This is a genomic window from Opitutus sp. GAS368 (assembly GCF_900104925.1).
In the GTDB taxonomy this organism is placed as follows: domain Bacteria; phylum Verrucomicrobiota; class Verrucomicrobiia; order Opitutales; family Opitutaceae; genus Lacunisphaera.
Genome location: NZ_LT629735.1, coordinates 283585 through 338568, shown reverse-complemented (window position 1 = coordinate 338568; position 54984 = coordinate 283585). Strand labels below are relative to the sequence as shown.

Annotated in this window: 58 protein-coding genes (2 of these 58 cut by a window edge); 44 read left to right on the top strand and 14 right to left on the bottom strand. The window is 66.9% G+C overall.

Translation table 11 applies throughout. The features are described 5' to 3' along the window. Positions 1–246: the 3' portion of a BrnT family toxin gene (locus BLU29_RS01485; protein WP_197677744.1), read on the top strand. 60 nt of this gene lie to the left of the window's left edge; only the last 246 of its 306 coding nucleotides appear in the window; its start codon lies beyond the left edge, outside the window; the stop codon is at positions 244–246. Further along, on the top strand, positions 230–472 hold the full coding sequence (locus tag BLU29_RS01480; RefSeq protein ID WP_157693549.1) for a CopG family transcriptional regulator: 243 nt from the start codon (positions 230–232) through the stop codon (positions 470–472). The genes BLU29_RS01485 and BLU29_RS01480 overlap by 17 nt, the downstream gene beginning before the upstream one ends. A 384-nt stretch (positions 473–856) precedes the next feature. Here the strand turns inward: BLU29_RS01480 and BLU29_RS01475 are convergent, their stop codons facing one another. The 3 genes from BLU29_RS01475 to BLU29_RS01465 all read right to left on the bottom strand — a co-directional run bounded on the left by BLU29_RS01475 (position 857) and on the right by BLU29_RS01465 (position 3987). Then, entirely contained in the window at positions 857–1702 is an 846-nt protein-coding gene (locus tag BLU29_RS01475; protein ID WP_091054813.1) for a methyltransferase domain-containing protein, read from the bottom strand. 16 nt (positions 1703–1718) lie between these two features. Further along, the gene (locus BLU29_RS01470) at positions 1719–2732 is read right to left on the bottom strand and encodes a c-type cytochrome (protein WP_091054812.1); all 1014 of its coding nucleotides are present in this window, start codon (positions 2730–2732) and stop codon (positions 1719–1721) included. Between the two features lie 100 nt (positions 2733–2832). Continuing rightward, the gene (locus BLU29_RS01465) at positions 2833–3987 is read right to left on the bottom strand and encodes a glycoside hydrolase family 88 protein (RefSeq protein WP_091054811.1); all 1155 of its coding nucleotides are present in this window, start codon (positions 3985–3987) and stop codon (positions 2833–2835) included. A gap of 113 nt (positions 3988–4100) precedes the next feature. Here BLU29_RS01465 and can point away from each other — a divergent pair, with 113 nt between their 5' ends. Beyond that, positions 4101–4772: a carbonate dehydratase gene (can, locus tag BLU29_RS01460; protein ID WP_091054810.1), complete on the top strand. Its 672-nt coding sequence runs from the start codon at positions 4101–4103 to the stop codon at positions 4770–4772. 133 nt (positions 4773–4905) lie between these two features. Beyond that, positions 4906–6678, top strand: coding sequence for a tetratricopeptide repeat protein (locus BLU29_RS01455; protein WP_091054809.1), 1773 nt, complete (start codon positions 4906–4908; stop codon positions 6676–6678). A gap of 18 nt (positions 6679–6696) precedes the next feature. Here BLU29_RS01455 and BLU29_RS01450 read toward each other — a convergent pair whose 3' ends face one another. Together BLU29_RS01450 and efp are read right to left on the bottom strand one after the other, a co-directional pair. Further along, positions 6697–7167, bottom strand: coding sequence for a hypothetical protein (locus tag BLU29_RS01450; RefSeq protein ID WP_091054808.1), 471 nt, complete (start codon positions 7165–7167; stop codon positions 6697–6699). 203 nt (positions 7168–7370) lie between these two features. Further along, complete coding sequence (gene efp / locus BLU29_RS01445; RefSeq protein ID WP_091054807.1) at positions 7371–7928, bottom strand: elongation factor P; 558 nt, start codon at positions 7926–7928, stop codon at positions 7371–7373. Positions 7929–8132: 204 nt separating this feature from the next. On the opposite strand from efp, the gene BLU29_RS01440 reads away from it, so the two are divergent. After that, positions 8133–9464, top strand: a complete 1332-nt coding sequence (locus BLU29_RS01440; protein WP_091054806.1) for a bifunctional UDP-3-O-[3-hydroxymyristoyl] N-acetylglucosamine deacetylase/3-hydroxyacyl-ACP dehydratase — start codon at positions 8133–8135, stop codon at positions 9462–9464. A 5-nt stretch (positions 9465–9469) separates the two neighbouring features. Next, on the top strand, positions 9470–10255 hold the full coding sequence (lpxA, locus tag BLU29_RS01435; protein ID WP_091054805.1) for an acyl-ACP--UDP-N-acetylglucosamine O-acyltransferase: 786 nt from the start codon (positions 9470–9472) through the stop codon (positions 10253–10255). 83 nt (positions 10256–10338) lie between these two features. Here the strand turns inward: lpxA and BLU29_RS01430 are convergent, their stop codons facing one another. Both BLU29_RS01430 and BLU29_RS01425 read right to left on the bottom strand, forming a co-directional pair. Continuing rightward, positions 10339–10647: a DUF971 domain-containing protein gene (locus BLU29_RS01430; protein ID WP_091054804.1), complete on the bottom strand. Its 309-nt coding sequence runs from the start codon at positions 10645–10647 to the stop codon at positions 10339–10341. A 52-nt stretch (positions 10648–10699) separates the two neighbouring features. Beyond that, positions 10700–11998, bottom strand: coding sequence for a DNA polymerase (locus BLU29_RS01425; protein WP_172830181.1), 1299 nt, complete (start codon positions 11996–11998; stop codon positions 10700–10702). Between the two features lie 256 nt (positions 11999–12254). On the opposite strand from BLU29_RS01425, the gene panB reads away from it, so the two are divergent. From panB to BLU29_RS01260, 36 genes are all read left to right on the top strand, one after another. After that, positions 12255–13046 (top strand): 3-methyl-2-oxobutanoate hydroxymethyltransferase, encoded by a 792-nt coding sequence (gene panB, locus BLU29_RS01420; protein ID WP_091054802.1) that lies wholly within the window; start codon positions 12255–12257, stop codon positions 13044–13046. Next, positions 13043–13801, top strand: a complete 759-nt coding sequence (panC, locus tag BLU29_RS01415; RefSeq protein ID WP_091054801.1) for a pantoate--beta-alanine ligase — start codon at positions 13043–13045, stop codon at positions 13799–13801. Before panB ends, panC begins: the two co-directional genes overlap by 4 nt. After that, positions 13788–15050: a bifunctional phosphopantothenoylcysteine decarboxylase/phosphopantothenate--cysteine ligase CoaBC gene (gene coaBC / locus BLU29_RS01410; protein ID WP_091054800.1), complete on the top strand. Its 1263-nt coding sequence runs from the start codon at positions 13788–13790 to the stop codon at positions 15048–15050. The genes panC and coaBC overlap by 14 nt, the downstream gene beginning before the upstream one ends. Beyond that, positions 15034–15816 carry a type III pantothenate kinase gene (locus BLU29_RS01405; RefSeq protein ID WP_091054799.1) on the top strand — a complete coding sequence of 261 codons (783 nt, stop codon included), beginning with the start codon at positions 15034–15036 and terminating at the stop codon, positions 15814–15816. The genes coaBC and BLU29_RS01405 overlap by 17 nt, the downstream gene beginning before the upstream one ends. Next, entirely contained in the window at positions 15782–16852 is a 1071-nt protein-coding gene (gene nadA / locus BLU29_RS01400; protein ID WP_091054798.1) for a quinolinate synthase NadA, read from the top strand. Before BLU29_RS01405 ends, nadA begins: the two co-directional genes overlap by 35 nt. A gap of 5 nt (positions 16853–16857) precedes the next feature. After that, a complete protein-coding gene (gene nadC / locus BLU29_RS01395; protein ID WP_091054797.1) occupies positions 16858–17691 on the top strand; it encodes a carboxylating nicotinate-nucleotide diphosphorylase in 834 nt (277 codons plus the stop codon). 159 nt (positions 17692–17850) lie between these two features. Next, positions 17851–19413 (top strand): FAD-dependent oxidoreductase, encoded by a 1563-nt coding sequence (locus BLU29_RS01390; RefSeq protein WP_091054796.1) that lies wholly within the window; start codon positions 17851–17853, stop codon positions 19411–19413. Between the two features lie 274 nt (positions 19414–19687). Beyond that, the gene (locus tag BLU29_RS01385) at positions 19688–20170 is read left to right on the top strand and encodes a hypothetical protein (protein WP_091054795.1); all 483 of its coding nucleotides are present in this window, start codon (positions 19688–19690) and stop codon (positions 20168–20170) included. Positions 20171–20177: 7 nt separating this feature from the next. After that, positions 20178–21326, top strand: coding sequence for a DUF2252 family protein (locus BLU29_RS01380; protein ID WP_091054794.1), 1149 nt, complete (start codon positions 20178–20180; stop codon positions 21324–21326). A gap of 370 nt (positions 21327–21696) precedes the next feature. Further along, complete coding sequence (locus tag BLU29_RS01375) at positions 21697–22149, top strand: mraZ (protein WP_231962286.1); 453 nt, start codon at positions 21697–21699, stop codon at positions 22147–22149. A gap of 2 nt (positions 22150–22151) precedes the next feature. Further along, entirely contained in the window at positions 22152–22295 is a 144-nt protein-coding gene (locus BLU29_RS17775) for a hypothetical protein (RefSeq protein WP_157693548.1), read from the top strand. Continuing rightward, positions 22276–23226, top strand: coding sequence for a 16S rRNA (cytosine(1402)-N(4))-methyltransferase RsmH (gene rsmH / locus BLU29_RS01370; protein WP_231962285.1), 951 nt, complete (start codon positions 22276–22278; stop codon positions 23224–23226). Before BLU29_RS17775 ends, rsmH begins: the two co-directional genes overlap by 20 nt. A 13-nt stretch (positions 23227–23239) precedes the next feature. Then, entirely contained in the window at positions 23240–23650 is a 411-nt protein-coding gene (locus BLU29_RS01365; protein WP_091054792.1) for a hypothetical protein, read from the top strand. Positions 23651–23659: 9 nt separating this feature from the next. After that, on the top strand, positions 23660–25510 hold the full coding sequence (locus BLU29_RS01360; RefSeq protein ID WP_091054791.1) for a penicillin-binding protein 2: 1851 nt from the start codon (positions 23660–23662) through the stop codon (positions 25508–25510). After that, positions 25507–27099, top strand: coding sequence for a UDP-N-acetylmuramoyl-L-alanyl-D-glutamate--2,6-diaminopimelate ligase (locus tag BLU29_RS01355; RefSeq protein ID WP_091054790.1), 1593 nt, complete (start codon positions 25507–25509; stop codon positions 27097–27099). The genes BLU29_RS01360 and BLU29_RS01355 overlap by 4 nt, the downstream gene beginning before the upstream one ends. Positions 27100–27109: 10 nt before the next feature. Further along, entirely contained in the window at positions 27110–28483 is a 1374-nt protein-coding gene (gene murF, locus BLU29_RS01350; protein WP_091054789.1) for a UDP-N-acetylmuramoyl-tripeptide--D-alanyl-D-alanine ligase, read from the top strand. Continuing rightward, the gene (locus BLU29_RS01345) at positions 28473–28676 is read left to right on the top strand and encodes a hypothetical protein (protein WP_091054788.1); all 204 of its coding nucleotides are present in this window, start codon (positions 28473–28475) and stop codon (positions 28674–28676) included. The genes murF and BLU29_RS01345 overlap by 11 nt, the downstream gene beginning before the upstream one ends. Then, positions 28666–28860, top strand: a complete 195-nt coding sequence (locus BLU29_RS01340; RefSeq protein ID WP_091054787.1) for a hypothetical protein — start codon at positions 28666–28668, stop codon at positions 28858–28860. Before BLU29_RS01345 ends, BLU29_RS01340 begins: the two co-directional genes overlap by 11 nt. Beyond that, positions 28853–29968, top strand: a complete 1116-nt coding sequence (gene mraY / locus BLU29_RS01335; protein WP_091054786.1) for a phospho-N-acetylmuramoyl-pentapeptide-transferase — start codon at positions 28853–28855, stop codon at positions 29966–29968. The genes BLU29_RS01340 and mraY overlap by 8 nt, the downstream gene beginning before the upstream one ends. A 36-nt stretch (positions 29969–30004) precedes the next feature. Then, on the top strand, positions 30005–30142 hold the full coding sequence (locus BLU29_RS17770) for a hypothetical protein (RefSeq protein ID WP_157693547.1): 138 nt from the start codon (positions 30005–30007) through the stop codon (positions 30140–30142). A 9-nt stretch (positions 30143–30151) separates the two neighbouring features. Then, positions 30152–30334 (top strand): hypothetical protein, encoded by a 183-nt coding sequence (locus tag BLU29_RS01330; RefSeq protein ID WP_091054785.1) that lies wholly within the window; start codon positions 30152–30154, stop codon positions 30332–30334. A 69-nt stretch (positions 30335–30403) separates the two neighbouring features. Beyond that, positions 30404–30628, top strand: coding sequence for a hypothetical protein (locus tag BLU29_RS18270; RefSeq protein WP_172830180.1), 225 nt, complete (start codon positions 30404–30406; stop codon positions 30626–30628). A gap of 53 nt (positions 30629–30681) precedes the next feature. Next, a complete protein-coding gene (locus tag BLU29_RS01325; protein ID WP_091054784.1) occupies positions 30682–31605 on the top strand; it encodes a LysM peptidoglycan-binding domain-containing protein in 924 nt (307 codons plus the stop codon). Between the two features lie 12 nt (positions 31606–31617). Continuing rightward, entirely contained in the window at positions 31618–32772 is a 1155-nt protein-coding gene (locus tag BLU29_RS01320) for a putative peptidoglycan glycosyltransferase FtsW (RefSeq protein WP_091054783.1), read from the top strand. A gap of 100 nt (positions 32773–32872) precedes the next feature. After that, positions 32873–34009: a UDP-N-acetylglucosamine--N-acetylmuramyl-(pentapeptide) pyrophosphoryl-undecaprenol N-acetylglucosamine transferase gene (locus tag BLU29_RS01315; protein WP_091054782.1), complete on the top strand. Its 1137-nt coding sequence runs from the start codon at positions 32873–32875 to the stop codon at positions 34007–34009. Positions 34010–34091: 82 nt separating this feature from the next. Then, positions 34092–35069 carry a UDP-N-acetylmuramate dehydrogenase gene (murB, locus tag BLU29_RS01310; protein ID WP_091054781.1) on the top strand — a complete coding sequence of 326 codons (978 nt, stop codon included), beginning with the start codon at positions 34092–34094 and terminating at the stop codon, positions 35067–35069. A 151-nt stretch (positions 35070–35220) separates the two neighbouring features. Further along, entirely contained in the window at positions 35221–36153 is a 933-nt protein-coding gene (locus tag BLU29_RS01305; protein ID WP_091054780.1) for a D-alanine--D-alanine ligase, read from the top strand. After that, positions 36150–37133, top strand: coding sequence for an FtsQ-type POTRA domain-containing protein (locus BLU29_RS01300; RefSeq protein WP_091054779.1), 984 nt, complete (start codon positions 36150–36152; stop codon positions 37131–37133). Before BLU29_RS01305 ends, BLU29_RS01300 begins: the two co-directional genes overlap by 4 nt. Then, positions 37123–38334, top strand: a complete 1212-nt coding sequence (gene ftsA / locus BLU29_RS01295; protein ID WP_091054778.1) for a cell division protein FtsA — start codon at positions 37123–37125, stop codon at positions 38332–38334. The genes BLU29_RS01300 and ftsA overlap by 11 nt, the downstream gene beginning before the upstream one ends. A 2-nt stretch (positions 38335–38336) precedes the next feature. Continuing rightward, positions 38337–39629, top strand: a complete 1293-nt coding sequence (gene ftsZ, locus BLU29_RS01290; RefSeq protein ID WP_091054777.1) for a cell division protein FtsZ — start codon at positions 38337–38339, stop codon at positions 39627–39629. A gap of 209 nt (positions 39630–39838) precedes the next feature. After that, on the top strand, positions 39839–40057 hold the full coding sequence (locus tag BLU29_RS01285) for a hypothetical protein (RefSeq protein WP_091054776.1): 219 nt from the start codon (positions 39839–39841) through the stop codon (positions 40055–40057). Beyond that, positions 40054–40359: a type II toxin-antitoxin system RelE/ParE family toxin gene (locus BLU29_RS01280; RefSeq protein WP_091054775.1), complete on the top strand. Its 306-nt coding sequence runs from the start codon at positions 40054–40056 to the stop codon at positions 40357–40359. The genes BLU29_RS01285 and BLU29_RS01280 overlap by 4 nt, the downstream gene beginning before the upstream one ends. A 277-nt stretch (positions 40360–40636) precedes the next feature. Further along, positions 40637–41677: a GTPase ObgE gene (gene obgE, locus BLU29_RS01275; protein WP_091054774.1), complete on the top strand. Its 1041-nt coding sequence runs from the start codon at positions 40637–40639 to the stop codon at positions 41675–41677. A gap of 8 nt (positions 41678–41685) precedes the next feature. Next, on the top strand, positions 41686–42327 hold the full coding sequence (locus BLU29_RS01270; RefSeq protein ID WP_091054773.1) for a hypothetical protein: 642 nt from the start codon (positions 41686–41688) through the stop codon (positions 42325–42327). 149 nt (positions 42328–42476) lie between these two features. Then, positions 42477–44216, top strand: a complete 1740-nt coding sequence (locus BLU29_RS01265) for a GspE/PulE family protein (RefSeq protein ID WP_091054772.1) — start codon at positions 42477–42479, stop codon at positions 44214–44216. A gap of 122 nt (positions 44217–44338) precedes the next feature. Beyond that, positions 44339–44968 carry a LysE family translocator gene (locus BLU29_RS01260; RefSeq protein ID WP_091054771.1) on the top strand — a complete coding sequence of 210 codons (630 nt, stop codon included), beginning with the start codon at positions 44339–44341 and terminating at the stop codon, positions 44966–44968. A 316-nt stretch (positions 44969–45284) separates the two neighbouring features. Here the strand turns inward: BLU29_RS01260 and BLU29_RS01255 are convergent, their stop codons facing one another. Genes BLU29_RS01255 through BLU29_RS01245 form a run of 3 tightly spaced genes read right to left on the bottom strand, consistent with a single transcriptional unit; the run spans position 45285 to position 48031 of the window. Continuing rightward, complete coding sequence (locus BLU29_RS01255) at positions 45285–47480, bottom strand: FUSC family protein (protein WP_091054770.1); 2196 nt, start codon at positions 47478–47480, stop codon at positions 45285–45287. Between the two features lie 33 nt (positions 47481–47513). Continuing rightward, positions 47514–47831 (bottom strand): hypothetical protein, encoded by a 318-nt coding sequence (locus tag BLU29_RS01250; protein ID WP_091054769.1) that lies wholly within the window; start codon positions 47829–47831, stop codon positions 47514–47516. Beyond that, on the bottom strand, positions 47828–48031 hold the full coding sequence (locus BLU29_RS01245; protein WP_091054768.1) for a hypothetical protein: 204 nt from the start codon (positions 48029–48031) through the stop codon (positions 47828–47830). Before BLU29_RS01245 ends, BLU29_RS01250 begins: the two co-directional genes overlap by 4 nt. Positions 48032–48216: 185 nt before the next feature. Here BLU29_RS01245 and BLU29_RS17765 point away from each other — a divergent pair, with 185 nt between their 5' ends. Beyond that, positions 48217–48414, top strand: coding sequence for a hypothetical protein (locus tag BLU29_RS17765; RefSeq protein ID WP_157693546.1), 198 nt, complete (start codon positions 48217–48219; stop codon positions 48412–48414). 24 nt (positions 48415–48438) lie between these two features. Here BLU29_RS17765 and BLU29_RS17760 read toward each other — a convergent pair whose 3' ends face one another. From BLU29_RS17760 to mnmA, 4 genes are all read right to left on the bottom strand, one after another. After that, positions 48439–48597: a hypothetical protein gene (locus BLU29_RS17760; RefSeq protein ID WP_157693545.1), complete on the bottom strand. Its 159-nt coding sequence runs from the start codon at positions 48595–48597 to the stop codon at positions 48439–48441. Positions 48598–48692: 95 nt separating this feature from the next. Next, the gene (locus tag BLU29_RS01240; RefSeq protein ID WP_091054767.1) at positions 48693–49421 is read right to left on the bottom strand and encodes a VWA domain-containing protein; all 729 of its coding nucleotides are present in this window, start codon (positions 49419–49421) and stop codon (positions 48693–48695) included. Positions 49422–49533: 112 nt separating this feature from the next. After that, positions 49534–51636: a hypothetical protein gene (locus BLU29_RS01235; protein ID WP_091054766.1), complete on the bottom strand. Its 2103-nt coding sequence runs from the start codon at positions 51634–51636 to the stop codon at positions 49534–49536. Positions 51637–51733: 97 nt separating this feature from the next. Further along, positions 51734–52921, bottom strand: coding sequence for a tRNA 2-thiouridine(34) synthase MnmA (gene mnmA / locus BLU29_RS01230; protein ID WP_091054765.1), 1188 nt, complete (start codon positions 52919–52921; stop codon positions 51734–51736). 180 nt (positions 52922–53101) lie between these two features. Here mnmA and BLU29_RS01225 point away from each other — a divergent pair, with 180 nt between their 5' ends. Further along, a protein-coding gene (locus BLU29_RS01225) for an alpha-amylase family glycosyl hydrolase (RefSeq protein ID WP_091054764.1) crosses the window boundary here: on the top strand, positions 53102–54984 show its 5' portion. Its footprint extends 595 nt past the window's final position; 1883 of the gene's 2478 nt are visible here — the first part of the coding sequence; it begins with the start codon at positions 53102–53104; the stop codon falls past the right edge of the window.

Here is a 54984-nt window from a genome sequence, read left to right as displayed (position 1 = left end):
AAGGAGCAGGCTAACCGGCGCAAGCACGGGGTCGGCTTTGAGACGGTGCCCCAAGTGTTCGCCGATCCTGGTCGCGTCCTTTTGGCTGACCGCAAGCACAGCCAGACAGAAGGACGGTTCTGGTGTGTCGGGCACGACGGTTACGGTATCCTGACTGTGCGCTTTGTGCTCAGGGCGGGTGTTATCCGGGTGATGGGTGCCGGCTACTGGCGAAAAGGAGAACGAATTTATGAAGAAAAAAGTTAACTACGCCGATGATCGCGGCGAGATGCCCGACAAACTCTTCGTCGTGTTCGAGGACATCCTGCCTTCGCCGGCCGAGTTTGCCCGCGCCCTTGAGCGAGAGAAGGTGACGATCAACCTCAGTGCCGGCAGCCTGTCCAAGTTCCGCCGCATGGCGAAGAAACACCGGATGCCCTACCAGGCACTCATCCGCGAAGTGCTCGACCGGGTGGCCACTCGTATGGAATGAACCGCCGTCTGCAGATTTTCGACCGCACCGGCACGGGCAACGATCTCCAGTATCTTCAAACAGTCCCGAAAGCCGCGACCTTAGGGTGCTTTGACCGCACGTGGTGCAAAGATACCAAAATGAATGCTCGTTCATCCTCTTTGCATAGCTAAGTTCACGTTATCTTCCCTATGGATAAGCATCATATTCTGGATGAGATAAAACGTACGGCGAAGGCTAGGGAGTGTTTTCAAACCCAACAAATATCCGTTTCCTGTCATTCTGAACGAAGTGAAGTTCCGAGCGCAGCGACATCCTCATCCATGCGTTCGCTCGCGATATGGCCTTCGTTGCCGTGGATCCTTCGCTCCGCTCAGGATGACAAACCGGGTTTGAAAACACTCCCTAAGCGTTGATCCTAGATAATACGGGTGGCTGTAAATCAGAGTTTCTGTCCTTCCGAAAAAGCGCCAGACGCAAGGAGAGGGTCGCCGCCAAACTGGCGGGCAGGAGGGTTTGCCAAGGTGTTCCCTCCCGGGTCAGGCGATGGATGGAAGGGGACATTTCCACCAGGTCGACCAGCACGGCGTGGGGAAGAGCGAGTTTCTCGGTCACGTGCAAGGAGGCTGTAGCCGCAAAGCCCTCCAGATTGGCCGGGAGTTTGTCTTCGCCGATCCCGGCCAAGGGAAGGAAGGCGCGGAGTTCCTGCCAGTGGTCTCCTTGGGGATAAACGAAGAGGGCATACCCGCCCGGGCGCAGCACCCGTTTGATTTCGGCCAGTGGCCGCGGGGCGAAGATCGATTGCACCAGGTCCAGGCTTCCGTCCGCAAACGGCAGGGCTTGCAACAGGTCCGCGCGCAGGATCAGCGATTGCTTCAGTGTCCTGGCGGACAGCTTCACCGCATCGACCGACAGGTCCAGGCCGTAGCTGGTGGCGATGCCATGTGATTTCGCCATGTGGCCGAGAAAGAATCCCTCACCGCAGCCCAGCTCCAGCAAAGTGCGCGGCGGCGTCTCGAACGGCAACGCGGCCAGTGCGGACACCAGCGGATCGAAAACTCCCGCGCGATGCACGCGATCCCGGGCCAGCATCATGGCCTTGCTGTCGCCCCGGCCTTCGCCTTTTTGCCGGCCGTGCAGGAGCGAGAGATAGCCTTCCCTGGCCAGGTCGAAGCTGTGCCCCTTGGAGCAGCGGTAGGATTTTTCGACGGGGATCAGCGCACCGTGGCAAAGAGGGCAGGTGAGGGACACGATGGGCGGGTTCGGTTCAGGGAGTGCGGGACGCGAGGTAGGCGGCGATCGCAAGCATGTCGTTGGTGTTGAGGTTGGCGACGACGGGCTTCATCAAGTCGGCGCGTTTGCCGTGGCGCAGGCCCTCCTTGAGGTCGAACAATTGGCGCACGATGTAGCTGGGCGAGCGTCCGGCCAGGCTCGGGATGGGGCCGACCTCGGGCAACGTCAGGCCCTTGAACTCCGGTCCGTGGCAGGCCGAGCACAGCACCGTCCGTCCGCCGCCCGTGGTGACAAGTTCCTCGCCACGTTTGAGGCTGCCAAAGGGGACATAGGCGATGAAACCGACGCGGGGACTGCGTTGGATTTCGACCACGTCGGCATCCTCCGGCACCTCGATGATCCGGTCACCGAGCGCTTCGTCCGCGCCGCCAGCCACCGGCAGAAACATCCCGGCCGAGACGGTCGTCTGGGGCACGCGGGCGGTCTCGACCACGCGGATCCAAGGCGTCCACTTCATCGCGCCGAAGTATTCGGCCGCCGCCCGGATTTCCTGGTCGTTCATGGCCTGGGCGTAGCTGACCATCAGCGGCGTGTTGGGCTTGCGGACATCGGAGGACTTGCGCTCGCCGTTGCGGAACGCCTGCATTTGTTCTATGAAATAGTCGACGGGCAGACCCGCGATCCCGGCGTTTTCCGGGCGACCCTTGCCATTCGGGTTGTGACACCGGGCGCAGGCCCAAACGATTGGCGGCTTCCCGTGTGCCACGATTTCCGGCATGGGCGGGTGGTCGCCGGGATACCAGTCAGCCGGATTGAAGTTGTCCCTGATTTCGGCCGGCGTGAATCGCCGATCGGTGCCGGGCAGGCTGAGCAACGGGTGGTCCGGCAACGGCGGAGTCGCTGTGCCCGGTGCCGCGACGACCGCCGGAGGGGCGTCTGGCGGCATGGGGTTCTTGAAACCGTAGGCCCAAGGCGGGGGCGTCTCGGCGGCGGTGGCGCCCGTCAGGGCGAGCAGAAGCAGAGCAAGGCTGTGGGCGCGTCGTTTCATGCTGGTGGCTGGGAGGCGGAAAGCGGCCACCCAGAGAAACCCACTCGCGGTAAAAAGCGACCCAGCTTTCCTGCGGAAAGGGACGGGGAGACGGGGAGCCTCAGCGCAGCAGCGCGGCGGCGCACCAGAGCACCGGGGCCTGGCCGTGGAAATCGCCGGTGTTGCGCTTGCGGTCGAGGTAATACTGCCGGTCGTTCTTCTTGTTGGTGCCCTCGCAGACCTCGCGGATGTCGGCGTTGGGCTCGAGGCAGGTGATGAGCGCGAGCCAGGCCTTCTTCGCGGCCGGGCCGTAGGTCTGCTCGTCGAGCCAGCCTTGCTTCACGCCGGTGATGAACGCGTAGGCGAACATGCCGGTGCAGGACGACTCGGGCCACGAGGCCGGGTCGTCGATGAGCTGGCCCCACATGCCGTCGGCCCGCTGGTGCTGCAGCAGCGCGGCCATCATCTTCTTGTAACCTTCCATGATCCGGGCGCGGGCCGGGTGGTCGGCGGGCAGCGAGCTGAGGAGCTGCGCGGAACCGGCGGCCATCCAGCCGTCGCCGCGGCCCCAGAAGAACGGCACGTCGGGCGCGTGGTAGAAGAGGCCGTTCGGCTGCTGGAGCTGATCGAGGTAGGAGACCATTTCCCTGGCGGTGCGGTCGATGTATTTGCGGTCGCCGGTGGCGCGGTAGGCCTGGGCCTGCACCATCGTGATCATGAACATGTCGTCGATCCAGTAGCGCGTGTGCCAGGTGAGGCCCTCCTTCAGGGCCTGTTCGGCGATGGCGCGCGGCTCCGGCTTGAGCTTGTCGAGCTGCTCCGGGGTCGGGGCTTCCCACTGCTTGTCCGCGAGGTTCAGGCCGACCTCAAGGTAGCGCTTCTCCTTGGTCTGGATGTAGAGTTCGAGGGGCACGGCGCCGAACACCGTGGCGTCGACGTTGGCCGGCTTCGGGATCATCCCGGCCTCGGGGCCGAAGAGCGGCTCGAAACGGGCGACGAGCTTCGTGGTGAGGTTCTTGTCGCCGGCGAGTTGGGCGAAGGCCAGGGCGCCATACCACGTGCAGGTTTCGGGATAGGTGATGCTGTTGGGCAGGCCGGGGCGGTTGAAATTCGAGTGCGGCTTGGCGGCAAAGTTTTCCGCGACGCGCCGGCCGATCTCCTGCGGCGAGGTGCCGGCCGGCCAGGGGCCGAAGTCATATTTGGCGGTCGCAACGGTGGCACCGGCCAGCGCGAGGCCAAGGGTGAGGAGGGAGGCGAGGCGGGGCAGGGGACTCATCCCTCCAGCAAACCGCCGCGCCGGCGCCGGGCAACCCGCGGGGTGCTTAACCCGTTAGGCAGCCGCAATTCCGGGGTGGACAACCGGCGCGTCGCGCCAAATCTCGCCCCCGCATGCACAGCCTGAAGAATCTGTTCGATCAGAACAAAGTCTGGGCGGAGGCGATCAAGCGCCGGGATCCGGAGTTTTTCCAGAAGCTCTCGCGCCAGCAGAACCCGGAATACCTCTGGATCGGCTGCTCGGACTCGCGCGTGCCGGCCAACGAGATCATCGGCCTGCTGCCCGGCGAGGTGTTCGTGCACCGCAACGTGGCGAACGTCGTCGTGCACACGGACCTGAACTGCCTTTCCGTCATCCAGTTCGCCGTCGATCTGCTCAAGGTGAAGCACATCATGGTGGTCGGCCACTACGGTTGCGGCGGCATCCGCAGCGTCATCCGCTGCGAGCGCGTCGGCCTGGCCGACAACTGGCTGCGCCACGTGCAGGATGTCCGCGAGAAACACGAGGGCTGTCTGCACCTGCTGCCCGACGACACGGCGCGCAGCGCGCGGCTGTGCGAGCTCAACGTCATCGAGCAGGCCGCCAACGTCTGCGCCACCACCATCGTCCAGGACGCGTGGACCCGCGGCCAGGAGCTGACCGTGCACGGCTGGATCTACGGCCTGCGCGACGGCCTGTTGCGCGACCTGCACATGACCGCCGGCAGCCTCGAGGAGGCGACGGCGGCCCACGCGGCGGCGGTCGCGGCGGTCAATGCCGGCGCGGCGACCACGGTGCCCTGGTAGGCGCGCCAGAATAGATTGCGATGCCGCTTCTTTCCGCCAAGATCGGGCACAGGCTGGTCGGCACCGCGGAGCCTAGGCTTGAAAGGCTTTCCGGGGCACCCGGCCATGCCCAATAACCCCCATTCGTGCAGCCATGAAAACGATTCCCCGTCTGAAGCTGTTTTTGATGATACTCGGCCTGACCTTTCAGACCGGGCTGAAAGCGGAGACAAATTACACCAACCAAGGCTATGAAAAGTATAAGGGGGGGGATTTGGACGGGGCGATCGCCGACTTCAACCTGGCGATTGAGCAGAACCCCAAGGACGCCATTGCCTACACCAACCGCGGGATTGCCCGGTATGACAAGGGTGACCTCGATGGCGCCTTGGCGGATGCCAGTCGCGCCATTGAGCTGGATCCGACGATCTCGCTCGCTTTCAGCAACCGGGCGTTGGCGAAGCGGGACGCGGGCGATCTCGATGGCGCCTTGGCGGATGCCGAGCGGGCCATTCAGATCAATCCCAAATCCGCCCTGGCTTACACCAACCGTGGAACCTGTCGATTTGACAAGGGGGAGGCCGATGGAGCGCTGGCCGATTTTGAGCAGGCCATCGCCTTGGATGACAGCATCAGCATCGCGCATAGTAACCGGGGTTTGATCCGGCAGCAGAAAGGCGATTGGGCCGGTGCCATGGCGGACTACAACCGTTCCATCGAGCTCGACCCGAAGGCCTACCTGGCCTTTTACAACCGGGGCCTGGCCAAGTATGCCCAGAAGGACCCTGACGGGGCGATTGCCGACTTCACGCGGGCCATCGAAATCCGGCCCCAGCTGGCCGAGCCTTACAACAGCCGCGGCTATGTGCGACTCAGCCGGCGCGACTACGACGTGGCGGTGGCGGATTTCAACAAGGCCATCGAACTGAAACCGAAATTCATTCTGCCCCGTATGAACCGCGGTGACGCCCGGAGCGCGCGCCATGAATACGAGGCGGCCATCAAGGATTACACCGAGGCGATCGCCCTGTCGCCGCGGGACGCGGATCTCTTCTACAAACGGGGTGACGCAATGCTGAGCAAGGGCGATACGAATGGAGCCCTGGCCGACTTCAACCAGGCCATCGGGATCGATCCGAATCATGGCAATTCCTTCTATGCCCGGGCGAAAATCCGGCGGGGCCGCGGGGAGCTGGATGCGGCGATCGCCGACTTTGGCAAGGTGGTCGAGTTGTTTCCCAAATTCACGCCGGCCTTGATTGCGCGCGGCCGGGCATACTTTTCCAAGGAGCAGTATGATCTGGCGGCCGCCGATTTCCAGCAGGCCCTCGTGGTGGATCCCAAATCCTATGAAGCGCAGGACGTCCTCGGCGATGTCGCGAAATACAAGGGCGATTACGACGAGGCCATCGCGCTCTACACCAAATCCGTTGAGATGAACCCGCAATACGGTGACGGCTATTGGGATCGCGGCCGGGCGCATCAGTTCAAGGGCGAGTTCGAGCTGGCCGCCGCGGACTTCCGCAAGACCATCGAGGTCGCCCCCACCTTTGAGTATCCCTATCTGCACCTGCTGGTCGTCACCCGGCTGGACCAGGGCGACGATACGGCGGTGCTGGAGGACTTCCGGAAGTTTGTCGCGGCCAACAAATCCACCGCGTGGGTGCGGACGCTGTCGAACTTCTATCTCGGTCTCGGAGAGCTGGACGAAGCCGGGATTCTGGCCCTGGCGAAGGAGGAAAAGGATGAGAAGGCGGCGAGCTACCGGCTGGCCTCGGCCTATTTCTACCTGGGCGTCCAGCGGCTCATCGACGGGAATCGGGAAGGGGCGGAGGAGTTTTTTGGCCAAAGCCTGAAGGCGAATCCCAAGAGCTTCCCCTTCGACATCAAGGCGCTTCGCGCCCAAATGGCCGGCGGAAAGCCCTGACCCGGGCAACCCGCTCGCTCATCCGCCGCCGAAGATGAGCGGCTTCTTGGCGATGAACACCGGCGCCGCATAGCGCCAGGTGCCGCCGCTGTCCTGCAGGTAGTTGATGATGGCGGCGAAGGCCGGGCCGTCGCGATGGTCGAGGAAGGCGACCACGCAATTGGCGTCGGCCTCGTATTCGGCCGGCAGCGGCGCGGAGCGCCGGTCATTGCTGCCGTGATAGAAAATCGCACTGGCCTTGATCTCGCCCCGTTGCGCAGCGGCAACGAATCGCTCGGTGAGGAGGCGGATGGTGTCGTCCGGCGTGCCGGGGTCCGCTGCTAACTTTTCCGGGTCGGCGACCAGGGCCGCACCGGTGATCCCGCCGGCCAGGTCCATCGTCGCGGCCAGGGGCGCCAGCGAATTGCTGGCATGCAGCCGCTGGACGAAGCCGAGATGATCGTCGAGCAGCGCCTGCAGGTCGGGGTGAAGGGTGAAATCGCCGGCCATGGGTTGACCGGCAGCCTGGCTTGGCCCGGCCGGCCCGGCGATAGCGGATTTTCTGTCGAGCGGCCTTGTGGAGGGCACGCGTCTCTGCGTGCCGATCACCAATCGCGGCCCACCGGGACATGGGCCCGCCAAAAGAAAACCCGCGGCGTGGGCCGCGGCCAGAAATCCGTTCTCGGTCTTCTGTTTTCCGTCCTCCGGCGCGCTTAAGCGCGCCCGAGGTAGGAGCCGTCCGCCGTGCTGACCTTGATGAGCTCGCCGGGCTTGATGAAGAGCGGCACCTGGACGACCAGGCCGGTCTCCATCGTGGCGGGCTTCTGGACGTTGCTGGCGGTGTCGCCCTTGATGCCCTCGGAGCTCTCGGCGACCTTGAGGGTCACGGAGGAGGGGATGTCGATGGTGACGGGGGCGTCGTTGATGAAGAGCACGTCGGCCTTGCCGTTGGCCACGAGGTAGTTCTTCGCCTCGCCGATCATGGCGGCGTTGATCTCGAAGGTCTCGAAGGTCTCCGGATCCATGAAGGAGAAGACCTCGCGGTCGGCGTAGCTGAACTCGAGGGTGCGGCGGTCGGTGTTCAGGACGTCGACGTGGTCGGGGGAGTTGAAGCGCTGCTCGAGCGACTTGCCGTAGCGCAGATTGCGCATTTTCACCTGCACGAAGGCGCGGAGGTTGCCCGGCGTCCGGTGCTGGGTCTCCATGATGAGGTGCGGTTCGCCGTTGAAGGTGATGACTTGGCCTTTCTTGAGATCGTTGGCTGCGGGCATGGCGGATACGGGTAAGGATTCTTGATGACGTAAGGGGATAGGAATACCGGGCCCGTTTTGCCGATGTCAACCCCGGGCTCGCTGAAAAGGTGGAGCCCGCGCTCCGCGCGAGCTTAAACCGGTGCGGAGCACCGGTTCCACCCCGATCCACCATCTCCAAGCTTGTCATTTCCAAGAGGTTTCCGACACTGCCGCGACATACCCATGAAGCAGCGCACCCTTCTGCGCGAGGTCTCCATCAAGGGCAACGCCCTGCACACCGGAGACGCCGTGCATCTGACTTTGAAACCCGCGCCCGCGAACCACGGCATCGTGTTCCGGCGCGTCGACCTGCACGGCCATCCCGAGATCAAGCCGCGCGTCGACCTCGTCACGGACCTCGTGCGCGCGACCACCATCCAGCAGGGCCACGCCAAGATCCACACCGTCGAGCACGTGCTCAGCGCCCTCAGCGGCTGCGGGGTCGACAACATCGTCATCGAGATGGACGCCAGCGAGCCGCCCATCATGGACGGCTCGGCCCGCGAATTCGTGAAACTCATCCAGCAGGGCGAGCCGGTGGAGCAGGACGCCGAGCGCGAGTATTTCGCCCTGGCCGAGACGATATCGGTCTCCCGCGGCAACTCTTCGATCATCGCGCTGCCCTACGACGGCCTGAAGATCACCTGCACCAGCGCCGACGACCGCGGCATCCACACCCAGCACCTTTCCCTCGTCATCGATCCCGAGGTCTACACCACGCAGGTCGCCGCCGCGCGCACCTTCACCATCTACGAGGACATCGAGGAGCTGCTGAAACTGGGCAAGATCAAGGGCGGCTCGCTGGACAGCGCCATCGTCATCAAGGGCGACAAGATCATCTCCAAGGAGCCGCTGCGCTTCAATGACGAGTTCGTGCGGCACAAGATTCTCGACATCATCGGCGACATCACGCTGCTCGGCCTGCCGCTGAAGGCGCACATCGTCGCCACCCGGCCCGGCCACGCGCTGAACGCCGAGCTGACCAAGCAGTTGTTCGAGAAATACGATGCCTGGCGGAAGGGCGGCAAGAAGGCCGCGAAACCCGCCGCGCCCAAGGCCGACGTCACCACCGAGACCACGCTCGATATCCGCCGCGTGCTCGACATGCTGCCGCACCGCTACCCGTTCGTGATGGTCGACCGCGTGGTGGAGCTCAAGGAGAACGAGCTGGTGGCGATCAAGAACGTCACGATCAACGAGCCCTTTTTCCAGGGGCACTACCCGGGCAACCCCGTCATGCCGGGCGTGCTGCAGGTCGAGGCGATGGCGCAGGCCGCCGGGATCCTGCTTCTGCGCCAGACGAACATGGAAGGGAAAACCGCGCTGTTCATGAGCTGCGACAAGGTGAAGTGGCGCAAGCCCGTGCGTCCCGGCGACCAGCTGCTGATCAAGGTCAAGATGACCAAGCTCCGGGGCTCGATCGCCTGCGCGGAGGGGGAGTGCAGCGTGAACGGCCAGGTCGTGTCCGCGGCCGACCTGATGTTTGCCGTGGTGGACAATAGTGCGATGGATTGACGCCCATGGCCAAGCAGATCCACCCCACCGCCATCGTCGAGCCCGGCGCGGAATTGGGCGACGATGTCGTCATCGGCGCCTACGCCTTGGTTGGCGCCGCCTCGGTCATCGGCCCCGGCACCGTGCTGCACCACCACGCCAGCGTGGAGGGGTTCACCGCCGTCGGGGCGCAGTGCGAGCTCTTCCCCTTCACCTGCATCGGCTCCAAGACGCAGGACCTGAAATACAAGGGCGGCCGGCCGGGCGTGCGCATCGGCGACCGCAACGTCTTCCGCGAATACGTCAGCGTCCACGCCGCCACCAAGGACGGCGAGTTCACGGTCATCGGCAGCGACAACACCATCCTCGCCTACAGCCACGTCGCGCACGACTGCCAGCTGGGCAACCACATCATCGCGAGCAATTCGGTCGGTCTGGCCGGCCACGTGATCGTGGAGGACTATGTGGGGCTCGGCGCCAAGTGCGGCGTGCACCAGTTCTGCCGGGTCGGCGCCTACGCCATGATCGGCGCGATGTCGAAGATCGTGCAGGACGTGCCGCCGTTCATCATCGCCGACGGCAATCCCGCCATCGCGCGCTCGATCAACAAGGTCGGGCTCGAGCGCAACGGCTTCGCGCCCGAGCGGCTGGAGGCGGTGAAGCAGGCCTTTCGCGTCTTCTACCGCGCCGGCCACAACCGCACCCAGGCCTTCGAGTCGATGCACGCGCACGCGTTGGGATCGAGCCCCGATTTCCGGCACTTCCTCAACTTTGTCGAGAAGAGCGAGCGCGGCGTGGTCGCGGGAAGGTGATGGAGGCGGGACTATCAGTCCCGCGGGTTTGGGGCAGCGCGGCGTATGCCCCGCGGGACTGATAGTCCCGCCTCCATCGGTCCTCAGCCTTTTGAGACGTCCCCGAGCTGCCGCAGCAGCTCGTAGCTGTAGAGGCCCGTGCGGTGGCCGTCGCTGAACTCGAAGCGGATGGCGTAGTTGCCGATGCGCTCCCAGCCGGTCACCTCGATGCCCACGAAGTTCCGCGGCGCCTCGCCGCCGTATTGGTGGCCGAAGATGTCGCGCTCGCCCTGCACCTCCGCGCTGGGCGAGGCCGCGCGCAGCGTGGCGAACGAGATGAAGCTTTCGTGGCCGTCCGCCCAGCGGAGGGCGACCTCCGGGCCGATGAGCTGGACGTCCGTGGGCGCTTGCATGGGAGCAGCTATCAGCAAGATGCCCGGGAAGTGAAGCCCGGAAACACGGCCGCTACCACGCTTCCGGCTCGGGCGGTGCGGGCTTCTGCGGCTTCTTGAGCCGGCCCGCATAGCTGCGGTCGATCTCCTCGATCTCCGGCTCGGGGATGCGGGTGAAGGCGATGCGCATCGGCGCGTCCTGCGTGGCGCCGTGCGCCCCGCCGAGGTAGACCGTGTTCTTGCCCAGAACCTTGTTCAGGTGGTCGACCGCCTCGAAGAGCTTGCCGCGGGTTTTCTCGGTTTGCTCCTCGAACAGGTCGGGCGTGTGCAGCTTCAGGTCGATCAGCCGGGTGAGATGCACGCCGATGCGCAGCGGCGTGCGCCGGGCGGATTTCTCGGGCCGCCTGTGCCACAGGTCGTTCAGCGCGTGGGTGAGCCGCAGCGAGTCCTGCGTTTCCGTGAGCTGCAGTTCGCCCGACCAGTGCGTCTCGTCGGCGTAATCCACCGAGACACTCAGCGCGCCGGCGTAGAGCTGGGAATGACGCAGCCGCATCGCCGCCTTCTGCAGCAGGCGGTGCAGCACGGCGAGGGCGTCGGTGTGGTTGCGTTTGGCCGGCGGGAGCACATGGCCGTGTCCGATGCTCTGGCCGGTCTTCTGCTCGAAGTAGGGGAGATCCTCGCCGTGCAGCAGCCGCCAGATCTGTTCGCCGCGGACTCCGCCCCAGATGCCGCGGAACTCCGCCATCGTGGCGGCGAAGAGCTGCGTCATCGTCGTGATGCCGTGCTCGCCGAGGCGGCGCTGGATGTTCGGGCCGATGCCGGCGATGTCGCCGGGCTTGAGGTGGAGCAGCTTCGCAGGGACATCCTCCTCGTCGAGGATGACAAGGCCGTCGGGTTTCTGCATGTCGGAGGCGACCTTCGCCAGCAACCAGGTCGGTGCGATGCCGATGGAACTGCGGAGCAGGGGACCGACCTCGCGGGTGATCTTGGCCTTGATCTGTCGGGCCAGCTTCTCGGCCTCGGCCCGCGACAGCATCGCATGCAGGTGGGCGGTCACCTCGTCGATGGACTGGACCTCGAGGTCGGGGACGAGGGAGGCGATGACGTCCTTCAGCCGGCGGTGATAGTTGATGTAGGTTTCCGGGCGGGCCTCGACGATGATGATGCCGGGGCAAAGCCGGCGGGCGTCGGACACGCGGGTGTTGCGGCTCAGGCCCATCGCCTTGGCCTCGAGGCTGACGGCGACGCAGCCGGTGGTCTCCGCCATCACGGGCACGATGCCGACCGGTTGGCCGCGCAGCTCCGGGCGTTCCTGCTGCTCCACCGAGGCGAAGAAGGAATTGAAGTCGATGGTCAGGTAACGCAGCGCCACGTCATAAAATTTGCCCGGAACGGTCCGGAGGCAAGGCGGTTGTCGGCGGCCGGCGGGGGGCCGGTGCGCCTTTTGAGTTGCGGACCGGGCAAAGGTGGCCAATCAGTTCCGGGTCTGGCGCGAACTCGGTCGCGACCGGACATTCAACCACCACCCTCCGTCTTCGGACACCAGGCCTGATCGCCATGCGACAAGCACTCCAGTCCCACCACTGCCGCCCGCAGGTTTTCCGTTGCCGGACAACTGACAGGCCGGCGTGAAAAGCATCCTCGATTTTGCCCGCGCCAAGCGGGAGGAGCGACCGGTCGTCATCCTCACGGCCTACGATGCCCTGATGGCCCGCCTCCTCGCGGCCTCCGAGGTCGACGCCATCCTGGTCGGCGACAGCGCGGCCATGGTTGTGCACGGATTTCCGTCCACGATCCACGCCACGGTGGAGATGATGGCCGTGCATACCGCCGCCGTGCGCCGCGGCGCTCCCGCGGCCGTGGTGATTGCCGACATGCCGTTTCTCAGTGTGCGGCGCGGTCGCGAGGAGGCGGTCCGGTCCGCCGGCACCCTGATGCAGGCCGGTGCCACGGCCGTCAAAATCGAGGGCGTGGCCGGCCACGAGGATATCATTTCGCATCTGGTCGAAAGCGGCATTCCCGTCATGGGCCATCTCGGGCTGACGCCGCAATCGGTGCACCAGTTGGGTGGTTTCCGCCTGCAGGGCCGCACCACCGAGGCCGCGAGCCGGCTCATGGCGGAGGCCCGCAGTCTGGAAAAGCTTGGCGCCTTCGCGCTCGTGCTCGAATGCGTGCCGGCGGCGCTGGCGGCCGACGTCACCCGGGCGCTGGCCATTTCCACCATCGGCATCGGGGCGGGCGGAGACACCGACGGACAGGTGCTGGTGTCGGCCGATCTGCTGGGGTTCGACGCCGAGTTTCGCCCGCGGTTTGTTCGCCGCTACCAGGACGGACACGCCGCGGCGCTGGCGGCGGTCAATGCGTTCGTGCGCGATGTGCGGGCGGCGCGTTTCCCCGCGCCCGAGGAGGTGCTGGCATGAAGGTGTATCACTCCCTGACCGAATGGCGGCAGGCGCGCGCCGGCCAAGATTTTGCCGGGCGCACCGTCGGCTTCGTTCCGACCATGGGGGCGTTGCACGCCGGGCATCGCGCGCTGCTGGAACGCGCCCGGGCCGAGAACGACCGCGTGGTGCTGAGCATTTTTGTGAACCCGACGCAGTTCAACGACCCGGCCGACCTCGCGCGCTACCCGCGCACGCTCGCGGCCGACGTGGCGCTGGCCGGGGGCCTGGTCGACGACGTGCTGGCGCCGCCGGCGGCCGAGCTCTACCCGGACGATTACCGCTACCGGGTGACCGAGGGCGAACTCAGCCGCCGTTGGGAGGGGGCGCACCGACCGGGGCATTTCGACGGCGTGCTCACCGTCGTGCTGAAGCTGCTCAACCTGGTTCGGCCGGACCGGTCCTATTTTGGGGAAAAGGACTGGCAGCAGCTCCAGCTCGTGCGCGGCATGGCCGAGGCGCTGTTCCTGCCGGGGGAGATCGTGGCCTGCCCGACCGTGCGGGCCGCCGACGGGCTGGCGCTCAGTTCGCGCAACGCCCGGCTGTCGCCCGCCGGTCGGATCCATGCGGCCGCGTTTCCGGAAATCCTTCGGGAATCGCCGGCCGCCGACCGCGCGGCCGAGCACCTGCGGGCTGAGGGCTTCGAGGTGGACTACGTGGCCGACGACGCGGGTGTGCGCCTGGGCGCCGTGCGGGTGGAAGGGGTCCGCCTCATCGACAATGTCCGGCTCTAACCTCCTCTTCGTCCTCACGGGCTCCATTGCCGGCTACAAGGCCTGCGAGGCGGTCTCGCAGCTGGTGCAACGCGGGCACCGAGTGCGCACCGTGGCCACGGAGTCCGCGCTCAGGTTCATCGGCCCCGCCACGCTGGAAGGCCTGACGGGCACGCCGGTGCTGACCGATCTGTTCGCTCCCGGCGCCGCACTGGAGCACATCAATCTCACCCGCTGGGCGGATGCGGTGCTGGTGTGTCCGGCCACCGCCAACACAATCAACCGCCTGGCCGCGGGCCTGGCCGACGACCTGACCGGGGCGTTGTTCCTCGCCCATGACCGGAAGAAGCCGTGGCTCGTCGCGCCGGCGATGAATCCCGCCATGTGGGCGCATCCCGCGACGCAGGCAGCGGCGGAAAAACTGCGCGAGTGGGGCGTGCGCTTCCTGCCGGTCGGGGAGGGGCGCACCGCCTGCGGTGAGACCGGCGAGGGCCGGCTCGCCGAGCCGGCGGACATCATCGCGGTGGTGGAGGCCGCGCTGGCCCGCCCCGCGCGACGGCTGCGCGTGCTCATCACGAGCGGCGGCACCGCCGAACCGATCGACGGTGTGCGCGTGCTTACCAACACCAGCACCGGCCGCACCGGCGCGGGCCTGGCCGATTATTTCTCCGGGCGAGGGCATGACGTGGTTCTCCTGCGGGCGCGGAGCGCCGCGGCCGCACCGGGTTGTCGCGAGGAGACGTTCCTCACCTTTGCCGAACTCGACGCCGCGCTGACCAGGCTGTTGGGTCAGGAACGTTTTGACGCCATCATTCATGCGGCGGCAGTGGGCGATTTCGGCATCGAGGCCGTGGTCGTTGGCGACCGGGCCGGCCCGCCCGGCGCGGCCAAGCTCGAGTCCGGCGGCGCGCCGGTCGCGCTGCGTTTGCGGCCCAATCCCAAGCTGGTGGACTCGCTGCGGGCGCGCAGCCGCAACCCCGTGCTGCAGGTCGTCGCCTTCAAGCTGACGAATGGCGCGACGGCCGCCGCCGCCCATGAGGCGGTGCGGACGTTGTTCGGCCATTCCGGCGCGGACTGGGTCGTGCACAACGACCTGTCGGAGCGGGCGGACGGCGCGGAATTTCCGGCGCAGTTGCACGGGCCGGGTGGCGGCCCGGTCGTGCGCTGCGCGACGCGACGCGAACTCGCGGAGTTGCTGGAACAGCGGCTCATGACGACTTTCCTGCTCCCCTCAACCTCAGCCCAACCCCTGCATGCTGCTCTGTCTTGATGTCGGCAACACCCAGATCCACGGCGGCGTGTTCGACGGTGACACGCTGCTCGTCCAGTTCCGCAAGTCCACCTCGCCGCTCGGCACGACCGACGAGCTGGGCATCTTCTTCACCGCCGTGCTGCGCGAGAACGGCATCGATCCGCGGAAGGTGACGAGCGTGGCGATCTGTTCCGTGGTGCCCGCCGCGCTCTACAGCCTGCGCGGGGCCGCCGAGAAATATTTCCGCTGCGAGCCCTTCATCCTGCAGGCGGGGGTGAAGACCGGTCTCAAAATCAAATACCGCAACCCGCTCGAGGTCGGTGCGGACCGGATCGCCAACGCCATCGCCGCGGTGCAGCGGCATCCCGCGCGGGACCTGCTCGTGGTGGACCTGGGCACCGCGACCACCATCGAGGTCATCACCGCGACCGGCGACTACCTCGGCGGCGCCATCCTGCCGGGCGTGGGCGTCTCGGCGGAGACGCTGGCCAGCCACACGGCCAAGTTGCCGCGGGTCGAGATCGCCCGGCCGGAGGTGGCGCTTGGCCGCTCTTCGGTGGAGAGCATCCAGTCGGGCCTCTTCCACGGCCACGTGGGCGCGGTGCGGCACCTGATCTCGCTTGTGTCCATCGAGGCCTTCAACGGCCGGCAGCCGCAGGTAATCGGGACGGGTGGTTTTGCCCGGATGTTTTTGTCGGAAAATCTCTTTGACGAGGTCGTCCCCGAACTCGTGCTTTACGGACTCCGCCATGCCCACACCCTCAACCAAACTGCCGGTGAGTAAGCTTGTATCCACCGCGATTGACGCGGAAGCCGACCGGCTCTTCCGGGCGCTGCTGCATGTCGATTGCGAACCGGGCCGCCAGTGGAACTACGAGGACTGCCGGCGCCTCGCCCCGCTCACGCTTGAGATCAACCGGCTCAAGCGGGAGCAGGACGCCGTCATCCTCACGCATTCTTATGTCGAGCCGGAGATCATCTACGGGGTGGGTGACTTCAAGGGTGACTCCTACTTCCTCAGCCAGCAGGCGCGCGATTCGCGGGCGAAAAAGATCGTTTTTGCGGGGGTCGTTTTCATGGCCGAGACGGCGAAGATCCTTTCGCCCCAAGCCACCGTCGTGGTGCCCGACCGGGGCTCCGGCTGCTCGTTGGCCGACTCGATCACGGGCGAGGGGGTGCGCCGCCTCAAGGCGCTCTATCCGGACGCCGCCGTGGTCTGTTACATCAACAGCACCGCCGAGGTGAAGGCCGAGTCGGACGTCTGCGTCACCTCGGGCAATGTCTATGACATCGTCGCTGGATTGCCGGAGAAGCGCATCCTTTTCGTGCCCGACCGGCTGATGGCCGACAACGTCCGGGCCGAGCTGAAGCGCCGCGGCGTCGACAAGGAGATCGTCTCGTCCGATGGCACCTGCATCGTGCACGACCAGTTCACCGCGGCGGACGTCACCGCGGCGCGCGCCCGTTTTCCCGGGCTCAAGGTTGTCGCGCACCCCGAGTGCACCGCCGAGGTGGCCGCCGCCGCGGATTTCGTCGGCAGCACCGGAGCGATGATGAAATATGTGAAGAACACACCGGCACCGTATTTCCTCATGCTGACCGAGTGCGGCCTCGTCGGCCGCCTGCAGGTGGAGACCCCGGAGAAGCGTTTCATCGGCGGCTGCCGCCTCTGTCCCTACATGAAACTTAACTCCCTCGAGAAGGTGCTCCAGGTCATGACCGCCCCGCGGCCCGACCAGATCATCACGCTCGATGAGAACCTGCGCCGCCGCGCCGCCCGCAGCATCGAGCGCATGTTCGAGCTCACGCCCAAAAACTGAATCCGATGAACGACGTTCGCACCGCCCATTTGATCGACCTCGCGCTTGAGGAGGACGCCGGCCTCGGCGACCTGACCAGCCGCGCCATCTTCCCGGCGAAGCACCGCAGCCGTGCCGTCATCGACGCCAAGCAGGATCTGGTCATCTGCGGACTCGAGGTGGCCGCGGCGGTCTTCACGCGCGTCGACCCGGGCCTGAAGGTGAAGCTGCTGGCGGCGGACGGCGACCGCGTGCCCCGGGGCCGGGCCGTCCTGCGGGTGGAGGGACCGACGGTGGCGCTGCTCACGGCCGAGCGCACCGCGCTCAATTTCCTGCAGCGGCTGAGCGGCATCGCGACGCAGGCCCGGCGTTTTGCCGACGCCGTGCGCGGCACGGGTGTCCGTATCGTCGATACGCGCAAGACCACGCCCGGTTACCGGGCGCTCGAGAAATACGCCGTGCGCTGCGGTGGCTGTTTCAACCACCGCTCGTCGCTTGGCGAGCACGTGCTGATCAAGGACAATCACACCGCCGCCGCCGGCTCGCTCACCCGGGCCGTGCGCCTGGCACAGGCCGCCGCCCCGCACACCGCCAAGATCGAGGTCGAGGCCGCGACCCTCGGCCAGGTCAGCCAAGCCTGCCGGGCGGGGGCCGGGGCCATCCTGCTCGACAACATGACGCCGGCCGAGGTGCACCGGGCGGTGGGCCTGATTGCCGGCCGCGCGACCATCGAGGTCTCGGGCGGGGTTCGCTTCGAGACGCTCCACGATTACGCCATTCCCGGCGTCGATGTCATCAGCATCGGGGCGCTTACGCACTCGGCGGTGGCCGTCGACCTGAGCCTGACGGTCCTGAAGTAAGAAGATTTATGGCCACAAAAAGGCACAAAGGGACTTTGTCATGCCAGTGAGAAATCACCGCGCGCCCATAGGCGCATCGGGAGCTTCGTTTGCCGACGGATATCTTTGTGCCTTTTTGCGGCTACCAATGCCTTGGTTTGGTTCCGCTGATTTCCCGGCATGAAAACGATCCACACTGACTGCCTCGTCCTCGGCGCCGGTCTCGCGGGGTCCGCGTATGCGTGGCATGCCGCCCGCGGCGGGTTCAAGGTGGAGTTGCTTTCGCTCGGCGAGCCGCTGCGGGCCAACAGCGACTGGGCGCAGGGCGGCATCATCTACGATACGAGTCCCGATCCGGCCCAGCTGGCCAAGGATATCCTCGAGGCCAGCGACGGGACGGCGAACGCCGCGGCGATCGAACAACTCGTGCGCGACGGTCCGGCCGCGGTGAAGGAGCTGCTGCTCGACGAGCTGCATGTGGAGTTCGATCGCGACGCCGCCGGCCGGCTCGACCTGGCGCGCGAGGGCGGGCACACCGCGCGCCGCATCATCCACGCGAAGGATGCCACCGGCCACGCGATCCTCGACGCCCTGGTGCGAAAAGTGGACACGACGCCCGGCATCACGCGCCGCAGCGGCTTCGCGGCCATCGACCTGCTGACCCTCTCGCACAATTCGAGCGAGGCGCGCGACCGCTACGAGCCGCTGACCTGTTTCGGTTGCTACGCGCTCGACACGGCGACCGGCGAGGTGGTTGCGTTCGTGGCGAAGAAGACCGTGCTCGCGACCGGTGGTCTGGGCGGGATTTTCCTGCATACTACCAACCAGCCCGGCAGCGTCGGGCACGGCGTGGCAATGGCCTACCGCGTCGGTGCACGGCTCATGGATCTCGAATACGTGCAGTTTCACCCGACGGTGTTCAGCGCGCCCGGCGCGGCGCCGTTCCTCATCACCGAGGCGCTGCGCGGGGAAGGAGCCGTGCTCGTCGACGCGGCAGGCCGGCGGTTCATGGATGGCCTTCATCCGCTCGGCTCGCTCGCGCCCCGCGACGTGGTGGCCCGCGCCATCAAGCAGCATCTCGCCACCACCGGCGAGGCGTGCGTTTATCTTGATCTCGCCGCGCTGAAACCGGATTTCATCCGCGAACGTTTCCCGGGGATTTATCAGCGGTGTCTGGCGGGCGGGGTGGACATCACGCGCGAGCGCATCCCGGTCGTGCCGGCGGCGCATTTCTCCTGCGGCGGGGTGCACGCGGACCTGCAGGGCCGCACCAATGTCCGCCACCTGAACGCCATCGGCGAGACCGCCTGCACCGGGCTCCACGGGGCCAACCGTCTCGCCAGCACGTCGCTGCTCGAGTGCCTGGTCGGCGCCAAGGCGACGGCGGCGGCCGACGGAGCGGAATTGTCGGCGGGACAGTTTCATTTGCCGGTGCCCAAGGACTGGACGAGCCCGGCGAAGGCGGCGGACCCGATGCTCGTGCGGCAGGACCTGCACCAGATCCGGACGACGATGTGGAATTACGCCGGCATCATCCGCTCGCCACGCCGGCTGGCCCGGGCGCGGCGCATCCTTTTGGAGCTGCGCGAGGACATCCAGGCGTTCTACCGCGACTGCCGTCCGTCCGCCGAGTTGATCGAGCTGCGCAACGCCGTGCAGACCGCCTTGCTGGTTGTCCACGCCGCGGCGCTGAATCCCATCAGCAAGGGTTGCCATTTCGTGACGGGCGACGAGCAGGCCTGAGGTCGGTGGGCAAGGGAAGGGGTCCCCAGGGGTGGTTCATGCAAGAAATCACAACTCAACCCGACAGGGAGGGCCGTTTTGAGGTGTAAATTGAACTGCTTATGCCGACAGCGAGCGGAGCTCATGCCGGCGAATTTGGAGGATGCGCACAAAACTTGTGCCGGCGGGTTTACAGCCATGTCCAAATACAGCGGGCCCGGGCGCTTCAGGCTCGTCTTCGGAAACCGCCCGGCCTTATTTTCCGCCAACCGGCGCGACCGCGCAATTCCCACGCATGAACGCAGTCTCCGATCTTGTCCTCCGGACGCTCTCCACCTTGATCGCCACCCTGGCGACAGTTGTAATCATTACCGAGCGTCAGCGGCGGATCAACAACGCCAAGATTGAACTCGCCGCCCGCTACATCGAGAGTATCGACCACGAGCAGCCCGGCGCCGACCTGTGCATGGATGTGGTCAAAGACCTGCGCAACGCCGAGGAGTTGATCCATGAGATCGCCTGGGGGCGGATCGCCCGGGCCTCGAAAATCGACGAGGTGGTGCACATCACGCGGAAACTGGACCACCAGCGCCGGAAGCATGAGAAACTGGCGAAGAATCCCGACACGCCGGACCATGCGACCCCGGTGTTAAGGGAGATCGAGGAAAAGAAATTCCAGGTCCTCGCGGCCAGCGTCCGGTCGCTGAAAGTCAGCTTCATTGACTTCGTCTTTATCGACATCGGCAAAAAGACGGGCCCGTCCTCGGGGCAGGGCTGAACCGGGCATGAACACGGTCGACTTCATCCTGGCCTATCATCGCGGCCGGAACCCCCGGCTGCTGGCGCTCAAGTGGGACAAGATCCGGGAAAGCCCTTTCGCTTTTTTTCGCGGCACCGCCCCGCTGTTCTACGAGGGCTGGGCCCGCCGGAAACTCCCGGCTGCCCCGGCGGTGTGGATCTGCGGCGATGCCCACTTGGAAAATGTCGGGAGTTACAAGGGAGACAACCGCGTTCCCTACTTTGATCTCAACGATTTCGACGAGGCCTGCCTTGCCCCGGTGCACTGGGAGATCGGCCGGGCCCTGACCGGGTTGTATCTGCTCGGCCAGCCGGCGCGGGCCCGCCGGTTTCTGGCCGCATACCGGGAACGATTGTTGACGGGAAAGCCGCAGCACATCGAACCGGAGGTGGCGCGCGGCCCCATCGCCACCCTGCTCGCGAATGTGCAGGTGCGCCGGCGGAAGGAGTTTCTCGCGCCCCGACTCATCCGGGGTAAACTGAGGATCAAGGAAGGCCGGACCTACGCCATCGACGCCGCCACCAGGCGACGCGTGCGACAGATTTTTCAAGCGTGGGCCCGCCGGCAGCCGGACCCCGGCTTCTATCGGATCGAGGACATCTGCGGCCGGATCGCCGGCAACGGGAGCCTGGGCGTGGAGCGGTTCGTCGTCTTGGTGAGAGGCAAGAGACTTCCGAGCCTGATGGACATGAAACAGGCGGTGCCTGACGCCCCCCGCCAGTGGCTCAAGGTGCGTCAGCCCCGGTGGGAGAACGAGGCGGAGCGGGTCGCAACCGTGCAGAACTTCATGCAGTATGTGCCGGTGGCCCACCTCGGATGGACCCGGACGCAACCGGTTGCCTACCTCCTGCGTGAACTGCAGCCGGTCGAGGACCGGCTCGACCTTGGCATGCTCACCGCCGCCGACTACGATGACTTTGCCGACCAATGGGCGGGGTTGATCGCTTCCGCGCATCTGCGGAGCGGAGGTTGGAACGGCAGTGCGCCGATCGGAGACCTGATGGGCTATGCCCGGACGCTGACGGGTTCGCATGCGCGGCGGTTGCAAGAAGCCGCCCGGCAAATGGCGCTCCAACAGAAGCGGCAGTTTATGGATTTTCGCAGGTACGCCACGAAGAGAAAAACCACTGTCTGAGATACTGTCGGTCTGGCTTGTTCAGGCTGATCCTGGTCTTTGGCCGGGAACTTACACAATCCCGGGCAACAGCCCCTCGATCCTGCAAATTGCCCAGGCGGTAGAGCGGTAAACTCATCGGGCCGAGTTCATGCAGATCGCTTCGGAAGCGATTCAGGCGGCAAGGCCAACGTGATCGGCGTGTTTCTTCCCGTCGGCATGACTTCATCCAATCGGGGTGACCCCTGGAATCTGACACTTTGGTTGCTTCCGGCTTGGTAGCAATTTGTGAACAAATTTTGACATTTCTAGGCTGGTTTTTACTTGCTTGCAGGGAGGTAAATGGGGAGAAATGGGGCGTCTTGGGGGAAGGGGCCTCGGGACACCTCTCATGGCGCAATCACGCACAACCGTTTATTCCGGCCGTTTTGAGCACACGCTCGACGACAAGAATCGTCTCACGATTCCGTCCGTCTGGCGCTGGGTGCACACGGACGAGGAGACGTTTCTGGCGATTCCGCATCCCGATTCCTACATCGCCGTGCTGCCGCCGGCCCGCGTGGACAAGCTCCTCGCGCAGATCGCCGACATGAAGCTGTCGGATCGCGACGCGCAGGCCGTGAAGGCCAAGATTTTTTCCGAGGCGCTCTCGTTCACCTTCGACAAGCAGGGCCGCTTCGGCGTGAGCGCCGACCTGCTCAAGCACGCCGGCATCGCGAAGGACGCGGTCCTCAGCGGCATGGGCGACACCTTCAACATCCTCAGCCCGGCGCGCTGGACCGAGATGTCGCGCAGCACCACGGGCGAGAACTTCGGCGACATGATGCGCCGCATCGGACTCTAACCATGAAAACACTCATCACGTTCATCCGGCCCCAACCGTTGCCCAAGCTGTCCCCTGTTTTCTGCGCGAACCGCCGCTCCCTCTTGCGCGAGCCGATCTCGATCGCCCTCCCGTGGAAGAAACTCCATGCCCGCGCCCGCTCTTGAGCTTTCCTCCCGCGCCATGACCCCGGGGCACCAACCCGTGATGTTGCACGAGGTTCTCGAATACCTCGCGCCGCTCCCGGGCTCGTGCCACCTTGATTGCACCTTCGGCGGCGGCGGCCATACCCGCGCCATCCTTGCGACCGGAGCCTCCGTGGTCGCCCTGGACCGCGATCCCGCCGCCCAGCCCCGCGCGGAGTCCCTCCGGGCCGAGTTCCCCGCCACCTTCCGCCTGGTCGACCTGAACTTCGGCGACCTGGCCACGCTGCCCGAAACGGGTTTCGCCGGCATCCTCTTCGACCTCGGCGTCTCGTCTTTCCAGCTCGACGAAGCCGACCGCGGCTTCGCCTTCCGCAACGACGCCCCGGCCGACATGCGCATGGACCCGCGCTCCGGCTCGCCGGCGGCCAAGTGGCTCGAGGTGGCCTCGCACGACTCGCTCGTCCGCGCCATCCGCGACTACGGCGAGGAAAACAGCTGGCGCCGCGTCGTCGCCGCCCTCGAGGCCGCGCGCGGCACCGGCGCGCTGGCCCGCACCGCCTCGCTGGCGCAGTTGATTTCCGACGCCCTCCCGGCCGCCGTCAAACGCGCGAGCCGCATCCATCCCGCCACCCGCTCCTTCCAGGGCATACGCATCGCCGTCAACGACGAGCTCGGCGCCATCGAGCGCGCGCTGCCGGCGGCCTTCGCCAAGCTCGCCTCCGGCGGCGTGCTCGCCGTCATCAGCTTCCATTCGCTCGAGGACCGGCCGGTAAAGCAGTTCTTCCGCGCGATGTGCGGCCAGCCGGTCGACGCCAACGACGCCACGCCGCAGCAGCTCCGGGCCAAGCACGCCGAGCCGCTCACCCGCAAGCCGCTCACGCCCTCCGAGGCCGAACTTTCCGCCAATCCCCGCAGCCGCTCCGCCAAGCTGCGCGCCCTGCGCAAACTCTGAACCCGTCGCCGCCATGAAACCACCCCCGGCCAACGCCTTCATCAACCGGCTCATCGCCCTGACCCTGCTCCTGCTCGTCTTCTCGGGCTCCCTCGGCCTCGGGGCCGTCTGGGTGCGCCAGGAAATCTCCTCGACCGCCAACCGCAGCCGCGCCCTCGTGACGAGGCTCAACGATGTCGAGCGCCGCCTCGACGAGGTGAACGCCGAGATCGCCACCGCCGCGAGCCCGGGCACCCTGATGCAGCAGAACGAGGCCATGCGCCTCGGCCTCGCCACGCCCAAGGAGCCCCAGGTCGTCCGTGTCGACGGCTCGCCCGAACTCCGCCTCGCCGCCAAGCGCAACCGCGAGATCTTCGGCCTGGCGTCGGCCTCCGCCGGCGACAGCGCCCCCGCCTTCCGCGTCATCACCGCCTCCCTCCGCTAAGCCGCGCCGATGTCCAAGGGTTTCGCCAACAACCGCCTGACGTTCCTCTCCCTCGGGGTCGTCGCCTGCTTCATGGCGGTGGGCGTGCGCCTGGTGTTCCTCCACGTGATCGACCGCGACGAGCTGCTGCGCTTCGTCGACAAGGCCCGCCGCCAGATCGTCGTCGAGCACGCCCGCCGCGGCGCCATTCTCGACGCGCGCGGCAACCTGCTCGCGACCAGCCGCTCCGAGATGACCGTGGCGGTCGACGCCTGGTCGCTCGACGAATACCTCCAGATTGAGAAGAACCCCGCCAAGCGCGTCCGCCGGGCCGCTGAGGAGCAGGCCAAGCGCGTCCAGCTCGCCGCCCTGCTCGGCCTGTCCACCGCCGAGGTGGAGCAGGCCTTCGTGCCCACCATGCGCCCCATCAAGCCCGAGCTCGACAAGCGCGATGGCAAGGTCGACGGCCTGACGAAGGATCGCTGGGTCAAACTGCGCGAGGGGGTCACCGATCCGGTCTTCGACAAGATTGCCGCCCTGAACATCCGCGGTCTCACCGCCGAGCGCGTCTACCGCCGGGTCTACCCGGGTGACGGGCTGGCCGCACATCTGATCGGCTTCGTGAACAAGGAAGGCTCGCCCCAGAGCGGCGCCGAGTCCCGGTTCGACCTCTACCTGAAAGGCCAGGATGGCTGGATCGAATCGGAGAAGGACGGCGCCCGCCGCGAACTCGCCCAGTTCCGCTCCCGCGAGGTGCCGGTGCAGGACGGCAACGATGTCGTGCTGACCATCGACTCGGTCGTGCAGCACATCATCGAGGACGAGCTGAAGGCCATCGCGGACAAATACCAGCCGAACTTCGCCACCATCATCGCGAGCGACCCGATGACCGGGGAAATCCTCGGCATGGCGAACTATCCGAGCTTCAACCTGAACGAATACAGCAAGGCGCCGCTCACCGCGCTCAACAACCGCGCCGTCACCGACACGATCGAGCCCGGCTCGACCTTCAAGATCGTGGCGGCCGGCGCCGCGCTCAACGAGGGGCTGGTGATGCCCGGCTCGATGTTCGACTGCGGCAACCCCATGATCGATTACAAGGGCAAGACCCTCAAGCTGCCGAAGGAGGACGAGCCGTTCGGGATGCTGAGCGTGGCGGACATCGTCGCGCACTCCAGCAACCGCGGCGCCGCCCAGCTCGCCATGAAGCTCGGGGAGGACCGCTTCTACGACTATGCGCGCAAATACGGCTTCGGCCAGCTGACCGGTTTCGCCCTCGGGGGCGAGGTCCGCGGCTCGCTCGCCGCGCCCGCCAAGTGGGACGGACTCACGATCACGCGCATGCCGATGGGCCATGCGGTCTCGGCGACCCCGTTGCAGATCCACATGGCGATGAGCGCCGTCGCCAACGGCGGCGTGCTCCTCCGCCCGCAGATCATCAAGGCCATCAAGGACGCCAACGGGAACGTCATCCGCTCGTTTGCGCCGGAGCGGCGCGACGCGGCGCTCAAGCCGAGCACCGCGGCGCTTCTCGCGCAGCTGCTCACGGGCGTCGTCCGCGAGGGCACGGCCAAGGGCTTCGACATCGCGGGCTTCGAGGTCGCGGGCAAGACCGGCACGACGCAGAAGATCATCGACGGCAAGTATTCCACGACCCGCCACGTCTCGTCCTTTGTCGGCTTCTTCCCGGCGAGCCGTCCGGAAGTGGTGCTTTCGGTCATCGTGGATGACGCCCATGTGCCCGGCGGGATCGCCTACGGCCGGGTGGTCGCGGCGCCGGCGTTCAAGCACATCGCCGAGCAGCTCATCCAGTATCGCGACATCAAGCCGGTGCCGCCCGTGACCCACAGTCTCCTCGCCATGACGGGAGGTGCCCAGTGATCGGCTACCTCACACCCAATCATCCCCTCGTCGCCGCCTTCCGCTCCCTGCCCAAAACCCGCACCCGCCCGGCCGACCCCGTCTCCCAGCGAATCTTCAAAATGGCTCCCAAGCTCTCCGACTATTTCCGCGACGGGGAATTTCTCTCGAGCAAGGGCGACCTGGACCGGCCGATCTCGGGCCTGGCGATGGACAGCCGCCGCGTGATGCCGGGCAACCTCTTCTTCGCGCTGCCGGGCCGGCGGACCGACGGCACCTCCTTCGTGGACGAGGCCATCCAGCGCGGAGCCGTCGCCGTCGTGGGCGAGAGAATCCCCTCCGGCACCGCCGCGCGCGTGACCTACCTCCAGGTCGCCGATGCCCGCCGGGCGCTCGCCCTGGTGTCGCAGCGCTACTTCAACTTCCCCGACAAGGCCCTCGACCTCGTCGGCGTGACCGGCACCAACGGCAAGACCACCGTCACGAGCCTGATCAAGCACCTGCTCGCGACGCCGGCCCAGCGCGTCGGCCTCATCGGCACGGTCCACTACGACCTTGGCGCCCGCATCGTGCCGTCCTACCGGACGACCCCGGAGTCGCTCGAACTCTACGGGATGCTCGCCCAGATGCGCGACGCCGGCTGCCGCCAGGCCGCCATGGAGGTCAGCTCCCACGGCATCGACCAGCACCGCGTGCTCGGCATGCAGTTTGGGGTGGCGGTTTTCACCAACCTCACCCGCGACCATCTCGATTACCACCGGACGATGGAGGAATACTTCGCGGTGAAATCCCGGATCTTCGGCGGCGGCTCCGGTCCGGTGCCCCGCGCCGCGGCGATCAACCTGGACGATCCCTACGGCCGGCAGCTCGCGGCGGCCGTGCCGCCGTCCGTCAAGGTCGTCACCTTCGGCGAATCGCCCGCGGCCACCGTCCGCGCCGAGCACGTCCGCTTGAATTTCAAGAACACGCTGCTCCGCCTCGTCTGGCCCGAGGGCAGCATCGAGGTCGAAAGCCCGTTCATCGGCCGCTACAACGTGAGCAACCTGCTGGCCGCCTTTGCCGCCTGCTACGCGCTGGGCCGCGATCCGTCGGTCATCGCCGCGCGGCTCAAGAGTTTCGGCGGCGTCCCGGGCCGCATGGAGCGGATCGAGGAAGGCCAGCCCTTCAATGTCCTCGTGGACTATGCGCACACCGACGACGCGCTGCACAACGCCCTCGGCATGCTCCGCGCCATCACGCCGGGCCGGCTGTTCGTGGTGTTCGGCTGCGGCGGCAACCGCGACCGCAGCAAGCGCCCGCTGATGACCGGCGCCGTGCAGGAGTTCGCCGATCATGCCTGGGCCACGGCCGACAACCCGCGCGGCGAGGCGCTCGGCCGGATCTTCGGCGACATGCAGGCCGGGGTGACGGACGCAGCGAAGATCACCTTCACCGAGGACCGTCGCCGCGCCATCAGCCTGGCGCTCGACGCCGCCCGTGCGGGCGACTGCCTGCTGATCGCCGGCAAGGGCCACGAGAATTACCAGGAACTCGCCGACACCATCGTGCCGTTCGACGACCGCCAGGTCGTCCGCGAGCTGATCGGCATCAAGAGCATCAAACCCGCCTGAGCTCCCGACTATGCCCGCCTTCTCCCCAGAAAAACTCGCCACGTGGACCGGCGGGTCTTGGACCCGCATTCCCGGCGGGGCGGTCACGGGCTTCAACCAGGACACGCGCACGCTGAGCGCGGGGCAGGTGTTTGTCGCGCTCCGGACGGACCGGCGCGACGGCCATGATTTTCTCAAGGGCGCGCAGCAGGGTGGGGCGGTCGCCGCGCTCGTCGGCCGCGAGGTCACCGGGACGACGCTGCCGCAACTGGTGACGGCCGACCCGCTCGGCGCCTTCCAGCGCATCGCCCGCGAACACCGCCGCGAATTCCACGGCACCGTGGTCGGCGTGACCGGCAGCGTGGGCAAGACCTCGACGAAGGACCTGCTGGCGCTGCTGCTCGGCGGCAGCCCCGACGTCCTCGCGACCGAGGGCAACCTGAACAATCACATCGGCGTCCCGCTGACGCTCACGCGGCTCGACGCCGCGCATCGCGCGGCCGTCATCGAGGCCGGCATCAGCCTGCCCGGCGAGATGGCCGGCCTGGCCGAGATGATCGAGCCCGACCACAGCGTCGTCACTCTCGTGGCGCCGGCGCACCTCGAGAAACTCGGCTCGCTGGCGGGCGTGGCGGCCGAGAAGGCCCGGCTGCCCGCGGCCAACCGCGCCGGCGGCCTCGCCGTGTTTCCCGTTTCCTGCTGGGCCCACGAGCCGTTCCGGACGCTGGCCAACCCGCTCGTGCTGGTGCCGGAGAGCGAGGGCCCGGCCAAGGTGCCGGCCCGCACCGTGAAATTCAGCGTCTTCCATCGCCCCGAGCGCACCGAGGTGACGTTCGAGGGCCGCCGCCGCTTTGTCCTCCGCCGCGTCTCGGCCGGCATGGCGCAGAACGCGGCGCTGGCCCTGACGCTCGCTTCCGAGCTGGGCGTGAAGGACGCGGCTTTGCAGACCCGCTTGGAAAACTGGGCGCCCTCGAAGTGGCGCGGCGAACTCCGCCAGAGCGGCGAGGCCACGGTGTATTGCGATTTCTACAACGCCAACCCGGCCGCGATGACCGACGCGATCGACGCATTCAACGGGGCGGTGCCGGCCGACCTGCCGCGGCTCTACGTGCTCGGCTCGATGGAGGAACTCGGCGCCGACTCGGCCACCTATCACCGCTCGCTCGGCCGGCTGCTGCACCTCCGGCGCGGCGACTTCCTCTTCGCCCTCGGCAGTCAGGCCGCCGCGCTCCGCGAGGGCCTGCTCGAAAACGGCAACGATCCGGCCCAGGTCGCCGTCATCGCCGACGTCGCGCCGGTGCGCGAGCGCCTCGCCGGCTTCAAGGGTGCCGTCTTCCTGAAAGGCAGCCGCCGCTACCAACTCGAAACCGTGCTCGATCCGCACGCTCCCGCCCATGCCCACTGATCCCGCTCCCTCCGCCCAGGCCGGCCGGTTCGTCGCCGCGCGCGACGAGGCGCTGCGCCGTTACACCCAGCACCTCGCCGCCATCCAGCTCAAGAACAGCCGCTGGTGCGCGATGTTGTCGCGCGGCCGGCCGGCGGCCCGCGGGAGCCTGTGGTCCGCGACCGGCCCCAAAGCCCTGCCCCATGCGCACTAATTTCAGCCCCACCTCCGCGGCCGCCCGGCTCATGGCCACCCGTCCGGTGCCGGCGAAGACGGACACCGGCTCCACGCCGCCCTTCGAGCCGCGCTGGTGCGAATGGCCGCGCCGCACGCCGGCGCCGTGCCCGCGCGCGGGCATCTGGCAGACCCTCCAGCAGATCCAGGCCCGCCATGCTTAGCTATCTCGCCAACTACGCGCACCTCTGGGGCCCCCTGCGACTCTTTGGGTCGCACCTCTTCCGCGCCGTCATGGCGACGGGCACGGCGCTGGTGATCGGCTTTCTCGTCGGCCCATGGCTCATCGGCCGCTTCCGCGCGCTGAAGTTCGGCCACGGTTACATCGACGAGCGCACCGGGGCGCTGGGCGCGACCTACTTCGACAAGAAGCACACGCCGACGATGGGCGGGCTCATCATTTTCATCGCGGTCTTCGCCAGCTCCGCGCTCTGGGCCGAGCCGAACGTCTGGACGGTCGTCGCCCTTTTCGTCTACACGGCCCTGACGGTGCCGGGCTGGCGCGACGACTACCTGAAGGTCGTGCACAAGAACAAGGACGGCATCCGCTCCTGGGAAAAGATCGCCTGGCAATCGCTCGCCACGCTGGTGGCGCTCGGCGTGCTGCTCTGGCACCCGCAGAGCTCGGCCAAGATCCGCGAGCTCTGGGTGCCCTTCCTCAAGACCGCGCTCATTCCCTATATGCCGTGGTGGCTGCTGCTGGTGCTGATCTACCTCTGGATCGTCGGCTTCAGCAACGCCATCAACCTGACCGACGGCCTCGACGGCCTGGCGGTCGGCTGCACGATCACCGTCGCGCTGGTGTTCGGCATCATGGCTTACGTCGCGGACAACAGCATCGCCGCCCAATACCTGCTCATCAGCTACGTGCCGGGCACGAGCGAGCTCACCGTGATCTGCGGCGCGCTGATCGGCGCGTGCATGGCTTTCCTCTGGTTCAACTCGCACCCGGCCGAGGTGTTCATGGGCGACACCGGTTCGCTCGCCCTCGGCGGCCTCATCGGCGTCATGGCCTTCATGATCCATCAGCCGCTCACCCTGGTGATTGTCGGCGGGGTCTTCGTGCTGGAGGCGCTTTCGGTCATCCTCCAGGTCGGCTGGTTCAAGTGGACGAAACGCCGCACCGGCACGGGCCGTCGGCTCTTCCTCATGGCGCCGATCCACCACCATTTCCAGAAGCGCGGCTGGCCGGAGACGAAGGTCGTCCTGCGCTTCTGGGTCCTCTCGCTCGGCTTCGCCCTGGCCGGGCTGGCAACGCTCAAGCTCCGCTGATTTTCCCACCCGTCTTCACTTCAACCCCCTCACACCATGCTGGATGATCCCGCCGAACAACCCTTGCCCTCCGTCACTGCTTCCCGCCCGGCTTTTCCCCCCGGCACCCTGATCGCCGTCGGCGTCTGGGCCTGCGTCTTCGCCACCTTCATCGTGCTTGGGCTGCGGTCCTGAGCCTTTCCCATGCCCATCGACTACAACTTCGAAGCCACGCCCAGTTTCCGCGACGTCACCCGCACCAGCCTCATCCTGCTGCGGCAGCCGATCGTCCGCTCCCTTTCCAAGCTGCGCCGCCTCCGCAAGGGGCAGGCGGTCCCCGAGGGCCCGCTGGTGCGCACCGCCAAGACTTTCGCAGGAGTTCGCTGACAGGTTCTTTATACTATCAATCGGAACCTTACCTAAATTTGCTGTCAGCGAACACCTGCTCTTTCTTTCATGCCGATCACCCACGACACTTACCTTTCCGCGACGCTTGCGCGCGTTTGGGGCGCCAGCCCGAACGCCAGCCCGCGGAAGGTGTCTGAGTGGGATCGTCCGCGCCATGATCTGCCAAGCCATCGGGCAACACCACCCACGCCAGCCGGCATCGCCTTTCCGGGCCAGCCAGCCGGCGCCGGGATGGGGCGGCAGGCCCTCCCGATCATTGTGGAAAAGCTGTGAATAACTCCCATTTTTAGATAGCAAATCTCCCACCTCAGCCCTCATATATCGCCATGAAAATCCTCCAGATCTTCGGAGCAGTCGTCGCCGTGCACCTGCTCGCGTTTATCTTCATTTTTGCCAGCCCCGGCTGCCAGTCCGGCCCGCGCAACATTCCCACGCCTGATGCCACCATGCCCACCGGCGCCGCGGTCGAGCCCGTGACGTTCACCCCGACGGCCCCGCAGCCGGTTGACCTGGGCACAAGCACCGTCGGTTACAATCCGGCCTCGCCGGCCGGCCACGCCGCGCCGACCCGCCCCGGTTCCGCCAACGCCGTCGCGATCATGCCCGCCAAGGCCACCGCCGAGGTCGCTCCCGTCAGCACCTACACGGTGGGCAAGGGGGACAGCCTCTGGACCATCGCGAAAAAGAATCACCTGACCGTCGCCGAGCTGGCCAAGGCCAACAACCTGCCCGTCGGGGCCGCGTTGCAGCCGGGCAAGAAGCTCATCATCCCGGGCAAGCCCGGCGCCGCGCCGGCTCCCGCCACGGACAAGCCGCGCGATCTCGGCACGCTCACCCAGGCGACGTCCGCCGCCGCCAAGCCCGCGAACGGCGAGGTCGTGAAGCACACCGTCGCCGTCGGCGAGAGCCTCGGCATCATCGCGCGCAAATACCAGGTGACCCTCGGCGAACTCGCCGCGGCCAACAACATCACCGACCCCTCCAAGGTCCGCGCCGGCCAGCAGCTCATCATCCCCGGCTTCAAGGCCGTCGGCACGAAGGGCACGACCACCGCCGCGTCGACCGCCAAGGGCGGCACGACCAAGGCGGCGCCCCCCGAGACCGCCACGGCCACGCCGGCCGCCACCCCGCACTTTGAAATCGCCCCGCCGCCGCCCGGCCAGGATCTCGATTCGGGTCTGAAGAACGCCGGCACCGAGGTGCCGACGATCAAGGTGGAAGACGCCAAGCCCACGCCGCCGAAGAACTAAACCGTCCCCGCCATGGTGGGTTCGCCGAGCGCCGCTGTTCTTCGCCGACCTCTCACGATCACCCCCGCGAGTGTCATTGTCGTCTGTGTGGCGGCCTTGGTCTCGCTTGGGCTCGTGGTGCTGTTCAGCGCGAGCTCGCCCATCAAGGGCGGGCCCTACGCCTACCTCTACAAGCAGTTCATCTTCCTCGCGCTCGCCATCGGCGCCGGCTGGCTGGTGGCCATCGCCGACCTCGAGCACCTGCGCCGGTTCGCCTGGGTGGTCGCGGCGGTCTCGCTCGTCTCGCTCGTGCTGGTGCTGTTCACGCACCCGGTCAACGGCAGCCATCGCTGGCTCGGAATCGGCGGCCTCGGCCTGCAGATGACGGAGTTCGCCAAGTTCGCGCTGATCTTCTCGCTCGCGCACTACCTGGCGGTCAACCAGAGCCGGCTCCATGACTTCTGGCGCGGCTTCGTGCTGCCGCTGGCGTGGATCGGGGTCTTCGCGCTGCTGGCGATCGTCGAGCCGGACTTCGGCGCGGCGATGCTGCTCGGCGCGATCGGCGTCATCCTGCTCTACCTCGCCGGGGCGCGGCTGAAGTTCCTGCTGCCGTGCATCGGGACCGCGTTGCTGGGCTTCATCGTGCTCGTGGCCAACAATCCCGTGCGCCTGCAGCGCGTGCTGTCCTTTCTCGACCCCGAGGCCAACCGCCAGGGCACCGGCTACCAGCCGTGGCAGGCGCTGCTGGCGTTCGCCGCCGGCGGCGTGGACGGCGTCGGCCTCGGCAACGGCCGCCAGCAGAACGCGTTCCTGCCCGAGGCGCACACCGACTACATCTTCGCCATCATGGGCGAGGAAATGGGCCTCATCTTCACGCTGCTCACCGTCGCCCTGTTCGTGACGATCTTTGTCGCGGGCCTGATGCACGTGCGCCGCGCGCCGAACCTGTTCCAGTTTTTGCTGGTCACAGGCTGTGTGCTGCTCATCACCCTCCAGGCGATCATCAATCTCGGCGTCGTCACCAGCCTGCTGCCTTCGAAGGGCATGTCGCTGCCGTTCATCAGCGCGGGCGGGTCGAACCTGCTCCTGATGGGCCTGCTGGTCGGCGTCATCATCAATTCCCAGCGCACCTGGGAGCGGCCGAAGCCGCTGGTCAGAAAACGTTCATTAACCGAGGTGATCGCGTGACTGCTAAATCTCAAAACGCCAAACGCCAGACGCCAAAACCAGCCGCGGGTTCTTTGGTCTTTGGCATTTGTGATTTGGCGTTTCTCACGGAGGTGACTCCGTGAGTAGGTTCATCATCGCCTGCGGCGGCACCGGCGGCCACCTCTCGCCGGGTATCGCGCTGGCCGAGGCACTGGTCGCGCGCGGCCACACCGTCACGCTCTTCATCAGCCACAAGAAGGTGGACACCCGCCTGGTGGAGAAATACCCGCACCTGCCCGCCGAGCGCGTGCCGAGCGCGCCCTTCGGCTGGCGGCCCGACGTCCACCTGCGCTTCCACTGGAAGCAGACGCAGGGCCTGCTCTTCAGCCTGCGTTTCATGCGGGCGACGCGGCCCGACGCGATCATCGGCTTCGGCGGTTTCACCAACGCCGGCGTGGTCCTGGCGGGCCGCCTGCGCGGCATCCCGGTCGCCCTTCACGAGGCCAACCGCGTGCCGGGCCTCGCCATCCGCGTGCTCTCGCGCTTCGCCGCCCGCCTTTATCTGCCTCCGGGCGTCCGCTTGCCGGGCATCCGCGGGGTCATGGTCCGTCATACCGGTCTGCCGGTGCGCAACGAGATCACCCGCCTGCCGCGCGACGAGGCCCGCGCCCGGCTCGGCCTGGATCCCGCGCAGAAGCTGCTGGTGATCCTCGGCGGCAGCCAGGGCTCGGGCAATCTCAACCAGTGGGCGGAGCAGAACCTCGCGGCGCTCGCGCACGAGGGCGTCCAGGTTTACTGCGTCACCGGCCTCGGCAAGGGCAGCGAGGGCGTGCGCGAGCTGCACGGCAAGAGCGGCCAGGCGGTCCGCAGCACGTTCGTCGCCTTCTCCGACCGCGTGGGCGTGCTGATGTCGGCCGCCGACCTCGTGCTCAGCCGCGCCGGCGCCGGCACGCTGGCCGAGCTCGTCCGCTGCGAGACGCCGGCCGTCCTGATGCCCTATCCGCACGCCGCCGACAACCACCAGTGGGTCAACGCCACGTATTTCGAGCAGCAGGGCGGCGGCGTGGTGGTGGCCGACCACGCGCTGGCCGGCCTGCACCAGGAGGTGATCGACGTCATCTTCAACGACTGGCTGCTGAACAAATTCCGCCTGAACCTGCACCGCATGTCGCAGGAGAACAGCATCGACACGATCGTGCACGATCTGGAGAGCCTCGCGTCCGGCACGCCGCCGCCGGGCCACCTGCGGCCGACGCCGGCCGCCTCCGCCCCATGAGCGCATCCCGGCAGCTCCTTGTAGGGTCGCCGCTTGCCGGCGGACCGGTCCGGCGACTAGCGCCGACCCTACATTTCAGCAGATGAGCGCCATATCCAAAATCCCGGACCTGGATTTGCGCGAGGCCGCGTGGAATGAATTCGTCGCGGCCGTCCGTCCGTTGCTCACGCCGGCGACCAGGTTCGCCGAGCGCGAGATGCTCGGCCCGAAGACGACGATGCGCGTCGGGGGCCCCGCCCGGGTCTACGCCGAGCCGGCCAGCGTCGGGGAACTGCGCCACCTGCTCGTCGCGGCGCACCGCCGCGGCCTGCCGGTGCTGATGCTCGGCCGTGGCTCCAACCTGGTGATCCCCGACGCCGGGGTCGATGGGCTCGTCCTCAGCCTGGCGCACGAGCACTGGCAGAAGTTCGAGCCGCAGCCCGACGGCCGCATTTGCGTGGGGGCCGGGTTGCGGTTGAAGAACCTCTGCGGCCTCGCGACGAAGGCGGGCTGCAAGGGCTTTGAGTTTCTCGAGGGCATCCCGGGCAACGTCGGTGGCGCGCTGCGCATGAACGCCGGCGCCATGGGCGGCTGGATGTTCGATGTCGTCGCCGAGGTGGAGCTGATGAGCTTCGCCGGCGAGCTGCGCGTGATGCCGAAGGCGGCGATGCACGTGGATTACCGGCATTGCGCCGAGCTGCACGAGGCCATCGCACTCGGCGCCGTCCTACAACCCGCCGCCAGCGCCGGGCCGACGGATATCCGCCGGCAAATCGACGTCTACCAGAAGAAGCGGGTCGAGTCCCAGCCGCGCGAGCCGAGCGCCGGTTGCATCTTCAAGAATCCGCCGGGCACTTCCGCCGGCCGGCTCATCGACGAGGCCGGGCTCAAGGGCGAGCGGGTGGGGGACGCCGAGGTCTCGGCCGTGCACGCCAATTTCATTGTCAACCGCGGCCACGCGACCAGCGCCGACATCATCGGGCTCGTCCGCAAGATCCGCGCCCGGGTGAAGGACGCCCGCGGCATCGACCTCGAGCCCGAGGTGCTGCTCTACGGGCAGGAATGGAGGGACGTCCTGTGAATTTGCGATTTATGATTTACGATTTTCGATCGGGCGGAACCGCCGCTGAAGGGCCCGCGTCCCGGCGGGCCGGGATGGTGGCCGTGTTTTGTAGGTCGGGGTTTATCCCCGACATGTCGGGGATAAACCCCGACCTACAGGGAGGCAGGTCATGAGCACCCCTGTCATCGCTGTTTTCGCAGGCGGCACGTCGCCCGAGCGCGAGGTTTCCCTGGGTTCCGGCAAAGCCGTGGCGCTGGCCATGGCCTACACGCATCCCACGCAGTTCTTCCCCATCGAGACAGACGCCCTGCCCGAGGGGCTCGACCCGGCGAAGCACATCGTCTGCTCGACCCTGCACGGCGTGTTCGGCGAGGACGGCGGCATGCAGCGCCTCCTGGAGCAAGCCGGCGTGGCCTACGCCGGCTGCGACGCCAAGGCCAGCGACCTCACCTTCGACAAGTGGCGCACGCGGCAGAGCGTGTCGGCCCAGGGCGTGCAGGTGGCGCCGGGCCGGGTGTTCCAGGCGTCGGCCAAGCCGACCGCGGCGGCGCTGACCACGGAGTTCGGCGAGCAGGTCGTGCTCAAGCCCAACTGCCAGGGCAGCAGCGTCGGCCTGCAGATCGTTACTTCCAAGGTCGGAATGGAGATCGCCCTGAGCGGGATCCGGCAGGGCGAATGGATCGCCGAGGAGCGCATCCTCGGCCGCGAGTTCACCGTCGGTCTGCTGCGCGGCCGCGGGATGGGCGTGGTGGAGATCGTGCCGAAGTCGGGCGTCTTCGACTACACCAGCAAATACACCAAGGGCCTCACCGAGTATTTCGCCCCGGCGCAGATCTCCGACGAACTGGCGACGCGGATTCGCGGCGCCGCCGAAACCGCCTTCGCCGCCTGCGGCTGCCGCGACTACGCGCGCATCGACTTCATGCTGTCGAACGACGGCGAACTTTATTTGCTCGAAATCAACACGTTGCCCGGCATGAAAGAGACGAGCCTGTTGCCGATGAGTGCGCGTTGCGTGGGGCTGGATTTTATCGCGCTGTGCCGCGAGATGGTGGTCCCCGCCGTGGAACGATTCGCCCAGGCTTCCGCGCTGCGCAAATGAATCCCGCTTCCGACATCATCGCTCCGCCTCCGGGCCGCTCCTGGCGCAACATCCGCCAGGAAGTGAGCGCGCCGGCCATGTCGCGCCGGGGCCGCCGCCGCCGGCTGGCCGCGTGGACGAAAGCCGGGGCGCTGTCCGTCGTGGTTGCCGGCTCCGGCTGGGGCATCTACGAGTTCGCCCGCTCCTGGTCCACCGACCGCGCCGCCCTCGCCACGGCGTTGCACAGCGAACGGGTGCGCGACGTCGTCCTCCTCACCGACGGCGTGCTGACCCGGGACTGGGTCGCGGGGAAGCTCACTTTGCCGAAGGAAGCCAGCCTGATGACGCTGGATCTGCCGGCGCTGCGAGACCGGCTGCTCACCAACGGCCAGGTGCGCGTCGCCGTGCTGACCCGCAATTTTCCCGACACGCTGGTCGTCACGCTGCAGGAACGCACCCCCGTGGCGCGGGTGCAGGCGGCCGACACGGACGGAGCGGCCAAGCAGCTGCTCGTGGCGAAGGACGGCACCGTCTACGACGGGCTGAACTACGACAAAACCATGCTGGCCGGGCTGCCCTGGCTCGACGGCATCCGTCTCGTGAAGTCCGGCAACGGGTTCGAGCCGGTCGCCGGCATGGCCGACGTGTCCGCCCTCCTCTCGACCGCACAGCTCCAGGCCCCGCACCTCTACCGCGAGTGGCTGATCGTGTCGCTGGCCCGGCTCGCCGAGCGCGACGAGATCGTGGTGAAGGCGCAGGACATCCCCGAGATCGTCTTCAGCCGGAAGCGCGACTTCTTCAAGCAGGTCGCGCAGCTCGACTACGTGATCGACGCCGCCCACGGCCTCGAGGCCGCGCCGGTGCTCCAGTCGGTGAATCTCTCGCTCGAAGGCCAGGTGCCCGTGCGGCTGTCGGGTCCGCCCGCCGCGCTGGCCGTCGCGCCCGCCCCCCCTTCCTTCTCCCTCCAACCTTCACAACGGAAACCCAAACGTGAGTTCTAGCAGAATCGTCGCCGCCGTCGAAATCGGCACCGGCAAAATCGCCGTGCTCGTGGGTGAGATCACCCGCGGGCGCAGCCTCAACATCATCGGCGTCGGCGTCGCGCCCTCGCGCGGCGTGATGAAGGGCGAGGTCGTGGACTACAAGGCCGCCTGCGAGGCGACCCACCACGCCCTCGAGATGGCCGAGAAGCGCGCCGGCGCCCGCATCGAGGAGGTCTGGCTCGCCCAGACCGGCGGTCACCTCGACGCCTTCTACAATGAGGCCTCGGTCAACGTGAAGTCCGCCGACAACACCGTGACGCAGCTCGACATCGCCTCCGTCTGCGACCTGGCCAAGGAAAAGGAGCTGCCCGCGGGCCGCTCGCGCATCCACGAGATCCGCCGCCCCTTCCGTCTCGACGGCCGCGCCGTGCCGGACCCCGAGCACCTGTCGGGCCGCCGCCTCGAGGTCGGCTACTGGATCGTCCACGGGCCCGAGAGCAAGATCAGCGACAACATCCACGTCGTCGGCGGCTACCACCTGGAGGTGCGCGAGCTCGTCCTCGCCAGCCTCGCCACCGGCTCGCTGCTGACCAGCGCCGAGGAGCGTTCGCAGGGCGTCCTGGTGATCGACATCGGCAAGGGTGTCACCGACTACGTGCTTTACCGCGACGGCCATGTGCTCGTCACCGGCACGCTGCCGGTCGCCGGCGACCACCTGACCAACGACCTCAGCATCGGCCTGCGCGTCACCACCGCCCAGGCGGAGATGCTCAAGCTGCGCCACGCGCGCGCGACGACCCTCACCCGGGACAAGGCCGACAAGGTCTGGCTCAACGGCGACGCCTCCTTCGGCGACCGCCAGCTGCCCAGGGTGGCGATCGAGACCATCGCCGCGGCCCGCACGCTCGAGCTGCTCGAGGTCGTCCGCGCCAAGCTCGGCCCGGCCTTCGTGGCGGAGCACTGCGGCGCGGGCGTCATCCTCGCCGGCGGCAGCGCCAAGCTGCCGGGCCTTGAGGAGGCAGCCACCCGCGTCTTCGGGCTGCCGGCCCGCCGCGGCGAGCCGCCGGGCTGGGTGAAGGAGGAGCTGCAGGACCCGATGTTCAGCACCGTGCTGGGCGTCTTCCAGTTTGGCCTCCGCACCGCCCACGAGCACGCCGTGCCGCCGCGCCGCAAGACCGGCCTGCTGAGCAACCTCACGAAAATCTTCGCCGCCTCCTGACCATGAGCCTGCCCCCGAACGAACTGCCCCTCGAGGCCCTGACCGACCGCAACGTCGGCATCAAGCTCATCGGCGTGGGCGGCGGCGGCTCCAACGCCGTCGACCGCCTCAAGATGGAGAACCTCGACCGCCTCCAGCTGGCGGTCATCAACACCGACCTCAAGGCCCTGAGCACCTCGCCCGTGCAGGACAAGATCCTCATCGGCACCTCGCTCACCCGCGGCCTCAGCGCCGGCGGCGACCCCGAGCTCGGCCGCAAGGCCGCGGAGGCCGATGCCGACAAGATCGCCGAGATCGTCAAGGGCACCGACCTCATCTTCCTCGTCGCCGGGCTCGGCGGCGGCACGGGTTCCGGCGCCACGCCGGCCGTCGCGGAGATCGCCGCCGAGGCGGGCGCCACGGTCATCGCGTTTGTCACGCTCCCGTTCAGCTTCGAGGGCGGCCGCCGCCGCAAGCAGGCCGAGGAGGCCCTGGCCGAGCTGCGCCGCGTGTGCGACGCCGTCATCCCGCTGGCCAACGACATGCTCCTGCAGGAGGGCACCGAGCAGACCAGCGTGCTCGACTCCTTCGCCCGCGCCGACGAGTGGATCGGCCGCGGCGTGAAGTCCATCTGGGGCATGCTCTCGCGCACCGGCCTCATCAACGTCGACTTCACCGCGCTGCGCCAGGTCTTCCAGCACCGCGGCGGGAAAACCCTCTTCGGTCTCGGCGTCGGCACCGGGGACAACCCCGCGGCGGCCGCGCTCGCCGACCTCAAGCAGTGCCCGCTGCTCCACACGCCGGAATACGCCCGCAAGGCCGACCGCCTGCTGGTCAACATCACCGGCGGCGCCGACCTCAGCCTGACCAAGGTCAACGAGCTGATGTCCGCCCTCACCGAGGAGTTCGGCCGCGAGGCGCACGTCGTCATGGGCGCCGCGATCGACGAGGCGCTGGCGGGCCGCGTCGAGATCTGCCTCATCGGCACGACCGATCTCGGCAGCCGCAATTTCGTCCGGCGCCCGGCGCCCGTGCCGGCCCGGAAGCCTTCCGAGCGCACCGCCGCGCCCACCGCGACCTCGCTGGCGCCGGAGAGCAACCAGAACGTCAAGACCTCCGTCAGCCCCGTGGCCCCGCGCCCGGCGGCCCCGGCCGGCGTGCACCCCGCGAAGCCCACGCAGGAGGAATTCGGCTTCCAGGGCGGCGTCCCGGCCGAGAACCGCGGCGCCTTCGACAAGTCCGACCGCATCCTTTTCGAGGGGCAGGACCTCGACGTGCCGACCTACCTGCGCAAGGGGATCAAGGTGTCGGTCTGAGTGGAGGAAAGCGAAGTCGGGGTTAACCCGGCCGGATGGAATTTGACGCATCGTAGGGTTTGGCCAACTGTCAGTCTGCCGTTTAGGGCCACAGACGGCGCTTAATTTATGCCGATCCCAGACTATGAGATCATTAAATTAGGTTTATATGCCGATAGAACTTTGGCCTAAGGCTTGCGCGAAATGCGTTTTCGGCTAGAAATGGCACCATGAGCACGACGGAAATTCTCGATCAACTGCCCCGGCTCACGCCGGCGGAGCGCGAGGCGGTTCGCGCTCGGCTGGACGACATCGATGCGTCCTCGCCGCTCACCCCCGAGGAAAAGCGTCTGATTGGCGAGCGGGTGGCGGCTTATCGCCAGAACCCTGGCGCCAGTGTGGCGTGGTTCGTGGCCGAGGCTGATATTCGCAAACAGCTCGGGCTGTGACGGCCAAGCTCATTCTGACGCCGGAGGCCAGGGCTGATATTGCGCAGGCGGCCGCTTGGTATCGCGAGCGGAGCATCTTTGCGGCTGAACAATTCCTGCTCGCCGTCGGTGTGGTGTTTGCCCGGATCGAGGCGCAACCAACATCGCAAGTGGTCATCGATATCGAGACCGGTGTCCGAAGGGCATTGCTGCGCAAGTTTCCACACCGCGTGCTTTATCTGATCGATGGCGAGCAACTCGTCGTATTTGCGGTCATCCATCACGGGCGCGACCGCCCAGCTTGGCGTGAACGACTAGAATAGAGCAGGGACCGACTGCTTGACGGACAGGTAAGCGGACACAGAGTGTCCAAGTGCTCAAAAGATTGCTCATTTCCAATCCGTTTTCGCCCAAGGACGACAAAGTGCGGAGCATCCTCACCTTACGGCAGTGTGAGGTGATCAAGCTGATCGGCCCGGTTAACTTTGAACCAAGTTTCAACCATAAGGTGGAGCGGGCGAAGCGCTAATGCGGTGGACGGCGCAAAAGCACCTGCCGATTGCGCTTTACGCGGGCGCCCAAGCCTAGAGTCATATTCCCATGTTTATCGACGAGACCTCCATCAAGGCGCGCGCGGGCGACGGCGGCCGCGGCTGCTCCAGCTTCCGGCGGGAAAAATACGAGCCGTGGGGCGGGCCCAACGGCGGCGATGGCGGCAAGGGGGGCGACGTGGTCCTGCGCGGCGACGACGACCAGAACAACCTCGTCGACTTCAAGTTCAAGCCGCACTGGAACGGCGAGCGCGGCGAGCACGGTCAGGGCGCCGATTGCAACGGCCGCGAGGGCCGGCCCGCCATCCTCCGCGTGCCGCTCGGCACCGTGGTGCACCGCCTCGACACCGGCGAGAAGGTCGTCGAGATCCTTCGCGACGGCGAGGAGTTCGTGCTGCTCAAGGGCGGCAAGGGCGGCTTCGGCAACACCCGCTTCAAGTCCTCCGTCACGCGCGCCCCGCGCAAGACCGGCCCGGGCGAGCCGGGCGAGACCGGCGAATTCCGGCTTGAGCTGAAAAGCATGGCCGACGTCGGCCTCGTCGGCTTCCCCAACGCCGGCAAGTCGTCGCTGACCACCCTCATCACCAAGGCGCGCCCGAAGGTCGCCGCCTACCCGTTCACCACGCTCCAGCCGCAGATCGGCGTCATCGAGTATCCCGAGGAATACGAGCGCATCGTGCTCGCCGACGTCCCCGGCCTCATCGCCGGCGCCAGCGAGAACAAGGGCCTGGGCCACCGCTTCCTCAAGCACATCGAGCGCTGCAAGCTGCTCCTCATCATCATCGACCTGGCGGGCACGGACAACCGCGACCCGCGCACCGACTACAAGCAGCTGTTGAAGGAACTGGAGCTCTACGACCCGGCCCTGCTCGACAAGCCGCGCGTCATCGCCGCGAACAAGATGGACGAGGACGCCGCGGTGGTGAACCTAAAGAAATTCAAGACCCGCTACCCGAAGGTGGATATCATCCCGATCTCCTGCCTCTCCGAGGTGGGTATTCCCAAACTGCGGAAGGAACTGCTCAAGCGGGTGCGCAAGCTGCGGCCCAAAGAAAAGAAATCGCCAAGGCGGGCCGCCTCCGTAAGTTAACGTCCGCCATGATGACGGAATACCGCCCCCTGCTGATGCGCGCGAACCGGTTGCTCGGTTCGGCCCTTATCGAGCACAACCTCGTGAAATTTGAGGATCTGGAGGCAGCGAACGAACGCCTGCTGGAGGTGGCGGCCACCGGCCAGGTGCGGCAGAGTTCCGTGCTCAGCATCCTCGTCTATGAGAAGAAGGTGCTCAAGGAGGAGGACGTGCTGCACCACGTGGTGGACGACCACGGCGTCGGCGTCGTCGACCTGCGCGGCTACGACGTGCCGGACGACGTGCGGAAGGACCTCGACCTCGACGCCTGCTGGGCGACCTGGAGCGTGCCCTTCGACCGCGAGGAGGATTTTCACTTTGTCGCGACCGCCTATTACCTGAGCCCGGCCGTCCGCTCCTACTGGGAGAAGAAGCTCGGCGGCCAGATCATCTGGCAGGCCACGACCATGGACATCATCGCGGACTTCCTCGATCGCGTCCACGCCGAGCGCGGCGAGGGCAAGACCGGCGCGCGCAGCACGCGGGCGCCGTTTCCCGTGCCCGGACCCGGCGGCAGCGGTTCGCCCCACGGCGGCTCCCGCGCCCCGGTCGGCGGCAGCGTCGCCCCGTTTCCCGTGCCCGGTGGCACCAAGCCCCCGGCCGCCAACTAAGGAGTATTTCGAAAATGTTCTCCCGTAACGATACTGTCATTCTGAGCGCAGCGAAGAATCCACGGCCGCGAGCGTGGCGCCACGGTTGGACGTGTGGATCCTTCGCTTCGCTCAGGATGACAGCCCAGATCAAGCCAATGCGATAAGCCATGCCCCTCGGCCGCACCCAGACGCAGATCATCGACAAGCTCGAGGAGATGGGGAAACTCTCCACCGAGGCCAAGGGCGTGTTGCTGGCGCGGCCCGACGAGCCGACCGGCGACCAGCTTGATTCGATCCTCCAGGCGGACCACCACATCACGGTGTTTCAGCTGCTGCTGGCCAAGTGCCGCGCGCTGGGCTTGGCGCCGTTCAACGTTGCCCGCTACAAGGTTCACACCAATACCTTTGAGAAGATCGACCTCGAGTTTTGCCAGAAGAACATGATCCTGCCGGTCGGGCAGGTCGGCGACTTCCTGCTCGTGGCCTTTGCGAACCCGTTCGACACGACGGTCGCGACGAAAATCCAGGACAAGACCGGCCAGCGCGTCGTCCGTCTCCTCGGCCGCGAGGCCGACATCCGCGAGAAACTAAAGAAGGACCAGGTTCATGACGAGGTGCAGTTCTCCGACGTGGTCGACCAGCTCGGCACCCAGTTCGCCGACGAGGAGACGGAGATCAAGGACGAGGACCTGGAGAACGAGGACTCGGCCCCCATCATCCAGCTCGCCAACCGCATCATCGAGGACGCCTATTTCGCCGGCACGTCCGACATCCACGTCGAGCCGTGGGAGAAGGAAGTCGTCGTCCGCTACCGCATCGACGGCCTGACGCAGGAAAAGCTCCGCCTGCCCGCCAAGGTCGCCGGCGCGCTCGTCGCGCGCCTGAAGATCATGTGCAACCTCGACATCGCGGAACGCCGCCTGCCGCAGGACGGCCGCATCGTCTTCAAGCAGTATAACAAGAAGAACATCGACGTCGACCTCCGCGTCTCCACCGCGCCGCTCAACTACGGCGAGGGCGTGGTGATGCGCATCCTCGACAAGCAGAAGTCCACGCTGCCGCTGCCCGCGCTGGGCTTCACCGAGGACAACCTTCGCAAATACCGCGAGTGCATCCGCCAGCCCTACGGCATGATCCTGCACTGCGGCCCGACCGGCTCCGGCAAGTCGATGACCCTCTACTCGGCGCTCAACGAGGTGAACACGCCCGACGTCGTCATCCGCACCGCCGAGGACCCGATCGAATACACGCTGCCCGGCATCAACCAGATGCAGATGCACCGGCAGATCGGCCTGACCTTTGCCGCCGCCCTCCGCGCGTTCCTCCGCCAGGACCCCGACATCATCCTCGTGGGCGAAATCCGCGACAAGGAGACGGCGAACATCGCCGTCGAGGCCGCGCTCACCGGCCACATGCTCATCTCCACGCTGCACACCAACGACGCCCCGAGCACGATCGCGCGCCTGACGGACATGGGCATCGAGCCCTTCATGATCTCCTCCTCGCTTGTCGCCGTATGCGCCCAGCGCCTCATGCGCCGCGTCTGCAAGGTCTGCCGCGTCGCCTACGAGCCGGACGGCCGGGAGAAGGACATGCTCATGCGCGCCGTCGGCTGGAGCGGCCAGATCTACAAGGCCAGCGCCAAGGGCTGCTCGAAGTGCAACAGCACCGGCTACAAGGGCCGCGTCGGCATCCACGAATTGCTCGTCAACAACGAGGAACTCATCGAGGCCATCAACAAGGAGGCCGAGACCGCCGAGTTGAAGCGCATCTGCATGCGGAGCGGCATGAAGACCCTGCATCAGGACAGCCTGTTCAAGGTGAAGGAAGGCCTTACCACGCTCGCCGAGGCCATCAGCACCGTCCCGCAGGACATGGAGCTGCGCGAGGGCGCCAAGGAGCGGTGAGGGTGCTCATCGTTCTCATTCTCGTAATCCTAATCGTTCTCTTCTTCTGAAAGCGCGAGAATGAGAAAGAGTAGGAGAACGAGAACGATTTATCCGCGTCCATCCGCGCAATCCGCGGGGAAATGAATTACTGGCCTGAGTTCCTCACGATCGTCATCGCCCACGCCCTGGCGGTGGCCAGCCCCGGGCCGGACTTCGCGCTCGTGCTCCGCCAAAGCCTGGCCCATGGCCGGCGCGCCGCGATCTGGAGCAGCATCGGCATCGGTTGCGGCCTGTCGTTCCACATCGCCTACTGCATTCTCGGGCTGGGCTTCTTCCTGAAAAACTCACCTGCCGCGCTGGCCGCGGTCCAGTATCTCGGCGCGGCCTACCTGGCCTGGGTGGGGGTGCAGGCCCTGCGGACGAGGACCCGCACCGGCGATGTCGATCTCTCGGCGGCCGCGGCGCCGGACGACCGGGCGGCGTGGACCACCGGGTTTGTGGTGAACCTGCTCAACCCGAAGGTGGCGTTGTTTTTCATCTCGCTCTTCGCCCTGGCCGTCAGCGCCACGACGCCGAAGCTCGTGCAGGTGGGCTACGGCCTGTGGATGACCGCTGCGACGATGGCGTGGTTCAGCTTCGTGTCCGTCGTGTTCACCCGAGAGGAGGTCCGGCGGCGTTTCCTCCAGCACGGCCACTGGATCGACCGGGCGCTGGGCCTGGTGTTCATCGCCTTCGCCGTCAGCCTGGTGCTGGCGAAGCTGGGCTCCTGAGATGGGTTGACCACTAATGGGATTCATCAAGGGATAAATCCTTGTTTGTGTGCGGCGACGAATTGTCGCCGCCAGTTGGCTTTGGGGCCTGCTGATCGCAGGCATTACTTTAGTCGGCGATCAGCCGGCTTCTCAGACCCGACACTGGAGACGATAAGTCGAAGGGGTGAGAGTAGTTTCGCCATTGGCGAAACCCATTAGTGGTTATCCAAGTGATCGCGCTTTGCCGTGTGAGGTGGAACCCGGCCTCCGGACGGGTTGGTAGGGGCCGTTGCCCCCGACGGCCCAAGGCGCTTGAGGGCAAGCGCCCCTACCGTCATACAGCCACCGGAAACGGCGGCGTACTCTCCGCCTGGGCGGCCTGCGCTGCGAGCAGCATGGCGCTGAGCTCGGTGGCGCAGCGGGCGAACTGGCCGTAGGCGCTGTGCTCGAGCGGGGACGCCGCCGGGGGCGAGCTGAGGGCGAGTGCGTCGAGGGCCGTCCGCAACGCCGTGAGGAGCGCGACGTCGGTCCGCCCGGTCTCCGCGCTGCCGGCGAGGGCTTCGAAGGTCTCGACCGCCGTCGTCACAAACCGGCCGATTTCCGGGCGCTGCAGGGCGCGGCCCGGGGTGAGGTGGAGCGCGACGACGGTGAACGCACGGGTCAACCGTTGGTTGCCGTTGGCAAGCGTGCCCGCGGCCTCGATGCCTTCCTGCTGGGCCTTGGGGTCGCCGGACATGCGCTGCAGCGACGAGAAAACGGTGCTGTTGGCCTTTTCCGCGGCGCGCTTGAGCGCGATGGCCCCGGCGTCGTAGCCGCCGCCGTGCATCAGGCGGTCGCCGAGCAGGCGCACGTAATCGCGGTTGGCGCGCAGGGCACGGGCCAGGATGCCGGGAAAAAATTTCCGCTCCCACGCCGGCCAGAACAGCTGCGCCGCCAGCAGCGCGAGCAGCCCGCCCGCCGCCGTCGCCGCGAGCCGCTCGACGGTGAAGCCCAGCGTGACCTTGGCCGACGTCTCCGTGATGAGCACCACGAACAGGGTGATGAAGAAGACCGCGTAGCCGTAGTTGCGCTTCAGGAAGAACGCGAAGGCGAACATGGTCACGGCCATCGCGCTGATCAGCGCCGCCGGGGGCAGCGCCAGCCACAGCAGCAGGCTCGCCAGCACGCTGCCCGCGAGCGTGCCGGCCACGCGTTGCCCCGCCCGCAGCCGGGTGGAGCCGTAGTCGGGCTGCAGGACGACGAGCACGGTCAGCGGCAGCCAGTAGCCGTGGGCCAGGTCGAGCAGCTTGAAGGCCGCCACGCCGGCCACCTCCAGCACGGTGAGCCGGGCGATGAAGCGCACGAGCGCGGGATCGGGCCGCCACGAGAAATTCAGGGCCGAGGCCAGCGGGCGCAAGGTCCACGTGTGCAGGTCGAACAGCTCGACAGAGAACGCCGCGTGCTCGTTCGCCCGGTCCACCGTCGCGCGGAGCGTGACCCCGAGCGACGGGATGAGGCCGGCGATCTGCTGCAGGATGAAAGTCAGCTGGACGGCGTCGGGCGCCCGGTCGGTCTGCGTCAGCACGCGGTCCTGCAGCGCCTGGAGGAGGTTGCCGAGCCGGCGCAGCCGGACCTCGGCGGCGATGAGGTGCGAGGGCTGGCGCGACACGATCGTGACGGCCGTGTTGCGCGCTAGGTTCGTCAGGGAGGTGAGCACCGGGCCGAAGCTGGGCGCCAGCGCCGGGAAGTCCGGCCGGGCCATCAGGGTTTCGAGGGCGGTGTTGAAGGCGACGAGCCGGGTCGCGAAGCGCGCGGCGGCCTGGTTGAGTTCGTCCAGTTCGCGCAGGTGCGGGCGCTGCTTGCCGGCATGGGCGGCGGCGAGGGTGGCGGTGGTTTGGTCGAGCGCCGTGCGCAGCAGCGCCTCCTGCGCCGCGATGCGTCGATGACGGGCGGCCGGGTCGGGCGTTTCCTCGGGCGCCAGGGCGGCGAGCAGGTCGGAAAGGGCGAGCCAGGTGTCGGCCACGGCCCGGCGCAGCGGGTGCTGGGCGCGGAACGGCCAAAGCGACACCTGCACGAACACGCCCCACAGGCCGCCGCCGAGCCCCGCGAGGAAATGCTGGTTGGCGGCCGTCTCACCGCCGGCCTGCGCCAGCGCGAGCATCAGGAGGAACGCGGAGTTGATCGCCAGCGACATGCCGTAGTCGGGGCTGAGGTGGCGCCAGACCCCGCCCAGCACGATGATGAGTCCCATGGCTGCCAGGGCGGAGGGCAGGTGGCCGCCCGCCATGCCGCCGAGCCAGCACGAGCCCGCGACGATCAAGGACATGGTCAGCAGCAGGCTCAGGCGGAGCGGGTAGGAGCCGCGGATGTCCAGCATCGCGATGTTCTGCGCGGCGATGGCGGCGAACGACGCCTCGATCGGCAGGTGCCACCACGCGGCCGTGAGGAACGCCCCCATGAAGCCGACGGTCGCCCGCAACCCGCGGTTGATATCGGGTTGGAGGCGCTGTTCCTCCAGGTAATGCCGGAGGCGGGCGAAGAGGCCGTTCATGGCGCCGCCATTGTCGCGAACCCGGGCACCGCGTCACGCGGGAAAGCGCTCCAACCATTTTACGGGATCGGAGGTGCTGGGAATGAGTGAACCGAAGACCAGCCAGTCCGGCGCAAGACCGTAGAGAATGAAAAAGGGAAAGGAGGACAGATTTCTGCGGCGCACCTCCCTGACGATCTTGGAGCCGGTGTTCACAAAATGACCTGCACCGGCCGGTTCGGCGATGATGGCGGCCATCGCCTGGTCCACCTCCTCCCGGAACCGCTGGCCAAGCCGCGGCGAGATGCCGCCATAGACTGCGGTCTGGCGGTTGATGTCGCTGGGAAAATCCGGATGGTAGCGGATATTCATCGCAGGGCTTGCCGGAACTCGCGTTCCGTCAGCCCGTTGATTTGTCCGCTGACCACGGCTTCAAGCCGCTTGACCCCTGCCGCCAGCAGGGCGGCCTGCTGTTTTTCCGTCGCGATGCTCGCGACAATCCGGCGCGCCAGCTCCAGTCTTTCTGGTTCAGGCAGAGCGAGCACACTTTTGGTGAGCTGCGAGGAAGTCATGAACTACGACTAGCCGAAGCATAGGATTTATCAAGCATGGGCAGTGGCCTAATTGGGTTCCTTGTGACTGATGAGCCTTTTCTTCGAATGTAGGGCCGGCGCTTGTCGCCGGGCCGCGCTACGCTTCCGAACGGTCCGCCGACAAGCGGCGACCCTGCATTTTCGAATTAGGACACCATCCAGACATGGCGTCGCTCACCGGGCGCGGCGTCACGCATTTTTGCGCGGTCGTCGAGTTCGGTCCTTGGCATTTTAAGGAAAATCGCAGCCGGATCAGAACCGGATTTCCAGCCGCGAAAGAACGCAAGGGGCGCGAAGACAACCCAAGCAGGCGGCGCTTCTTTGTGTTCTCTGCGTTCTTTCGCGGCTACCCTTCAGGTTAAACCGCTCTACCGTGCAGCCGGATCCTACGTCCGCCGCGGCAACAGCCCGGCGAGGCCGAGGAGCAGGACAACCGCATAGGTGACGCCGTAGCACCAGTCGGCCGGGCCCGAGTGGCCCAGCGCCTCGATGCCCGCCTTCGCCTCGAACCAGCCCCAGAAGCCGGCCATGAGGATGGTCGTCACCGGCCGCGATCTGCAGCGCGAGCACCGCCATGAGCAGACAGAGGCCGAGTTTCTTCATGCGCAGTGGTTTGCGTGCCGGTGGTCGAGCGGGTTATTCAGTCATTTTTGCGGTCTGCCTGTCGGGCGCGAAGTCCGGTCAGAATCGCTTCAACCGCTTTGGCGGTTTCTCCCTCGGAAGCGGGAAAATATGCCTGGCCGCCTGACTCGCCGGCGAGCCGGTCCAGGAGTTTTCCGGCCGCTTCCTCCGTCTTTCCGTCGGCTGATTTCAACGCCCGGGGAAAACCAATCACAAAAACCTTGGTGCGCTTCTCGTGCAGCATGGTCAGGACCTGCTCGAGGTGATAAAAACTGTCTTCGTTCGCGCCCACGGTGAGCAGGATCAGCGCGTGATCCTGCGCCGCCGTCCGGGTGTCTTTTTCATACTCGGCCAGCGTCTCCCCGGCCAGGTAGACTGCATCGAGCAGGTCGGCCGGACCGCCCTGGATATGCATGTTATCCAGTGCCCGCGTCAGGGAGCTCTTCCTGCGGGTGAGGCGTTGTTCGAGGGTGAGGTTGTCCCGGCTGGAGAACGTGATGACGAAGGCCTCGTCCGCGGGTCCGTTGCTTTCGACGAACGCCCGGCCCGTGGCCATCGCCTCGTTGAGGCAGCTCCGCATCGCGGGCGTATTGTCGACGATCAATCCATAGGCGACGGCACCGGCCTCCTCCGCGACGGCAGGCTTTGGTGTTTCACCATGCAAGGCCGCCAGGCCGGCCAGGAGAACTCCCGCGCCCAGCGCGAGGCGCTGGCAGGTCCGAACCGCGACCTGGTGGTCATCGCTCATGACTGAGCAGAGAACGGATCGATGGCTGTTTGTGCAACGCCCGAGTTTCCTGCGAACACGCCGCTTCCGGGAACTTGCCCGCCGGCGTCGAGGACCACGATCAGGTTTGGAGTCAGGCGGGGGCGGTCGCCGGTGCGGCGGCGCCGCGCTTGTCGGTGAGCAGGCAGAGCAAGCTGCCGGCGTAGGCGGCGATGACGAGGTAGGAGAGGTGCTGGCTGCCGACGGCCATGCCGAGGTATTCGGCGAAGCCGCCGACCATGGCGCCGATCAGGTTGGCGCCGAACAGGGCCGCGGGGTTCGCGGACTCGCGGAAACCGGTTGAGAAAATCAGGCCGGCGAAGAACACCGGCAGCGGCACGGCGAAGAGCGTCCACGCCAGACGGCCGACGAAGCCGAACGCGAGGATCGATTCGCGCGGCACGAAGCAGAGCAGTGCCAGCGCGGCGAACAGCGGCACGTAAAACCATAGTGAGAAGCGCGGCACGCGGCTGGCCACGAGGTTGGACGCGAGCACCATCAGCAGGACGCCCGTGACCACGAGCAGCGTCACCAGCCAGGTGGCGCCGAAATAGAGCGAACAGTCGGTGATGCTTTTCGTCTCGAGCAGGAGGAAGCCCATGCCAAGCAGGGCGAAATGGGCGTCGCTGCGCCCGAACGAGCGGCCGCGCAGCGCGCCGACCGAGAGCAGGGACACGAGGAGCAGGCCGCCGATCACGATCAGGTAGTCGGTGGGCACGGTCCGCCGCGCGAGATAGAGGAAGGGCCAGTCGTCGGTGGCGGGATCGACCTTTGGCATGGCGGGCATCATGGACAGCTCAAGGCCGTTGATGACCGGCGGTGGCGGAGCCGGGAGCCGGCCCTTGGGCACGCAGAACACCACGTGGCCCGGGCCGGTGTAGAAGATGGGGACGCGACCCGTCGCCTCGACGACCATGCGATAAAGTTTCAGCAACACGAAGTGCTGGCCGTAGCCGAAGGACAGCATGAGGACACCCTGGTCGTTCAGCAGCCCGTAGGCGGAGCGGATGCTCTCGGTCGTGTAGACGAAGCCGTCCAGCCGCAGATTGCTCATGGAACTGAACAGCGCCTGCGAATCGAGGTAACCAAACGTGACGAGGTCGTAGCCCGGCTGCGCTTGAGAAATGAAGGAGCGGGCGTCATCGACGTGCAGGTGGACGCGCGGATCGGCGTAGGGCGCGTCCGCATTGAAGTGGCGCGAGATGTCGGCGACGATCGGGTCGATTTCCACCGCGTCGATGTAGCTGGCGCCGGCCGCCAGGGCGCCCTGCACGTCCGCGCCGCCGCCGGCGCCCACGACCAAGACCCGCTGGCGCGGGCCGCTCAGGATGTAGGGGACGCGATACTGGGCCTTTTGCTTCGCGGCCAGTTCCCCGGCATGCGAACCCGGGCTGTAGCGTGCCGGATTCTGCGAGCCGTCGATGTGGTAGAAGTCCTGGTTGACGCTGACGACGAAGAGAGGCGGGTCCTGCATCGTGGCCAGGCCCGGCGGCGCCTCGGTCAGGGCCTCCTTCGTCGCCAGGTCGCGCACCACGATGTGATAATAGGGCGACCAGCGGGTGGCGCGGTCATTGGCGGCGGCCATGCCGAACAGCACGAGCGCCAGCACGGGCACGCTCCACGCCCAGCGCCGCCACGGCGTGAGACCGAGGTAGAGCAGCATGACGCCGCCCATGCCCAGCACCGGGGAAAAATGGAGCAACGAGAACAGGCCGAAGCACAGCGTGCCGCACAGGCTGCCGCCGAGGTCCCACGCGTAGGCCGACAGGCGGGGCAGGGCGCCGAAGAGCTGGCCCATCTGCTGGCCGATTGGGACAAAGACCAGCGCGTTCACAACAAAAAGCCCGAAGAGGATGGAGAAATTCACCAGTTGCAGGTCCACCGCGCCAAAGCGCATCTCCGCGCCGCTGGAGCCGATGGCCAGCTGGCGACAGAGCAGCAGCGTGCCGATGTAGAGGGCCAGCAGCAGCGGCACCCAGCCGAAGAGGCGCCATTTCCGGGCGCTGGCCATTGCGCCGATGCCGAGGCCGAGAAACGAACTCAGAAGCATCAGGTTGGCGTAGTAGGCGACCAGCCGCACGACGGAAGGCACCCACCGGATCACCATCAGCTCGAGGAAGAGCGCGGTAAATGACAGGATGAACATCTGCCAGTGGAGGGGAATCCTCCCGGGCGCTTCCAGCTTTGGTTCGGTCATAGTGTGGTGTGCGGCAAACAGATGGCGCCGGGATTCAGCCGGAGGCGGCGCAGGCTGGCAAGCAGGCTTGTCGAAAAAATGTGCGAAGTTCGCCGGTTCAGGCGAACACCCCACCGCCGAGGAGTTTTTCTCCGTCGTAGAGCGCCATGATCTGGCCGGGGGCGAGGGCGCGCTGGGGTTGCTCGAACTTGACCGAGGCCGTTTGAGGTAGGGCGAGTCGTCCCGACGAGCCGCGGTCGGTCGACGGCTCATCCGGAGGATTCGCCCTACCAGCAGGCGTGAACTCGATAAAGACCCGCGGGTCGCGGTAGCGGACCTTGCACTCGATCCGTCGTGTTTCCCTGACCGGCTCACCGATGAAGCTGACGCCGTGCACGCGGCACTCGTTCGCCCACAGGCCGGGGGCATCGGGGCCGTCGAACGCGACGAGCAACGCGTGGTCGTCCGGACGCTTGCCAGTGACGACATAGGCCTTGTCGTCGGTGTTGGACGGGATGCGGATGCCACGGCGCTGACCGATGGTGTAATAGTGCAGACCGCGGTGCTCGCCGATGACCTTGCCGTCGGTGGCGCGGACGATCGGGCCCGGGTGGTCCGGCACGTAAGTTTTAAGGAAGTCCGCCATCTTCACCTCGCCGATGAAGCAGATGCCCTGGCTGTCCTTCTTCCCGGCGGTGGGCAGCTTGGCGTCGGCGGCGAGCGCGCGGAGCTCGGGCTTGGTGAGGTGGCCAATGGGAAAACGCGCTGCGGCGAGTTGTGCCTGCGAGAGCAGGGCGAGGAAGTAGGACTGGTCCTTGTTCTTGTCCAGGCCTTCCAACAGGGCGAAGGTTGTAGGGCGGCTGCTTGCGGCCGCCAAGGTCGGCGCAAGCGCCGACCCTACAGTGGAGGCCTCCACCCGCCGCGCATAGTGCCCGGTGGCGACGGCGGCGAAGCCCTCGGCTTGGGCGTATTTGGCGAACACGCCGAACTTCATCTCGCGGTTGCACATCACGTCCGGATTGGGCGTGAGGCCGCGCTGGTAGCCGTCGAGCAGGTAGTCCACGACGAGGCGGCGGTAGTCCGCCATCAGATTGACGACGCGGAACTCGATGCCGATCCGGTCGGTCACGGCGCGGGCGTCGTCGATGTCCTGCATCCACGGGCAGTGGCCGATGACGTTGTCCTCGTTGATCCAGTTCTTCATGTAGGCGCCGACAATGTCGTGCCCCTGCTGCTTGAGCAGGAGGGCGGCGACACTGCTGTCGACGCCGCCGGACATGGCGACGAGGATGCGTTCCTTGGACATGGTTGAAGGATTGGAGGAGTGGCTGGCCACAAAAAGCCCAAAAAGCGCAAAAGCCAAACTTCGTCGGATTCTAGATGTAGGGGCGTGGCTTGACCGCGCCCGGGCGTCGTCAAGCGACGCCCCTATGAGATAAAGCGCGCGCTTGCGGTGGCGCGGCAAGTGCTGGAATAGTGCCCTGCCGTGAACACCCGCGCCCCTTTCACCGTCGAACAAGCCCAGCGCATCGCCCGGGCCTGGCTGAGTTCGACCTCGGGCGGCATCATCGAGCTCGACGCCGACTGGACGGGCGCCTCGCTGCCGCTGCTGGCGCCGGGCGACCATGGTTTCGCCTTCGCCGACCTCCGGCCCGCGGCGCCGTCGCTCTACGCCGACGAGGCGGCCTATTACGTGGACGAGGCCGGGCAGGTGGTCTTCGTGCTCGATCCGGCGGAGCACAGCTGGGTCGAATTCGGCAAGATGCCCGTCTATGTGGCGGGCGACTTCAACGGCTGGGAGCAGGCGGTCGGCCAGGCCGACTGGGCGCTGGAACCCGGCGAGGTAAACGGCCGGGCCGCGTGGCTGCTGCGCAAGGCCGGCGCCGCGCTGCTCACCGAACCGCCGCAGCAGTTCAAGTTCGTCACGGGCGACAACCGCTGGCTCGAGCTGCCCCGCGAGGCGACGAACCTCGTGCCCGACGGCAAGGGCCACTTCAACCGCGCGCTGCTCCGCCACCGGACGGGGCGCAACCTGTTCGAGTTCACGACGACGGAGCCGGTGCTGCTCAACCAGGCCTACTCGGTCGTCCACGTGCGCGACGGCAAGGAGGCGCCGAAGACGCGGGTGCGGCTCGGGAAATTCTTCTGCGAGCTGCGCAGCGACCTGCCGCTGGGCGCGATCGTGCGCCGCGGCGAGACGACCTTCCGGCTGTTTGCCCCGCGTGCGAAGCACGTGCGGCTCTTCCTCTGCGAAAAGCTGGAGGAGCTGGACAAGGCCTTCGGCTACGAGCTCGACCGGCGCGAAGAGGCCGGCGGCTGGCGCGGCGTATGGGAGGCGCACCTCGACCGCAACCTGCACGGCTGGTATTACTGGTATTCCGTCAGCGGCCCGCGCGACGTGTTCGGGTATTTCCACCCCAACCAGCGGATCCTCGATCCCTACGCGCAGGCCGCGGTCGGCCGCGAGGGCCCGGGCATCGTGCTGGATCCGGCCTGGGTGGGGCGGGCCGACCGCAGTTTCGCCACGCCGTCGTGGCAGGACCTGGTGATGGCGGAGGGGCACGTGCGCGACCTCGCGGCGCAGGCGCCGGGCAGCCTCAGCGCCGAGGAACGCCTCGGCTTCACCGGCCTGACCAAATGGGTGCGGCACCCGGACTTTTACCTGAAGAAGCTCGGCGTGAACTGCGTCGAGCTGCAGCCGGTGCACGAGTTCGACAACAAGACCCGCCAGGAATACCAGTGGGGCTACATGACGGCGAACTACTTCGCCCCGGCGAGCGGCTTCGCGCTCGACGGCCCGCGCGCCTCGGGGGTGAAGGAGTTCCAGGAACTGGTCGCGGCGTTCCACCAGCAGGGCATGGCGGTCGTGCTCGACGTCGTCTACAACCACGTCGGCGAGCCGGCGCACCTGCTGTTCATCGACAAGCTCTATTACTTCGAGCTCGACGACGAGGGGGCGCTCGAGAACTGGAGCGGCTGCGGCAACGACCTGCGCTGCCGCTCGGCCATGGCCAAGCGCCTGATCATCGACAGCCTGCTGCACTACATCGAGGTCTACGGCGTGGACGGCTTCCGCTTCGACCTGGCGGAGCTCATCGGCGTGGACGTGCTGCGCGACATCGAGGCGGCGGTGAAGCGGGTGAAGCCCGACGTCATCCTCATCGCCGAGCCGTGGAGCTTCCGCGGGCACATCGCCGCGGCGCTGCGGCCGACCGGTTACGCGTCGTGGAACGACGGTTACCGGAACTTCCTGCGCGACTACGTGCACGGCCGGGGCGCGGCGGACCGCATGGAGTATTTCCTCAAGGGCTCGCCCTGGCACTTCGCCTTCTGGCCGGCGCAGACCGTCAACTACACCGAGTCGCACGA

What these genes read in the sequence shown, in the direction of transcription:
- BLU29_RS01245 (WP_091054768.1), bottom strand. Translation starts at nt 48,031, where the DNA reads ATGACTTCCTCGCAGCTCACCAAAAGTGTGCTCGCTCTGCCTGAACCA.
- BLU29_RS01465 (WP_091054811.1), bottom strand. Translation starts at nt 3,987, where the DNA reads ATGAGTCCCCTGCCCCGCCTCGCCTCCCTCCTCACCCTTGGCCTCGCG.
- mnmA (WP_091054765.1), bottom strand. Translation starts at nt 52,921, where the DNA reads ATGTCCAAGGAACGCATCCTCGTCGCCATGTCCGGCGGCGTCGACAGC.
- BLU29_RS01375 (WP_231962286.1), top strand. Translation starts at nt 21,697, where the DNA reads ATGGCGCAATCACGCACAACCGTTTATTCCGGCCGTTTTGAGCACACG.
- BLU29_RS01405 (WP_091054799.1), top strand. Translation starts at nt 15,034, where the DNA reads ATGCTGCTCTGTCTTGATGTCGGCAACACCCAGATCCACGGCGGCGTG.
- BLU29_RS01235 (WP_091054766.1), bottom strand. Translation starts at nt 51,636, where the DNA reads ATGACCGAACCAAAGCTGGAAGCGCCCGGGAGGATTCCCCTCCACTGG.
- panC (WP_091054801.1), top strand. Translation starts at nt 13,043, where the DNA reads ATGAAGGTGTATCACTCCCTGACCGAATGGCGGCAGGCGCGCGCCGGC.
- BLU29_RS01255 (WP_091054770.1), bottom strand. Translation starts at nt 47,480, where the DNA reads ATGAACGGCCTCTTCGCCCGCCTCCGGCATTACCTGGAGGAACAGCGC.
- BLU29_RS01250 (WP_091054769.1), bottom strand. Translation starts at nt 47,831, where the DNA reads ATGAATATCCGCTACCATCCGGATTTTCCCAGCGACATCAACCGCCAG.
- BLU29_RS01305 (WP_091054780.1), top strand. Translation starts at nt 35,221, where the DNA reads ATGAGCACCCCTGTCATCGCTGTTTTCGCAGGCGGCACGTCGCCCGAG.
- BLU29_RS17765 (WP_157693546.1), top strand. Translation starts at nt 48,217, where the DNA reads ATGGCGTCGCTCACCGGGCGCGGCGTCACGCATTTTTGCGCGGTCGTC.
- BLU29_RS01300 (WP_091054779.1), top strand. Translation starts at nt 36,150, where the DNA reads ATGAATCCCGCTTCCGACATCATCGCTCCGCCTCCGGGCCGCTCCTGG.
- rsmH (WP_231962285.1), top strand. Translation starts at nt 22,276, where the DNA reads ATGCCCGCGCCCGCTCTTGAGCTTTCCTCCCGCGCCATGACCCCGGGG.
- BLU29_RS01260 (WP_091054771.1), top strand. Translation starts at nt 44,339, where the DNA reads ATGAATTACTGGCCTGAGTTCCTCACGATCGTCATCGCCCACGCCCTG.
- BLU29_RS01340 (WP_091054787.1), top strand. Translation starts at nt 28,666, where the DNA reads ATGCGCACTAATTTCAGCCCCACCTCCGCGGCCGCCCGGCTCATGGCC.
- ftsZ (WP_091054777.1), top strand. Translation starts at nt 38,337, where the DNA reads ATGAGCCTGCCCCCGAACGAACTGCCCCTCGAGGCCCTGACCGACCGC.
- BLU29_RS01325 (WP_091054784.1), top strand. Translation starts at nt 30,682, where the DNA reads ATGAAAATCCTCCAGATCTTCGGAGCAGTCGTCGCCGTGCACCTGCTC.
- BLU29_RS01365 (WP_091054792.1), top strand. Translation starts at nt 23,240, where the DNA reads ATGAAACCACCCCCGGCCAACGCCTTCATCAACCGGCTCATCGCCCTG.
- nadA (WP_091054798.1), top strand. Translation starts at nt 15,782, where the DNA reads ATGCCCACACCCTCAACCAAACTGCCGGTGAGTAAGCTTGTATCCACC.
- BLU29_RS01470 (WP_091054812.1), bottom strand. Translation starts at nt 2,732, where the DNA reads ATGAAACGACGCGCCCACAGCCTTGCTCTGCTTCTGCTCGCCCTGACG.
- BLU29_RS01320 (WP_091054783.1), top strand. Translation starts at nt 31,618, where the DNA reads ATGGTGGGTTCGCCGAGCGCCGCTGTTCTTCGCCGACCTCTCACGATC.
- coaBC (WP_091054800.1), top strand. Translation starts at nt 13,788, where the DNA reads ATGTCCGGCTCTAACCTCCTCTTCGTCCTCACGGGCTCCATTGCCGGC.
- murF (WP_091054789.1), top strand. Translation starts at nt 27,110, where the DNA reads ATGCCCGCCTTCTCCCCAGAAAAACTCGCCACGTGGACCGGCGGGTCT.
- BLU29_RS01480 (WP_157693549.1), top strand. Translation starts at nt 230, where the DNA reads ATGAAGAAAAAAGTTAACTACGCCGATGATCGCGGCGAGATGCCCGAC.
- obgE (WP_091054774.1), top strand. Translation starts at nt 40,637, where the DNA reads ATGTTTATCGACGAGACCTCCATCAAGGCGCGCGCGGGCGACGGCGGC.
- BLU29_RS17775 (WP_157693548.1), top strand. Translation starts at nt 22,152, where the DNA reads ATGAAAACACTCATCACGTTCATCCGGCCCCAACCGTTGCCCAAGCTG.
- efp (WP_091054807.1), bottom strand. Translation starts at nt 7,928, where the DNA reads ATGCCCGCAGCCAACGATCTCAAGAAAGGCCAAGTCATCACCTTCAAC.
- can (WP_091054810.1), top strand. Translation starts at nt 4,101, where the DNA reads ATGCACAGCCTGAAGAATCTGTTCGATCAGAACAAAGTCTGGGCGGAG.
- lpxA (WP_091054805.1), top strand. Translation starts at nt 9,470, where the DNA reads ATGGCCAAGCAGATCCACCCCACCGCCATCGTCGAGCCCGGCGCGGAA.
- BLU29_RS01455 (WP_091054809.1), top strand. Translation starts at nt 4,906, where the DNA reads ATGAAAACGATTCCCCGTCTGAAGCTGTTTTTGATGATACTCGGCCTG.
- BLU29_RS01380 (WP_091054794.1), top strand. Translation starts at nt 20,178, where the DNA reads ATGAACACGGTCGACTTCATCCTGGCCTATCATCGCGGCCGGAACCCC.
- BLU29_RS01265 (WP_091054772.1), top strand. Translation starts at nt 42,477, where the DNA reads ATGCCCCTCGGCCGCACCCAGACGCAGATCATCGACAAGCTCGAGGAG.
- BLU29_RS17770 (WP_157693547.1), top strand. Translation starts at nt 30,005, where the DNA reads ATGCTGGATGATCCCGCCGAACAACCCTTGCCCTCCGTCACTGCTTCC.
- BLU29_RS01430 (WP_091054804.1), bottom strand. Translation starts at nt 10,647, where the DNA reads ATGCAAGCGCCCACGGACGTCCAGCTCATCGGCCCGGAGGTCGCCCTC.
- BLU29_RS01270 (WP_091054773.1), top strand. Translation starts at nt 41,686, where the DNA reads ATGATGACGGAATACCGCCCCCTGCTGATGCGCGCGAACCGGTTGCTC.
- mraY (WP_091054786.1), top strand. Translation starts at nt 28,853, where the DNA reads ATGCTTAGCTATCTCGCCAACTACGCGCACCTCTGGGGCCCCCTGCGA.
- BLU29_RS01330 (WP_091054785.1), top strand. Translation starts at nt 30,152, where the DNA reads ATGCCCATCGACTACAACTTCGAAGCCACGCCCAGTTTCCGCGACGTC.
- BLU29_RS01285 (WP_091054776.1), top strand. Translation starts at nt 39,839, where the DNA reads ATGAGCACGACGGAAATTCTCGATCAACTGCCCCGGCTCACGCCGGCG.
- BLU29_RS01240 (WP_091054767.1), bottom strand. Translation starts at nt 49,421, where the DNA reads ATGAGCGATGACCACCAGGTCGCGGTTCGGACCTGCCAGCGCCTCGCG.
- BLU29_RS18270 (WP_172830180.1), top strand. Translation starts at nt 30,404, where the DNA reads ATGCCGATCACCCACGACACTTACCTTTCCGCGACGCTTGCGCGCGTT.
- BLU29_RS01440 (WP_091054806.1), top strand. Translation starts at nt 8,133, where the DNA reads ATGAAGCAGCGCACCCTTCTGCGCGAGGTCTCCATCAAGGGCAACGCC.
- BLU29_RS01360 (WP_091054791.1), top strand. Translation starts at nt 23,660, where the DNA reads ATGTCCAAGGGTTTCGCCAACAACCGCCTGACGTTCCTCTCCCTCGGG.
- BLU29_RS01345 (WP_091054788.1), top strand. Translation starts at nt 28,473, where the DNA reads ATGCCCACTGATCCCGCTCCCTCCGCCCAGGCCGGCCGGTTCGTCGCC.
- BLU29_RS01450 (WP_091054808.1), bottom strand. Translation starts at nt 7,167, where the DNA reads ATGGCCGGCGATTTCACCCTTCACCCCGACCTGCAGGCGCTGCTCGAC.
- BLU29_RS01385 (WP_091054795.1), top strand. Translation starts at nt 19,688, where the DNA reads ATGAACGCAGTCTCCGATCTTGTCCTCCGGACGCTCTCCACCTTGATC.
- murB (WP_091054781.1), top strand. Translation starts at nt 34,092, where the DNA reads ATGAGCGCCATATCCAAAATCCCGGACCTGGATTTGCGCGAGGCCGCG.
- nadC (WP_091054797.1), top strand. Translation starts at nt 16,858, where the DNA reads ATGAACGACGTTCGCACCGCCCATTTGATCGACCTCGCGCTTGAGGAG.
- BLU29_RS01390 (WP_091054796.1), top strand. Translation starts at nt 17,851, where the DNA reads ATGAAAACGATCCACACTGACTGCCTCGTCCTCGGCGCCGGTCTCGCG.